Annotated in this window: 38 protein-coding genes (1 of these 38 cut by a window edge); 21 read left to right on the top strand and 17 right to left on the bottom strand. The window is 39.4% G+C overall.

The annotated features are described in order from the left end of the window. The first annotated feature begins 19 nt into the window (after nucleotides 1-19). From C6N34_RS15845 to C6N34_RS15835, 3 genes are all read left to right on the top strand, one after another. On the top strand, nucleotides 20-9,169 hold the full coding sequence (locus C6N34_RS15845; RefSeq protein WP_115538540.1) for a non-ribosomal peptide synthetase: 9,150 nt from the start codon (nucleotides 20-22) through the stop codon (nucleotides 9,167-9,169). A gap of 62 nt (nucleotides 9,170-9,231) precedes the next feature. Continuing rightward, on the top strand, nucleotides 9,232-20,220 hold the full coding sequence (locus tag C6N34_RS15840) for a non-ribosomal peptide synthetase (RefSeq protein ID WP_115538539.1): 10,989 nt from the start codon (nucleotides 9,232-9,234) through the stop codon (nucleotides 20,218-20,220). Nucleotides 20,221-20,408: 188 nt separating this feature from the next. Next, nucleotides 20,409-22,421, top strand: a complete 2,013-nt coding sequence (locus C6N34_RS15835) for an alpha-amylase family glycosyl hydrolase (protein ID WP_115538538.1) — start codon at nucleotides 20,409-20,411, stop codon at nucleotides 22,419-22,421. Here C6N34_RS15835 and coaE read toward each other — a convergent pair. The 8 genes from coaE to C6N34_RS15795 form a co-directional block, all read right to left on the bottom strand. Next, on the bottom strand, nucleotides 22,418-23,008 hold the full coding sequence (gene coaE / locus C6N34_RS15830; RefSeq protein WP_115538537.1) for a dephospho-CoA kinase: 591 nt from the start codon (nucleotides 23,006-23,008) through the stop codon (nucleotides 22,418-22,420). The two genes, C6N34_RS15835 and coaE, sit on opposite strands and share 4 nt — an antisense overlap. 73 nt (nucleotides 23,009-23,081) lie before the next feature. Then, nucleotides 23,082-24,530, bottom strand: coding sequence for a Ni/Fe hydrogenase subunit alpha (locus tag C6N34_RS15825; RefSeq protein WP_057178213.1), 1,449 nt, complete (start codon nucleotides 24,528-24,530; stop codon nucleotides 23,082-23,084). Nucleotides 24,531-24,552: 22 nt separating this feature from the next. Then, a complete protein-coding gene (locus C6N34_RS15820; RefSeq protein ID WP_096546196.1) occupies nucleotides 24,553-25,167 on the bottom strand; it encodes a CP12 domain-containing protein in 615 nt (204 codons plus the stop codon). A 44-nt stretch (nucleotides 25,168-25,211) separates the two neighbouring features. Continuing rightward, nucleotides 25,212-25,757 (bottom strand): NADH-quinone oxidoreductase subunit B family protein, encoded by a 546-nt coding sequence (locus C6N34_RS15815; RefSeq protein WP_040008589.1) that lies wholly within the window; start codon nucleotides 25,755-25,757, stop codon nucleotides 25,212-25,214. A gap of 34 nt (nucleotides 25,758-25,791) precedes the next feature. Continuing rightward, entirely contained in the window at nucleotides 25,792-26,508 is a 717-nt protein-coding gene (gene hoxU, locus C6N34_RS15810; protein WP_071242057.1) for a bidirectional hydrogenase complex protein HoxU, read from the bottom strand. A gap of 25 nt (nucleotides 26,509-26,533) precedes the next feature. Beyond that, nucleotides 26,534-28,135 (bottom strand): NuoF family protein, encoded by a 1,602-nt coding sequence (locus C6N34_RS15805; protein ID WP_115538536.1) that lies wholly within the window; start codon nucleotides 28,133-28,135, stop codon nucleotides 26,534-26,536. After that, nucleotides 28,122-28,634, bottom strand: a complete 513-nt coding sequence (hoxE, locus tag C6N34_RS15800; protein ID WP_096546192.1) for a bidirectional hydrogenase complex protein HoxE — start codon at nucleotides 28,632-28,634, stop codon at nucleotides 28,122-28,124. Before hoxE ends, C6N34_RS15805 begins: the two co-directional genes overlap by 14 nt. Beyond that, nucleotides 28,631-29,122 carry a universal stress protein gene (locus C6N34_RS15795; RefSeq protein WP_115538535.1) on the bottom strand — a complete coding sequence of 164 codons (492 nt, stop codon included), beginning with the start codon at nucleotides 29,120-29,122 and terminating at the stop codon, nucleotides 28,631-28,633. Before C6N34_RS15795 ends, hoxE begins: the two co-directional genes overlap by 4 nt. A 531-nt stretch (nucleotides 29,123-29,653) precedes the next feature. Between C6N34_RS15795 and C6N34_RS15790 the strand changes: the two genes are divergently transcribed. From C6N34_RS15790 to C6N34_RS15775, 4 genes are read left to right on the top strand one after another with little or no spacing between them, the layout of a single operon-like run. After that, the gene (locus C6N34_RS15790; RefSeq protein ID WP_115538534.1) at nucleotides 29,654-33,658 is read left to right on the top strand and encodes a response regulator; all 4,005 of its coding nucleotides are present in this window, start codon (nucleotides 29,654-29,656) and stop codon (nucleotides 33,656-33,658) included. Nucleotides 33,659-33,678: 20 nt separating this feature from the next. After that, nucleotides 33,679-34,074, top strand: a complete 396-nt coding sequence (locus C6N34_RS15785) for a response regulator (protein ID WP_057178206.1) — start codon at nucleotides 33,679-33,681, stop codon at nucleotides 34,072-34,074. Between the two features lie 32 nt (nucleotides 34,075-34,106). Further along, complete coding sequence (locus C6N34_RS15780; protein ID WP_115538533.1) at nucleotides 34,107-34,673, top strand: Uma2 family endonuclease; 567 nt, start codon at nucleotides 34,107-34,109, stop codon at nucleotides 34,671-34,673. Nucleotides 34,674-34,709: 36 nt separating this feature from the next. Continuing rightward, complete coding sequence (locus C6N34_RS15775; RefSeq protein ID WP_057178204.1) at nucleotides 34,710-35,276, top strand: Uma2 family endonuclease; 567 nt, start codon at nucleotides 34,710-34,712, stop codon at nucleotides 35,274-35,276. 111 nt (nucleotides 35,277-35,387) lie between these two features. Here the strand turns inward: C6N34_RS15775 and C6N34_RS15770 are convergent, their stop codons facing one another. Next, nucleotides 35,388-36,029 (bottom strand): phosphoribosyltransferase, encoded by a 642-nt coding sequence (locus C6N34_RS15770; protein WP_115538532.1) that lies wholly within the window; start codon nucleotides 36,027-36,029, stop codon nucleotides 35,388-35,390. A 194-nt stretch (nucleotides 36,030-36,223) separates the two neighbouring features. Between C6N34_RS15770 and C6N34_RS15765 the strand changes: the two genes are divergently transcribed. The 3 genes from C6N34_RS15765 (at nucleotide 36,224) to C6N34_RS15755 (ending at nucleotide 38,187) form a co-directional block, all read left to right on the top strand. Next, the gene (locus tag C6N34_RS15765; protein ID WP_006276664.1) at nucleotides 36,224-36,712 is read left to right on the top strand and encodes a universal stress protein; all 489 of its coding nucleotides are present in this window, start codon (nucleotides 36,224-36,226) and stop codon (nucleotides 36,710-36,712) included. Between the two features lie 243 nt (nucleotides 36,713-36,955). Next, the gene (locus C6N34_RS15760; protein WP_006276663.1) at nucleotides 36,956-37,648 is read left to right on the top strand and encodes a LabA-like NYN domain-containing protein; all 693 of its coding nucleotides are present in this window, start codon (nucleotides 36,956-36,958) and stop codon (nucleotides 37,646-37,648) included. Between the two features lie 209 nt (nucleotides 37,649-37,857). After that, nucleotides 37,858-38,187: a hypothetical protein gene (locus C6N34_RS15755; RefSeq protein WP_057178202.1), complete on the top strand. Its 330-nt coding sequence runs from the start codon at nucleotides 37,858-37,860 to the stop codon at nucleotides 38,185-38,187. A 70-nt stretch (nucleotides 38,188-38,257) separates the two neighbouring features. Here the strand turns inward: C6N34_RS15755 and C6N34_RS15750 are convergent, their stop codons facing one another. Continuing rightward, nucleotides 38,258-39,493 carry an HhoA/HhoB/HtrA family serine endopeptidase gene (locus tag C6N34_RS15750; RefSeq protein WP_115538531.1) on the bottom strand — a complete coding sequence of 412 codons (1,236 nt, stop codon included), beginning with the start codon at nucleotides 39,491-39,493 and terminating at the stop codon, nucleotides 38,258-38,260. Nucleotides 39,494-39,666: 173 nt separating this feature from the next. Between C6N34_RS15750 and C6N34_RS15745 the strand changes: the two genes are divergently transcribed. The 5 genes from C6N34_RS15745 to C6N34_RS15725 all read left to right on the top strand — a co-directional run bounded on the left by C6N34_RS15745 (nucleotide 39,667) and on the right by C6N34_RS15725 (nucleotide 43,900). Continuing rightward, nucleotides 39,667-40,926 (top strand): ABC exporter membrane fusion protein, encoded by a 1,260-nt coding sequence (locus C6N34_RS15745; RefSeq protein WP_115538530.1) that lies wholly within the window; start codon nucleotides 39,667-39,669, stop codon nucleotides 40,924-40,926. Between the two features lie 63 nt (nucleotides 40,927-40,989). After that, a complete protein-coding gene (devC, locus tag C6N34_RS15740; protein WP_115538529.1) occupies nucleotides 40,990-42,171 on the top strand; it encodes an ABC transporter permease DevC in 1,182 nt (393 codons plus the stop codon). A 25-nt stretch (nucleotides 42,172-42,196) separates the two neighbouring features. Then, nucleotides 42,197-42,901 carry a DevA family ABC transporter ATP-binding protein gene (locus tag C6N34_RS15735; RefSeq protein ID WP_115538528.1) on the top strand — a complete coding sequence of 235 codons (705 nt, stop codon included), beginning with the start codon at nucleotides 42,197-42,199 and terminating at the stop codon, nucleotides 42,899-42,901. Between the two features lie 96 nt (nucleotides 42,902-42,997). Further along, a complete protein-coding gene (locus tag C6N34_RS15730) occupies nucleotides 42,998-43,204 on the top strand; it encodes a hypothetical protein (RefSeq protein WP_057178199.1) in 207 nt (68 codons plus the stop codon). 120 nt (nucleotides 43,205-43,324) lie between these two features. Next, nucleotides 43,325-43,900 (top strand): methylmalonic aciduria and homocystinuria type D protein, encoded by a 576-nt coding sequence (locus C6N34_RS15725; RefSeq protein ID WP_006276656.1) that lies wholly within the window; start codon nucleotides 43,325-43,327, stop codon nucleotides 43,898-43,900. 6 nt (nucleotides 43,901-43,906) lie between these two features. Here C6N34_RS15725 and C6N34_RS15720 read toward each other — a convergent pair whose 3' ends face one another. Next, on the bottom strand, nucleotides 43,907-44,968 hold the full coding sequence (locus C6N34_RS15720; RefSeq protein WP_040008617.1) for a potassium channel family protein: 1,062 nt from the start codon (nucleotides 44,966-44,968) through the stop codon (nucleotides 43,907-43,909). Between the two features lie 167 nt (nucleotides 44,969-45,135). Here C6N34_RS15720 and C6N34_RS15715 point away from each other — a divergent pair, with 167 nt between their 5' ends. Further along, on the top strand, nucleotides 45,136-46,416 hold the full coding sequence (locus C6N34_RS15715; protein WP_115538527.1) for an aspartate aminotransferase family protein: 1,281 nt from the start codon (nucleotides 45,136-45,138) through the stop codon (nucleotides 46,414-46,416). Nucleotides 46,417-46,452: 36 nt separating this feature from the next. Here C6N34_RS15715 and arsJ read toward each other — a convergent pair whose 3' ends face one another. From arsJ to C6N34_RS15685, 6 genes are all read right to left on the bottom strand, one after another. Then, complete coding sequence (gene arsJ / locus C6N34_RS15710; protein WP_057178198.1) at nucleotides 46,453-47,715, bottom strand: organoarsenical effux MFS transporter ArsJ; 1,263 nt, start codon at nucleotides 47,713-47,715, stop codon at nucleotides 46,453-46,455. A gap of 14 nt (nucleotides 47,716-47,729) precedes the next feature. Continuing rightward, complete coding sequence (locus C6N34_RS15705; protein ID WP_057178197.1) at nucleotides 47,730-48,746, bottom strand: ArsJ-associated glyceraldehyde-3-phosphate dehydrogenase; 1,017 nt, start codon at nucleotides 48,744-48,746, stop codon at nucleotides 47,730-47,732. A gap of 1 nt (nucleotide 48,747) precedes the next feature. After that, entirely contained in the window at nucleotides 48,748-49,794 is a 1,047-nt protein-coding gene (locus tag C6N34_RS15700; RefSeq protein ID WP_115538526.1) for a PstS family phosphate ABC transporter substrate-binding protein, read from the bottom strand. A 136-nt stretch (nucleotides 49,795-49,930) separates the two neighbouring features. Next, on the bottom strand, nucleotides 49,931-51,523 hold the full coding sequence (bchE, locus tag C6N34_RS15695) for a magnesium-protoporphyrin IX monomethyl ester anaerobic oxidative cyclase (protein WP_057178195.1): 1,593 nt from the start codon (nucleotides 51,521-51,523) through the stop codon (nucleotides 49,931-49,933). Between the two features lie 363 nt (nucleotides 51,524-51,886). Further along, complete coding sequence (locus C6N34_RS15690; protein ID WP_115538525.1) at nucleotides 51,887-52,210, bottom strand: ArsR/SmtB family transcription factor; 324 nt, start codon at nucleotides 52,208-52,210, stop codon at nucleotides 51,887-51,889. Nucleotides 52,211-52,247: 37 nt separating this feature from the next. Beyond that, complete coding sequence (locus tag C6N34_RS15685; RefSeq protein WP_115538524.1) at nucleotides 52,248-53,171, bottom strand: NAD-dependent epimerase/dehydratase family protein; 924 nt, start codon at nucleotides 53,169-53,171, stop codon at nucleotides 52,248-52,250. Nucleotides 53,172-53,281: 110 nt separating this feature from the next. Between C6N34_RS15685 and C6N34_RS15680 the strand changes: the two genes are divergently transcribed. From C6N34_RS15680 to C6N34_RS15660, 5 genes are all read left to right on the top strand, one after another. Further along, nucleotides 53,282-54,439, top strand: coding sequence for a glycosyltransferase (locus C6N34_RS15680; RefSeq protein WP_040008615.1), 1,158 nt, complete (start codon nucleotides 53,282-53,284; stop codon nucleotides 54,437-54,439). A gap of 128 nt (nucleotides 54,440-54,567) precedes the next feature. Further along, on the top strand, nucleotides 54,568-55,326 hold the full coding sequence (locus C6N34_RS15675; RefSeq protein ID WP_115538523.1) for a sugar transferase: 759 nt from the start codon (nucleotides 54,568-54,570) through the stop codon (nucleotides 55,324-55,326). 138 nt (nucleotides 55,327-55,464) lie between these two features. Next, a complete protein-coding gene (gmd, locus tag C6N34_RS15670; protein ID WP_057178191.1) occupies nucleotides 55,465-56,544 on the top strand; it encodes a GDP-mannose 4,6-dehydratase in 1,080 nt (359 codons plus the stop codon). An 11-nt stretch (nucleotides 56,545-56,555) separates the two neighbouring features. Next, nucleotides 56,556-57,500 (top strand): GDP-L-fucose synthase family protein, encoded by a 945-nt coding sequence (locus tag C6N34_RS15665; RefSeq protein ID WP_057178190.1) that lies wholly within the window; start codon nucleotides 56,556-56,558, stop codon nucleotides 57,498-57,500. Continuing rightward, nucleotides 57,490-57,671, top strand: the 5' portion of a protein-coding gene (locus C6N34_RS15660) for a 5-formyltetrahydrofolate cyclo-ligase (protein WP_006276643.1). Its footprint extends 388 nt past the window's final position; only the first 182 of its 570 coding nucleotides appear in the window; it begins with the start codon at nucleotides 57,490-57,492; its stop codon lies off the right edge, out of view. The genes C6N34_RS15665 and C6N34_RS15660 overlap by 11 nt, the downstream gene beginning before the upstream one ends.

Genomic DNA, 57,671 nt, shown 5'->3' with positions numbered 1-57,671 from the left:
AATACTAATCACTTAAACCATGGAAGTTTACGTATTGCCCCTGTCTGTAAGTCAAAAACAATTTTGGTACCGGGAAATAATGTTTACGGGCAATACGGCCTATCATATTCCCATAGGGTTAAATTTATTGGGTGACCTAGACTTTACTCTTCTAGAGAAATGTTTTCGCTACATTATCAATCGTCACGAAATTCTCAGAACCACTTTTGCGCTAGAAAATGGTGAACCTGTACAGTTGGTTCGTAGTGAACAACAGTTTCATTTACAACATAGGACCCTAGAATTGCCCCCGGAAAAATGGTCTGATTATGACCGATTACTAACCATTAAAAAAATCTTAGAGGACGAATCTCGTCAGTTGTTTGATCTAATTAAAGGTCCATTGTTGAGAGCAACGCTCTATAAAATATCAAATAAAGAACATATCCTTTTAGTCAATCTTCACCACATCATTAGTGATGGTTGGTCTTTGGGTATATTCATTCAGGAATTAACTCAGTTGTATGTTTCCAGGGCAGAAATTTCATTACCCGAACTACCAATTCAATATGGAGATTACGCCGAGTGGCAAGAGACCTATTTACAAACACAAAGAATTCAAGATCAATTAGCATATTGGCAAAAGAAATTAGCCTTACCATTACCGATTCTAGATTTACCGTCAGATAAAAATCGTCCCGCCTTACAGACCTTTAGTGGTGCAGTATTGCGTAAAACCCTACCCAGGGATTTAATAGATTCCTTAGAAGCTGTGGCCGCAAAAGAGGGGGTTACATTCTTTATGGTCACATTGGCGGTGTATCAAATTCTCTTGTTTCGTTACTCTGGACAAACGGATATTATCATTGGTACTCCTTGTGCTAATCGCAACAGGGGTGAATTGAAAAATTTGATTGGTTGTTTTATCAACACCCTACCCATAGTTTGCAGTTTAACGGGTCAACTTTCTTTTAAACAGGTGTTGCAACAAGTGGCCTCAACCTGTGTGGAGGCTTTTGCTAATCAAGAAGTTCCATTGGAAATAATAATTGATAAACTGAATATCACAAGGGATCCTGCCCACTCCCAGGTTTTTCAGAGTCTTTTCGCTCTACAGAATGCACCGATTGAAGAAATTAAGTTACCTGGGTTGACGGTTCAACCTGTATATTTAGATAACGGGGGAGCCAAATTTGATCTTAGTTTAATGCTAGAACCCACATTTGAAAAAGGATGGATAGCCGCATTAGAGTATAATACAGATTTATTTACAGCCCATACAGCCGAGGATATATTAAGACATTATGAGCAACTTTTAAGTGCAGTTATTGGGAACCTCGACACTAAAATTGATACTTTACCTTGGCTAAATACAGAAGAAAGAAGAGAACTGTTGTCTTTTGGATCTAGTGCCAGTGATCAAGAAGTTGAAGCGACAAATTTAGTTGATGTTTTTAGTCATATAGTAAACACTTATGGGGAAAAAGTTGCTCTAATTGAATCAGAAAGGACATTAACTTATCAGAAATTAAATCAGATATCAAACCAGTTGGCAAGTCACCTAATCGAAAAAGGAGTAGGCGCAGAAACCAGAGTAGGAATTTTCCAAGAACGTAGTCTGGAATTAGTAGCTTCCATCCTAGCAGTTTTAAAATGTGGTGCAACTTATGTTCCCTTAGATCCCCAATATCCAGCAGAGAGACTCAACTTCATAGCCCAAGATAGTGGTATTAGGTTGGTAATTACCACGGAACCCTTAAGAGCAAAAATTCCCGGGGAAATACCAGAACTTTTGTTAATTGACACCATGAAACCTACCAACCAATTGGTGCATCCAATCTCGAAGATTTTCCCGGAACAAGCAGCCTATATTATCTACACCAGTGGTTCCACAGGAAAACCAAAAGGCTGTTTAGTTACTCATAAAAATGTCCTCCGATTAATGAGAAACACTCAAAAATGGTTTGAGTTTAATGAGAAAGATGTATGGACAATGTTTCACTCATTTGCCTTTGATTTTTCAGTGTGGGAAATGTGGGGAGCATTATTGTATGGTGGTAAATTAGTAATAGTTCCCTATCTTGAAAGTCGTTCTCCCCATGATTTTAGACAGCTTTTAGCAACCCAACAGGTAACCATTCTCAATCAGACCCCTTCAGCTTTTCGTCAACTGATCAGAGCTGATCAAGAATTCACCCATCCTTTGAATAATTTGAGGGCAATTATTTTTGGTGGAGAAGCATTAGAACTGCAAAGTCTTAAACCTTGGATTGAACGTTATGGTGATAGTCATCCCAGGCTGATTAACATGTATGGAATCACGGAAACTACGGTTCACGTTACTTATCGTCAAATTTTGGCAGAAGACATTTTAGAAAACCGTGGTAGTGTAATTGGTATACCTATTCCTGATTTGTGTCTATACATACTAGACAGCTATTTTGAACCGGTACCTTATGGAGTTGCTGGGGAAATTTATGTAGGAGGAATGGGTGTGTCAAGAGGATATCTAAACCGCCCTTCTTTGACAGCAGAAAGATTTATTCCCAACCCTATCAGTCAAAAACCGGGGGCTAGATTGTATCGTACCGGAGATTTGGCCAGAAGATTGAGAAATGGTGATATTGAATATTTGGGACGTTGTGACTCCCAAGTGAAAATACGTGGGTTTAGAATTGAATTGGCGGAAATTGAAGCAGCTATAAATAAATTAACCCAAGTATCTGAATCTGTGGTCACTGTCCACTCAACCTCAGATCAAGACCGGAGATTAGTAGCCTATATTGTCCTGAGAAGTATAAATAATAATGAAATTGATAGAAATGAATTAAGGAAAGCTCTAAAGGAGAGTTTACCTGATTATATGGTTCCAGCAGCTTTTGTATTTTTAGATGCCATACCTTTGACCAATCAAGGCAAAATTAACCGTGGAGCTTTACCCTTACCCGATTGGGATCAGTCAACCACAAAAAGGAGTTTTATCCCTCCTGAAACTGATGCACAAAAGGCGTTATGTCACATTTGGCAACGGGTTTTAGGTATAGAAGAGATTGGCATTGAGGATAACTTCTTTGACTTGGGTGGTGACTCCATTTTAGCGTTGCGGGTGATCACAGAAATGCGTTCCCAAGGTTGGATATTAACCCCTAAGCAAATTTTCGAACAACAAACTGTCCAGAGATTGGCCCTGGCAATACAAGAACAAACCGATCTGCAAAGTTTTGCCGCAGCTGAAAATAATAATATACCCACAGGTGAAGTTCCCCTGAGTCCAATCCAACAGTGGTTTTTTGATCTCAAACTTTCTAATCCCCATCATTGGAATCAAACCTTGTTACTACAGGTAGATCCTTCTTTGCAGGTGACCCAAGTAGCAACAGCAATCAAGGTGGTTTTTGCCTACCACGATAATTTCCGACTTAGGTTTCAAAAGGAGTCGCAAGGTTGGCGGCAATTTTATGTAGAGAAGGATCAAGATGATGGATTTCCTTGGGAGGTAGTTGATCTGGACTTAAAAAGTGAAATTGAGCAAAATTCAATCATGAAGGAGGTCAGGGAAAAAAGTGAGAAATCGCTAAATTTGACCGAGGGACCAGTTTACATGGTAAAGTGGTTCAATCTGGGAGCGAATCGCCCGTCACAATTATTGATTGTCATCCATCACTTGATTATTGATGGTGTGTCTTGGAGGATTTTGCTACAAGATTTAGTTGACGTAATTGGTGGCAATAAACTGTCTTTTAAGACTACCTCGTGGCAAAAATGGTGTGAGTTCATACATGGCTACGTCAACTCCTATAATATTCAGAGTGAAAAGTTGTTTTGGCAAAACACCCTGGCTAGGAAAACGGCAAAACTACCATTAGATTTTCCCGAGTCCCTAGCTGAAAATCTAGAGTATTCTGTGAGCACAGTTAGTTGCCAATTGACAGCAAAAGAAACTCTAACTTTGCTGACTACAGCTAATAAAACCTACCGGACTAACCCTCAGGAATTATTAATTGCTGCTCTGGGAAAAACTCTGGCAGACATAACCCAAAATTCCTACGTCCAAATTATGCTAGAGGGTCATGGTAGAGAGGAATTATCTTCAGATTTAGATGTTACCCGTACTCTGGGTTGGTTTACTACTCTCTACCCCGTGAGTTTGGATTTGCCAAAAGGTGATTCTCAAACGGAAGCTATTAGAGAAATTATTAAAAGTGTCAAAGAACAATTGCGTGCTGTTCCCCAACGTGGGTTTGGTTATGGAATTTTAAAATATCTTGATCAGGAAACAAAACCGTTGTTAGCATCAGCAGTTGAAATCAGCTTTAATTATCTTGGTCAAGTGAGAAACGAGGGTGGTGCTAGACATAAATTTTTTACCCTATTAAATTCTCAAGGATTACCTACCAGAGATCCCCAAGCTACACGTCCCCACATCATTGATGTTAATGCTATTGTTGTGGAAGGAGAATTGCGTATTGACTGGTTATATAGTTCTAATTTGCACCAAGCATCAACTATTAATCGCTGGGTGTCTGATTTCAAGAGTAATCTCCTAAAAGTCGTGAACTTCTGTACAGAGGTGGGTGTGGGTGAGTACACACCTACAGACTTTACCCTTGCGCAACTTAACCAGTCAAAATTGGATATTTTGCAAAATCAATATCCCCATTTAGAAGATATTTATCCCCTTTCTCCTTTGCAGCAGGGAATGCTGTTCCATGCCATCTATGAACCAGATCAAGGAATTTATTTTGAGCAAGTAACTGGGAAGATAATTGGTAAATTGGATGTTGATAAATTTGCCTATGCTTGGCAAGTCATTGTAGACAGACACCCAGTTTTACGTACTTGTTTTGTTTGGGAAGAGCAAGATCAACCCCTGCAAATTGTCAACAAGGGAACTGGATTTTCACTGATTTATAAGGAGTGGCGCGACCTATCCCCTGCACAACAGATAGAGAAAATGGGCGAATACTTAGTGAAAGATAAGGAGCAGGGATTTAATCTCAATGATAGTCCTCTGATGCGATTTACTCTTATTTGTCTGGACGATTCCACATGGCAATGGTTGTGGAGTCATCATCATATTATTCTTGATGGTTGGTCATTACCAGTTATTTTTAAAGAGGTACTAAGCGTATACCAATCAGCTACTGAAAGAGTTCCCCACTCCTTGCTACCTGTTCCTCCCTACCGACATTATATCCAATGGCTAACAGGTCGTGATCAACTAAGGGCTAAACAATTTTGGCAAAAATATTTGGTAGGGATTTCTACTGGTACTCGTTTAGCCTGGGAAATTCCTGACCTAGAAAATAATTCCAGTGCATATCGAGAGGTAGAATTACGATTAGATGACTTAGAATTTGAGCTAGTGCAAAAAATGGCCCAGAGTCAAAGGTTAACGCTAAATACAATTGTTCAGGGTGCTTGGGCAATGTGCTTACAAAAGCATGGTGCAGGTGAAGATGTGATGTTTGGTGTAACTGTTGCTGGTAGACCGCCAGAATTATCGAACATGGAAAATATGGTGGGACTTTTCATCAATACTTTGCCAATGCGAGTGAAAATTGACCCTAGTCTATCCCTTGCTGATTGGTTGCAAAATATTCAACAGCAACATTTGGAAATGCGGGAGTATGAATATAGCAAATTGGCTGATATCCAAAAAGATTTGAATCTAGCAGGTTTAGCTTTGTTTGAAAGTCTGCTGGTGTTTGAGAATTATCCTGTTGACCAAAATTTAAAGAAACAGTTACCGGATTTCAGGGTTGATGACATTCAATTCTATGAAAGAACTAATTACCCGTTAACTGTGGGTGTCATTCCTGATCAGGGGTTGTTGTTAAAGCTAAACTATCAAACAAAGTTTTTGTCAGGTAATGCTGCAGAAAATTTGATATTACGTTTTCGTAATATCATCGTCAATATGACATTAAAACCAGAACAAACACTAGCGCAAGTTCTTGCTTTGTCAATTTCTGAACGGGAAGGATTAATCAATGCTTCTGAGAGTAATATTATAATAGAGGGAGGGTTTAAAACTGCCCATCAGTTATTTGAGTCCTATGCTGATCTCCAACCTGATTCCATTGCTGTGGTTTGTGATGAGTATAGCATTACCTATGGTGAGCTGGAAAACCGTGCTAACAATCTAGCGACTCAACTGGTAGATACTGGCATTGCTTATGAGTCCATAGTTGGGTTGTATTTTGACCCTGGTATTGAGTATATTATTTCCCTATTGGCAGTATTAAAAGTTGGTGGAGCATTTTTACCTTTGGATCGTAGTTATCCTGATCATAGGCTAAGATTTATTATAGAAAATAGTCAAGTATCAGTAATATTGACTAACAACATCATAGGATTGCCATTACAAGAAAATCTCCAAGTCTTAGATATTAGGAATTTGGAATCAAAGGGGAATCATCCCAGGTTGAATTTAAAGGTGAGACCGGAAAATTTGGCTTATGTAATTTATACATCTGGGTCTACTGGTAATCCAAAAGGTGTTTTAGTTACCCACTCTGGAATTCAAAACCTGGTGCAATGTCAGACAATGAGTTTTGGTGTCACAGCAAAAAGTTGTGTCTATCAATTTGCTGCTTTGAATTTTGACTCTGCTATAGCGGAGATTTTTATGTCCTTGGGTAGTGGGGCTGTGTTATATATACAATCCCAGGCACATCGTTCTCCTGGTTCCGAACTGTGGCAGAAATTAACAAACTGGGAAATTACCCATGTCACCCTTCCTCCATCGTTAGTAGCATCAATTGATACCCAAGACTTGCCTCGATTACAGACCTTGATTTTGGCTGGAGAAGCTGTTTCTGGAGATTTGCTACGGCGCTGGGGTAGAGGGCAACGGAGATGTTTTAATGCTTATGGACCCACAGAGGCAACAGTGTGTGCCAGTTTAATAGACTGTACCCACTTGCTTGGGGAACCAAGTATTGGCAAAGGAATCCCCAATGTGGAAATTTACCTTCTGGACTCATTTTTAGAGCCAGTTGTTCCCGGTGTGATCGGTGAAATTTATATCGGGGGCATTGGTTTAGCACGTGGTTATTTACAACGCCCTGGTTTGACAGCAGCTTTATTTATTCCCCATCCCTTTACCAAAACACCAGGATCTAGGCTTTATAAAACTGGCGATCGCGCTGTTTATGATCCAGAAGGCAACATTCGCTTTATAGGGCGTTATGATAATCAAGTTAAAATTAACGGTTATCGTATAGAGTTAGGAGAGATAGAAGCGGCTTTAACTAAACACGAGGCTGTAGAGAGTGCATTAGCTGTACTGCGGACAGATTTAATAGGACGTAATCGTATTCTGGGATACGCTTTGATAAAACCAGTGGAGGGTAGGGAACAACCAAATGATTTAAAAGAACACCTGGCAAAAATATTACCTGATTATATGATTCCGGGTGCGGTCATAGTGGTAGATGAATGGCCCCTAACTCCCAATGGTAAAATAGACCGCCAGAGGTTAGCAACACCCGATTTTTCAAGTACGGAAGTCATACCCAAAACGGATATAGAACAAATATTCGCCCAAATTTGGATAGAATTACTGGGACTAGAAACCGTTAATCCGCAGGATAATTTTTTTGAAATGGGGGGAGACTCAATTATCAGCTTACAAATGGTAACTCGCGCTCGTGCAGCAGGGTGGGAAATTAGCCCCAAAGATATTTTCGAGGGACAAACCCTTTCCCGCATAGCCACCAGGGCTAAATTGATGGAAACGCAAACGGAAATTGTTGAGCCTTTAACTGGGTTTATTCCCCTTTCCCCCATTCAGAATTGGTTTTTTGCCCAAAACTTTCTCCATCCCCATCACTGGAATCAGTCTGTGGCCTTGACTTGCAAACAACCCGTAAACACGGATGCATTAGTAGTAGCCCTACATACCTTGGTATCTCATCACGATATTTTCCGCATTGGGTTTGCCGAAAATGAAGGGGAATGGCAACAGTTCTATGTGGGTGAGGCCAAAAGTCCCAATGTGAAAATTATAGATTTTAGCCATTATTTACCAACTACCCACCTGGCATTTTTAAATTCAGCATTAGAAACAGAACATAGCAGTTTTAAACTTGACAGACCGCCATTAATAAGAATTCTCTGCGGTAGAAACTTGAATAATTATGGTGACGTGCTGTTTATATTTGCTCATCATTTAATTATAGATGCGGTGTCATGGCGTATTTTGCTAGAAGACTTAAATCAGGCCTACCAACAAACTATAGATCAACTAGACCAACTACAACAACCTAATTCCCCCCTTTCTCTACCCGTAAAAACAGCATCCTATAGGTCATGGACTACACACTTACACAGCTTGGCATCCTCCAAAATGACTCAAGATACTCCATTCTGGAAGGATATTCTGAATGCTGTAATTACTCCCCTACCTGTGGATAAGTCAGGCAATAATTCTGTGGATAGCACGGCAATTATATCCACTTACCTTACTGCAGAACAAACCGTAACACTGATAAAACAAGCGACTGTTACCTATCACGCTAGCGTGCAGGAAATTATGTTAGCTGCATTATTAAATACCCTCATCAGTATATACAAATCGGATCAGTGGCTGATTGACTTAGAAGGACATGGTAGGGAAGACATAGGCCATAACTTGGATCTTTCTAGAACAGTGGGGTGGTTTACCTGTCTTTATCCTATCTTGCTTAAACAACCAACCAATCCAGACAATCATGAAATTCTCCTCAAAGAGATTAAAAACCAATTACGAACGATTCCTCACCATGGAATTAGTTTTGGGTTACTACGTTATCTCAACCTAAATCAGCCTTTAAAAGAGAGTAAAAATGCTGATATTAGTTTTAATTATCTAGGTAGCCTGGACAGTCCATTAGGGGATAATCATAACTTTAGTGTCAGTGATGCTCCCGTAGGAGCAGGCGTATTTGCCTTACAACAGCGTACCCATATTTTAGCTATCAATGCCAAAATACAGGATAAGATTTTGCAAGTTGAATGGTCTTATAGTAGGAATATACATTATGATCAAACTATCGAGAATATAGCGAAAACATATTTACAAAGTTTAGGTTTGTATCTCACTAATTCCGATTCGGCTAACTCGTCATTTTATAGTGCTTCTGATTTCCAATTGGTGGATTTATCAGAAAGCGAACTTGGAGAGCTTCTAGAGGATTTAGAATGATTAAAACCTCCTGTAGATAAATAAAAAGCCCATTTAAATAAATCAAAAAAAGGTAAAATTTCATGGCTGGACTCAAAGACAAAATCGAAGATATTTTCCCCCTGACACCATTACAAAAGGGACTTTTATTTCACACCATATATGAACCAGAATCGGGAGTATATTTTGAACAATTACATTGTAGATTAGAAGGGGATGTTTCTACAGTTGCAGTGCGTCAAGCTTGGCAGACTTTGGTAGATCGTCATGCCATTTTACGAACTGCAATCGTTACTAAAGGGCAAAGTGAGCCTGTACAAGTTGTATTTCGTCACCTAAAATTTAATATAGAAGAGGAAGACTGGAGGGGACTAAGCGATGACGTACAAAAACACCGCCTGCAAGATTTTTTAGAAGCAGATAAACGCAAAGGATTTGTTCTGAATCGTCCCCCATTGATGCGAGTTACCTTAATTCGTTTTAGGGAAGATGTATGGTATTTGGTATGGAGTCATCACCATATAATTTTAGATGGGTGGTCTTGGCCCATCTTGCTTAAGGAATTCCTCACCTTACACAAAGCAGCTAAAGAAAATATAGAAGTCGCCCTACCAAATAGACGTCCATACGGAGACTTTATAGCTTGGTTAAAACGGAAAGATTTGCAAGAGAGCAAAATTTTTTGGCAGCAATACATCTCAGGGTTTGAAAGTGCTACACCCTTACTAATGACCTCAAAAAGCAGAGTAAATCCTAAATTCAAAGGTGGTGAAATCACCAAACAATTATCACCAGAAATAACAGATTTATTAGGGAGATTAGCACGAAATTGTAGCGTTACCCTAAATACCGTAATTCAGGGAGCTTGGGCAATATTGCTCAACCGTTACAGTCGCAGTAATGATGTTGTGTATGGGATTACAGTTGCTGGTAGACCTCCGGAAATTCCCGGGGTAGAACAAATGATTGGGCCATTCATCAATACTTTACCATTCCGGGTTGCCATATCAGGAGATCAAACTCTGAATACTTGGTTACAAAATTTACAATTCCAGGCAGCTTCAATGCGTCAATTTGAACACACAAGTTTATCAGATATTCGCGCATGGAGTGATATTCCCGCAGGAAGTGAGATGTTTGAAACCCTGCTAGCTTTTGAGAATTTCCCCGTTGATAAGTTATTAAAAATTAGTGATTTTGGTTTAAATGTAGCAGAGTCCCATTTCTTAGAGACCACTCATTATCCTATTACCTTAGTTGTCATTCCCAGTGATACAATTGCTATTAAACTAAGTTATAATACGAATCGTTTTAGTGACACAACCATGAAATTATTGCTAGACCAGTTTAGCAATTTATTATTAAACATGGCGAATCATCCTCAATCGTTATTGCAAGACATATCCTTGTTGAGTCACCAAGAAAAGCAACAGATAAAAAACAAAAGAGAACAAACTAATTCTTCATATACTACTATTAATGAGATGTTTGCTGAGACTGCCAGTAAATATCCAGAACGTATAGCTTTAACCTATGAAAATCAAACACTGACATACCGAGAATTAGAAGAACGATCTAATGCCATAGCTCGCCATTTAAAATCTCTGGGAATCGGTAGTGAGAAACGAGTGGTAATTTGTTTAGACCGGACTCCCGAATTAATCATTTCCATGTTAGGTGTGGTGAAAGCAGGGGGTATATATGTTCCAGTAGATCCGAGTTACCCCCGTGACAGGATTGAATTTACCATTACAGACTGTGGTGCAGAAGTAATTATCACCACAACTAACACCAGCCAAGAATTGCCAAATGGTATTACCCGAGTTTGTTTAGATGTTGAAGATGCAGCTTATTTAAAAACAAGTGCTGAACCTATAGACACAGACAATGTAACCCCGAATTCAGGGGCTTATATTATTTATACATCTGGCTCAACAGGTAAGCCAAAAGGGGTATTGGTCACTCACAAGAATCTGACCCGGCTATTTAAAAGTACAGAGCATTGGTTTAAATTTAATCAACAAGATGTTTGGACTTTCTTCCATTCTTTTGCCTTTGACTTTTCTGTATGGGAAATATGGGGAGCTTTGCTATATGGTGGTAGATTGGTAATTGTTCCCTATTGCGTAAGTCGGGATCCCCAAACTTTTCTGAGATTATTAGAGGAGCAGAAAGTTACAGTTCTCAATCAAACTCCCTCAGCTTTTGCCCAGTTGTTAGCAGTTGCAGACTCAAATTGTAATCTTGACAATTTACGTTATGTAATTTTCGGTGGTGAGGCCCTAAATTTGGGGAGTTTATCTCCTTGGTTTGAAAAATATGGAGACAATCAAACGCGGTTGGTTAACATGTATGGGATTACAGAAACAACAGTTCATGTAACCTATAGACCAATTAGCAAACAAGATATAGACAACTTATCTGGTAGTTTAATTGGTGAACCAATTCCGGATTTAGATATTTACATTCTGGATGCTGATGGCAACCTGCTACCAACAGGGGTAATTGGGGAAATGTATATTGGTGGAGCGGGAGTTGCCCATAGTTACTTGAACCGTCCAGAATTAACAGCAGAAAGATTTATAGAGGCCAGATTTAGACCGAATTGCCGTCTCTATCGCACAGGGGATCTGGGTCGATTCCTTCCTAATGGGGATTTAGAATATTTAGGACGCATAGATTACCAAGTGAAAATCCGGGGTTTCCGGATTGAAATTGGGGAGATTGAAAATGTCCTGGCTGAGATTTCTGATGTTCATGAAAATATTGTCCTGGTTACAACTGACATAGAAACAGGTGAGAATCGGTTAATTGCCTATTTAGTTTGCTCTCCTGAAAAACAACCGACTATCAAAGATATCCGCGATCATCTACAACGGTCTTTACCTGACTACATGATCCCTTCCCAGGTTGTTTATCTGGATAAGTTTCCCCTAACTGCTAACGGTAAGATAGATAGAAAATCTTTACCTATTCCCGAGATGAAAAGGGAAAATATAGGGATTGAATTTGCTGCACCAGAGACAGAAATTGAGCGGAAGTTGGCATCCATTTGGCAGCAAGTTTTAGGAGTTGAGAGAGTTGGTAGATTTGATAATTATTTTGTTTTAGGTGGGGATTCAATCCGTAGTATTCGAGTTTGTTCTCTAGCCCAAGCAGCAGGTTTCAACCTGAAGATTGAGCATATATTTACCCATCCCATTCTAGCAGATCTAGCAACGGATTTGGAAACAACCTTACAACCACTATCTGGTGGAAAAAAACAGGATTATTATCAGGAACCATTTGGTTTAATTGCTACTGAAGATAGAGAGAAACTCACCAATATAGCCGATGATGCTTATCCGTTGGCACAATTACAAGCAGGAATGTGGTTTCACACTGAATATTCCCAAACTTCTACAACTTATCAAGATCTTTTTAGCTTCCGCATTCGCATACCTTTTAATCTACAAGTTTGGGAACAGGCTTATAGTCAGATGTTTACCAGACATCCAGTGCTGAGGACGGCATTTTTTCTGGGAGAATTTAGTCAACCTTTACAAGCAATTATTAAAGATGTATCGGGAAGGGTTATTTTTAAAAACCTCACTAATTTATCCCCATCTGCACAAGATGATTATCTTAGAGTCTTTATTGAGGGAGAACAACAAAGTCGTTTTAATTACAAAAATCCACCATTAATTCGGTTTTTTATTCATCAGTTAAGTGAGGATGTAGTTGAGGCTACCTTAGTGTTCCATCATGCCATTATGGACGGTTGGAGTTTGGCGCAATTTTTAACTGACTTAACAGGTTTATACTTACACTTAATGGGTAGAGGTGTCCCCAGTTTATCACCTCAAACCGGTTTGGAATATTCCCAGTTTATTGCCTTGGAACAAGAAGCTTTACAAGATAAAAAACAAAGGGAATTTTGGCAACAACAGCTAGAAGATATTCCCTTGACTAAATTGCCTCGCTTACCAAGAAAAAACCTTCCCAAAATGCACCCCACCATTGGAAAAGTTGATATCACCTTATCACAGACAACTTCCCAAGGTTTAAAAGATGTGGCTCACCAATTAGGCGTACCGTTGAGAACTGTATTGTTGGCAATACATTTACACATTCTGTCTGTGTTTTCAGGAGATGAAGAAATAGTGACAGGATTAGTTAGTAATGGTAGACCTGACACAACAGATGGCGACCAAGTTTTGGGTCTATTCTTAAATACCTTACCATTACGGTTACGACTACCTCATGGTTCTTGGGTAGATTTGATTAAGGCAACATGGTTAGCTGAACAAGCATTAGTAGCAAATCGTCGATTTCCTCTACCAGAAGTGCAAAGACTAAATGGTGGTCTTCCCCTATATGAAACATCCTTGAATTTCATTCATTTTCATGTTTACCAAGGATTATTAAATTGGCGTGAGGTAGAGTTATTAAAATCAACATCTTTTGAAGAAACCAATATCCCCTTTGCGGTTACTTGGAACCAGGAAGTTGCATCGGCTAATATAAGCCTGAATATTGCCTATAGCCATGCTGAATTTACTCAAGACCAAGTTGATAATATTGCTAATTACTATCAGCTTTGCTCAGAACTGGTGAGTGAAAACTGTGTGGAAAATAGGGAATTTTCATTAGCGCCACAGGAATTTATTTATGAGAAACAACTATCAACTTCTAGTTCAACAATTACACCAGTTCATCAAATTGTTGCTCAACAAGCAGCAGTCAGTCCCAAAGAGATAGCAGTTATTTATGAGGGGGAAAGTTGGACATACGAGCAGTTAAATCAAAAAGCTAATCAGCTGGCACATTTCTTGCAGTCCCAAGGTATAACCCAAGAAAAACCTGTAGGTATTTGTTTGGAACGTTCTCTAGATATGGTTTGTGCCATGTTGGGGGTAATGAAAGCAGGTGGTTGTTATGTTCCCATAGATCCCCATTACCCAAGCGCCCGAGTCCAATCTATGTTAGAAGGTGCGAACCTTGATTTGCTCCTGACTCGTTCAGATTTAAAAGTCAATTACCATCAAAATTCCCACAAAACCGTTTTTGTTGACACTCAACACCGAGAAATTGAGGAGCATTCTCAGGAAAATTTAAATGTTCCCGTTTTTCCTGATAATATTGCCTACATTATTTTTACTTCCGGATCTACTGGTAAAGCCAAGGGAGTAGCCATTTCCCACGGAGCTTTAGTATCCCATCAAACCTGGTTTTTAGACAAGTTCAGTGTAACTAATACTGATATAGTCCTACAAAAAACCCCCTTCAGTTTTGACGCTTCCGTTTGGGAATTTTGGACACCATTGATGGTAGGTGGAAAACTGGTGATGGCTAAACCAGGAGGACACCAAGATCCAGCATACTTGGTCAGAACTATACAACAAGAAAAAGTCACCTTGTTCCAATTAGTACCCAGTTTGCTGGAAGTAGTTTTGGGTGATCCCGAACTAGAGCATTGTAGCAGTTTGAGGTTGGTATTTAGTGGTGGTGAGGTTCTCAAAAACAGAGTTTGGCAGAAGTTTCAGGAAAAATTACCTATTCCTCTAATTAATCTTTACGGGCCCACGGAAACCACAATTGACATTACCTTCCACAACTGTCAAGAAAATGACAATATTGCCAATCTTGACCAGATTCCCTTGGGTCAACCAGTTACCAATGTGAAATTATATATTCTCAACTCCTTACTCCAACCTGTACCCATAGGAACACCAGGGAATATCTTCGTGTCAGGATCCCAAGTGGCGCGTGGTTATTGGCACGCACCAGGAATGACTGCGGAAAGATTTTTACCCGATCCTTTTGTCCCAGGACAGAGAATGTATGATACAGGAGATCGTGCTCGTTATTTACCGGGTGGTAATATAGAGTTTCTCGGACGTATAGATCAACAAATAAAAGTACGCGGGTTCCGCATTGAAACTAGTGAAATTGTTGCCGCATTAGAGGCACAATCTTGGGTGAATCGTGCATTAGTTAAAGTAATTTCTGATTCCCAAATTTCCAGGTCCGACAGATCAAATTATCTGGTAGCTTATGTACAACCTCGGTTAAATACACCGAACAATTGGCAAAAAATTCTGCGCCTGGAATTGGGACAGATTTTACCGGAATATATGATTCCTAACTTATTTATTAGTATTGATAGTTGGCCATTGTTACCCAATGGAAAAATTGATATTAATTCTTTACCTGATCCACAAGTTGTAGAAACAACAGTATCTCAAGAATATGTTCCCCCCGAAAGCGAAACTGAAAAAATATTAACTAAACTCTGGCAACAGGTGTTAAGATTACCTCGCTTGGGTACTCGTGAAAGCTTCTTTGAGTTGGGTGGTGATTCAATTATCGGGCTACAAATTATTGCCAAAGCCAGAGACTTGGGTATTTATTTCACGGCCCAAGATCTGTTCAAATACCCTACGGTAGCCGATTTAGCAAATCATGTAAGGAAAGAAGATAACTTTTCTCAACTGCCAACTGTTGAAACAGGAGAAATTCCGTTAACCCCTATTCAAGAATGGTTTTTTAAGCAATCCCTACCACATCCCCATTATTGGAATCAAGCAGTTTTGTTGGATGTAAAAGCACAGATTACTACTGGAGATTTACAAAAAGCTGTTAATCAAATAATGGGCAAACATCCCGCTTTCAAATTAAAATTCCGTCAAACAGAAAAGGGATGGATACAAGAATTGGATAATGATAGTCAGCATTTAAATGTGGACGTTGTTGATCTAACGGATATTCCAGAAATTGAATTATCTACCCACCTCCAAACCCTAGCTACACAGTTTCAGGGACAATTGAACCTGGAAACTGGGAAGTTATTCCGTGTAGTTTATTTTCAAACAGCAGCAACTACACCTGATAAAATACTATTAATTATTCATCACCTCATCGTTGATGGTGTGTCTTGGCGTGTAATTTTACAGGATCTGGTTGGGAGTATGAGAAATGTTACTCAAAATCAATCCCTATCTTCCTTAGCTTCTTTTCAATCGAAGCCAAGTGTGAGTTTTCCCCAGTGGAGTAGTTATCTACACAACATGAGCCATATTGTCTGGGAAGTAGATCTGGAATTTTGGCAGAAACAAGCAGTCCGTGACTTTACTCTACCCCTAGATTTTCCTGAAAAAATAGCAGATAACAAAGAAAATTCAGCTGCTCAAGTTGAGTTTGCTCTCACAGAAACAGAAACTAATAAAATGTTGTTGGAAATTTCCCGTACCCGTAAAGTGGGCATTCAAGAAATTTTACTTACAGCACTCGCAACAACACTAGGAGAATGGACTGGGAGATCGGAAATAGTTATTGCTTTAGAAACTCATGGTCGAGGAAGTAGTTTAGACCTGGATATATCTGACTCTGTCGGGTGGTTTACTTCCCTTTTCCCCTTTAGAATAACAACTGTAAATTCCAATGTCTTAGATAACTTGTCTGGTATTAAGGAACAGCTAAATGGAATACCTAACAATGGGTTATCCTACGGTATTCTCAGTCAAAAACCGGAACATGGGGAAATTTTGCCTCCCATCCCCCAAGGAATTATCTTTAACTATTTGGGACAGTTTGATGAGCAAATTCCAGCTGATGCACCCTTCACACCAGCAGCACAAGATTCGGGGATTTCTCGACATCCTGAAAATCAACGTACCTTCCAATTGGAAATAACTGGTCTCATTGTGAATAGGAAACTGGAAATACGTTTTGGTTTTAGCACCAACTTACACCGGGAACAAACTATTCGTAATTTGCTGCATACCTATCAACAATGTTTACGTAACTTGTTAATGGGTAGCGAACAAAAACTTGTCCGTTGGAATCCCGAAGATTTTCCCTTGGCTAATTTAAATCAGGAACAATTAAATATTGCTGTTAGTGGAATAAGTGATTTGCAAGACATCTATCCTCTTGCACCAGTTCAAGAGGGTATTATTTTTCATACTAACTATGAAATTGAAAAAGACATTTATCTACAACAAGTAACAGGCAAAATCACGGGAGACTTAAATGTGGAAATATTTAAGTCAGCTTGGGAAAACTGCATTAATCATCATTCTATCCTGCGCACATCCTACATTTGGCAGTCCCTTCCCCGTCCTTTAGCTAGAGTACATAGCAGCGTGAATTTGCCTTTTGTTTATCAAGATTGGTGCGGTACTGATGACTGGGAGCAAAAATGGTCAGATTTATTAATGGAAGATCGTCAACAGGGTTTGTCAACTGAAAGGGCACCCTTGATGAGGTTAATTTTGGTAAAAACTGACAAGGCAAAATGGCGATTTTGTTGGACACACCATCACGTATTAATAGATGGGTGGTCCTTGCCATTAGTTTTTCAACATGTTATTTCCTTTTACCAAGCAGAGCAAAAGCATCAATTTTTGAAGTGGCCACCAGTCCCTAATTATCGGGATTTTATTGTCTGGTTAAATCAAAAGCCAATTGAGCAAGCAGAGGTTTTTTGGCGCGATCAATTAGCGGGTTTAGACTCTGTAACTAAAATAGGATTAACCAGCAATCCATTAGATAATGGAGAAGATTATCAGGTTGTACAAACTACTCTACAACCGGAAGTTTATGCCCAGCTCAAAAACTATGCAAATAAACACCTGGTTACTGTCAGTACCTTAATAAATGCAGCCTGGGCAATTTTAATCAGCAAATATAGCGGTAGTAATGAAGTTATATTTGGTGTGACAGTTTCCGGAAGACCTACGGAATTATCTGGTTTTGAACAGATGGTGGGTTTATTTATTAATACTCTACCCTTACATCTCAAATGTGAGCCAGACAAACTAGTAGGAACATGGTTAAAAGAATTAAGCGATCGCATTTTATCTATTAGTGAACACTCCTATAGTTCTTTGGTGGATATACAAGGTTGGAGTAACATAAATAGAGGTGAATCACTATTTGAGTCCATCGTGGTGTATGAAAACTACCCTGTAGGTGAAAAAATACGCAACCATAATGATGATTTAATAATTAGCGATGTAGAATCACTAGAAAAAAATCATTACCCCATAAGTCTTTACGCGTTACCAGGAAAAGATTTAACCTTAAAAATTGCCTTCCAAAAAATAGGAACCACCAAGGAGCGGCAACAATTATTACAACATGTTACAGATATATTAAACACCTTGGCGACCAAATCACCGAGATTTCTTGGCGAGATATGTTTACCCACCTTCCCACTCATACCTATTAAGCATCAACCACCAGTTGCGACTCTAGCGGATCTGTTTAACCAACAGGTGTCAGAGAATGCTAAGTCCCCTGCAATTCTTGAAGGTGAAAAATGGTTAACTTATGGCGAATTGAATGATCAAGCCAATAAAATTGCCCAAGCACTAGTAGAGTTAGGGGTCACGCAAGAAACATTAGTGGGGGTGTGCGTGGATCGCCATGCAGGTTTAGTAACCGCACTGTTAGGAATTATAAAAGCTGGAGCTGCATACTTACCAATAGATCCAGCTTTCCCAATAAATCGCCTGGAATGGATAATTAATGATAGCCAAGCAACAATAATACTAACTGAATCTTCTATTGTTTCTCGATTGCCTAAATCTTCTGCTAGGGTATTGCTATTAGAACCAATACTACAAGAAGAAATAGCTGTTTCCTTTCAACCGAGACCATTAGATTTAGCCAGTATAGCCTACATCATTTATACATCTGGGTCTACGGGTAAACCGAAGGGAGTACAAATTAATCATCAATCCCTAGTGAATTGCCTACTTAGTTTTAGGAATCAGCTACAACCAGGTAGTACAGATACATTAGTGGCGGTGACAACCATATCCTTTGACATTGCAGGATTAGAACTATTTTTGCCCTTAATTAGTGGAGCAAAATTAGTTATTGCCAACCAAGAAACAGCCCAGGATGGATTTAAACTGGCTGATTTGTTAGAGCGAAGCCAAGCTACAATTATGCAGGCAACTCCCACCACTTGGAAACTGCTATTAACAGCGGGTTGGCAACCCAAGAATCAGTTTTGTGCCCTGTGTGGGGGAGAAGCTATACCACGCGAATTGGCAACTGTGCTTTTGCAATTGAATATAAACCTCTGGAATGTTTATGGTCCCACAGAAACCACAATTTGGTCAAGCGTTAAACAACTGGAAAGGTCCAAAGATGTAATTTCTATTGGTCGAGAAATTGCCAACACATCTTTATACATTCTAGACAATGGTTTGAACCTACTACCGGAAGGAATTGTGGGAGAATTGTATATTGGTGGTCTAGGACTAGCGAGAGGTTATAGAAACAACCCCACACTCACATCAACAAAATTTATTCCCGATCCCTTTGCCCAAGAGCCAGGATCGCGTTTATACCGTACTGGAGACCTAGCTCGACGGTTATCAAATGGGGAAATTGAGTTTTTAGGCAGAATAGACTACCAAGTAAAAATACGTGGTTATCGCATTGAGCTGGGAGAAATTGAGACCATTTTATCCAGCCATCCCGCTATTACTCAGGCTATTGTCCAAGCAATTGGTGACACTCCCGCTGACCAACGATTAGTTGCTTATGTGGTCTCCATAACCCAACCGCCAACAATAGAGGATCTTCGCTTATACCTAAACAAGTATTTGCCTGAATATATGATACCTTCAGCTTGGGTATTTATTGATCAAGTTCCTCTTACTGACAACAATAAGATTGATCGTCGCGCCTTACCTATGCCAAATTACAAAAGGGAACATAGAGATTGGTTACCACCTAGAAACGCTATTGAAGAGGTACTAGTACTTATGTGGCAAGAATTATTGAAGGTAGAGAAAGTGGGTGTGCAAGACAACTTCTTCCATTTAGGGGGACATTCTTTATTAGCAGGGCAATTTCATGGATACATCAAAAAGGTGTTTGGGATTGACTTGGCATTAAGAGAACTCTTTGATGCGGTAACTATTGAGAAAATAGCACTTCTCCTAATTGAGAAAGAAACCAAGTTGGGTAACACTGAAAAAATTGCTAAGGCCTTTTTACGAATTAAATCTATGACACCGGAAGAGAAAGCTAACCTCCTACAAAATTCAAAGTTGAAAAAACCGAACTGAAAAACCTAAAAATCTTAAAGGTCTCAAAAACAAAGTTTATGGTAGCAATAAAATTACCCTAATTGAATTAGTAACCTGTTGGGATTATGATGATCCTAGCTATCAGCATGGTATGGCTAAATCATCCTCTATTGATCAGTTCAAACACCCTCTATAATGATTTTAGTACCTCTAACCTAGTCTAAATTATGCGTTATTTTGATGAGTACTGTGAAGTACACTTAGATCCAGATATTGCACCCTATAATTGGGTATTTAGAACAAAAGAAAAAATCCGCATTAGATTTGGTGTTCACCTATCTAAACATCCAGAGCTGGGACAGGTGGTGTGTGAGTTAAATGATGGTCAGGGATATTCTGATTTAGACCGGATAATAGCAAAAACAGAAGGTTTAACTGAAAATGGCTTCCAGATGTTTTCAGTTACCCTTCCACCCCTTGGTAATGGTGGGGGATGTAAGTATAGACTGGGTTATATAGATACTGATGGTAAGGAGCATAGTAGTAAAAGATCGCAAATTTTGTTAGTTTGCGATGAAGCACCCCGCTCCCTAACAGAAATTTCATCTGTATTTTTGGGACTGCTGAATAATCACCATGTTTACGGACCACAACCATCCATATCCATGACACCTAGTCCCAAGGACTGGAGTTCTCGCTTGTTCTATTCTATACTAATTGACAGATTTGCCCGTAGCAAACATATAGTTCGTAGTCCTTTAAGTTTAGTAAAATACGATCTTTCCTGTCCCCATTCTAGTCATGGTGGTACAATAAAAGGTATAACTGAGCATCTAGAATACTTAAAATCCCTAGGTGTAGGAGTAATTATTATTAGTCCCATATATGTCAATGCTCCTGATGGTTACCATGGTTATCATCCTATTCATCTATTAATGGTTGATCCCCGTTTAGGTACACTTCAATGTTTACGTCAAATGGTTAAAAAAGCCCATGAATTAAATATTGCCGTTATTTTAGATGTAGTTAATAATCACATCGCTGACAGCATCAATTGGCCAGAATACGGTGGTCCACCAGGAGGAGAATTTAAATATATACAGGGTGATGAGTTGACGGTTATGCCTTTTCCCGTGGAAGCAAGGAATACCTCACTCTTTCATGGACCAGAATATACTGATATGGTTAACCAAAGACTATTCGGTTTTTTAGAAGACTGGCGTACGGAGACAAATTATGTTCGCGAATTACTACTACAACATTTAAAATACTGGATTGCTGAGACGGATATTGATGGCTTCCGCTATGATGCTGCGCGTCACATTGGTTTAGATTTTTGGCAACCTTGCGTAGAAGAAATATCAAGATATGCCCACATCCTAGGAAAAAAGGAATTTGTGCAAATAGCTGAGCATGCAGGTAGTACCCACGAACAAGTACTAGAGTACAACCCAGCCAAGTTCTCTGGTTTGATTGACTATCCCACTTACTATGATGTTAAGCAGTCTTTTGGAGATGGTAATTGGCTTTCTGGTCTCACAGACTATTTTTGTGGTTTTCTGCAGCCATCATATTCCTACTATGCAGGTTGGCAAAATAATATTATGTTCTTAGAAAATCAGGACACAAATAGAGTTTTCCATGAGTTTTTAAATCGCACTCATAGCCGGGATCAAGCACGTATTCGCCTACATTTTGCTCTAGCTTGTTTAATATTAGGTCCACAAATACCCTTTATTTACCAAGGAACAGAGCAAGAGTTTGACGGTGCATTAGGCTTATTTCATGATGAAGAAAAATCAAGTTATGTTGGTCATGATTGTTATGTGCGGGAAGATATGTTTGATAATCCCAGTTGCACTTGGAAATTTGGGGTAATCAACCGCAAGACCTTTCAACCTTACAATAGAAACCACCCCACCTTTTTACTAATTCAAAAACTTGCCCACATTCGCTGGCAATACAAATTGATTATAAATGGCACACGCACCTTATTATATGAAAATCACAGTGTATTATGCTTACTTATTCACCATCCCCTTGAGAAATACAGTCTTCTAGCTGCTATGAATATGGGATCTAGAGATATATATAACCATTCTTTTAAAGCTCCTAATGATCATGGTGATTTTCCCGAACCTAATATACTATTTGGAACATCTGGTGGGTCAATCCAAATAGTACCAGGAGAAATTAGTCTACAACTTCCAGCATTTGCATTCGTTTTAGCTCAAGTTTAGTGGAACCTAGCTATGCTCAGATCCACTTGGCGCAACAGAGATTCTAGATCAGAAGAATTATCTAAAACAACATCCGCACGAGCAACTTTCTCCTCTAATGGTAATTGACTGTTAATTCTTGCCATTGCTTGTACTTCCGTTAAATCATTGCGACTCATTAGTCGTTGTTTTTGTATTTCACCTTGACAATAAACAACCCAAATTTCATTAACTAGATTCTCTAAACCCGCTTCAAATAAAAGGGGAATCACCAAAACTAAGGTGTCATGCGGTGACTCCTCAATAGTTTTTAAAAAACAATTCCTGACATAAGGATGAATCAAATTTTCCACCCAGGAGCGTTCAGGGGATTGATTAAAAATAATTTCTGCCAATTTTTTCCGATTTAAATTACCATCTGTAAGCAAAATTTCTTTGCCATAACGTTGAGTAATCTGACTAAGAATGACCGAACTCTCGGACACTGCATCTCTGGCGTAAATATCTGCATCTAAAATGGGTAACCCGTATACACTTGCTAAATAATTAGCCACGGTACTTTTGCCCGTAGCAATGCCTCCTGTTAAACCAATTAACCTTTTTGTCATGGAACTTGATCATAGCCAAAAGTATGTGTAATGCTCCCATACTACCACAAAAGATTTGGTGCTACAACCAAATCTAATTACGACAAACTTGATTGACCACATTACCATTTCTATCTACTAAGTCTATGACTAAAGGCATTTTTCCAAAAGCGTGAGTAGAACAACTTAAACAGGGGTCAAATGCCCTGATACCAGCTTCGACCCGGTTTAACATTCCCTCTTGAACTTGACTACCCTGGATAAAATGACGAGCAATTTGAGCAACTGTACGGTTCATTGCCAGATTATTTTGACCAGTAGCAATAATCAAATTCACCTTCTGCATTAAACCATTTTCATCAATACGATAATGATGGAATAAGGTTCCCCTTGGTGCTTCACTTACCCCCACTGCTTCCAATCGGTTAATTCCAGCAGCAGCTCGCAGACGGGTTGACAAAATATCAGGGTCATCCAATAAAATTTCTATGTGTTCAATAGAAGCCAAAATTTCAATTAACCGCGCATAATGATAAAAGAAAGAAGATTTCACAGTTCCACTACCATAACTGCGAAATTCCCGTAGTTCCTGATCTGCTAATGGAGTGCCAATTTGACTACAAATATTCAATCTAGCTAGAGGTCCAACCCGATACATTCCACTATCTAAACGACAATGATCTTTGCCATCGGGATAACCTAAAGGACGATAATAGGGAGATTTCAAATAGGAGTCTTCTTGCACTGCTTCACCGATAAATTCATGATAATTATCCACGTCTAATTTATCAGCAACAATATTTCCCCCACTGTCTACAAAACGTAAATGACCATCGTAGGTCTCCCACAAACCTTGAGCAGTTACTAATCCCATAAATAAACTGGGAAAATTGCCAAAGGTTTGGGCTTCTTTTTGATAGTTGTCTAGCAAGTTTTTAAATAACCCTATAGCATTAAGAACCGTAGCTTTAGCTTCGGGAATGCGGTTTTGTATGTGGGTACGATTTTCCGATGTGAGAGGGTCACTAACACCACCAGGGACGGCCCAAGCGGGATGGATTTTTTTGCCCCCTAATAATTCAATAATTTCTTGTCCAAATTGTCGTAATCGAATTCCACCCCTAGCTAATTCGGGATCGGTGCCAATTAAACCAAAAATATTTCGTTTGGCTGGTTCACTATCCATACCTAATAATAAATCTGGGGCACTGAGGTGAAAGAAACTCAATGCGTGGGATTGAATTATTTGTCCTAGATTCATGAGACGACGTAATTTTGTTGCCACTTCCGGAATAGTGACAGACAAGATTTTATCCCCCGTTTTTGCCGATGCTAATAAATGACTTACGGGACAAATTCCACAAATTCTAGCTGTAATTCCTGGCATTTCTGGAAAAGGACGACCAACACAAAACTTTTCAAATCCGCGAAATTCTGTTACGTGAAACCGTGCATCATCTACATGACCTTCATCGTCGAGATAAATACTAATTTTGGCGTGTCCTTCAATGCGGGTAACAGGATCAATAACTATTTTTTTCATGATTTTTTTTGGCAACCTGGTTTTATAAATCGTACATTCTACTTTCTGGAAACTCTGGAAACTCACCACAAAATTCTTCAAATGCTGTTTTTGCAGGTTTCTCAACCCTTTGATGGGCAATTTCAGCTTGCATTTCCTCTATTACATCCCAAGCAGCTGCACATTCGGGTGAGTTAATACCTTTATTACTACAAACAATTCGCGCTTTTCTGATTTCATCTTGTAATTGCTGTTCCAAAAGAATTGTATGGGGTTTTTCTAGGGTAACACTTCCTACCAAAATATCTGTCAATGAGATTATTCCCATTAATTCACCACTAATCACTGGAGCATGGTGGAGATTATATTGAGCAAATAATTTGGCTACATATTCTAAACCCAGTTCTGGATTAACCACTATACAAGGTTTAGTCATTATTTCATAAACACGGACTTTATTTGTTTCTTTGCCATAAGCTATAACTTTATAAATTATGTCGCTTTCCGTGACTATTCCGTAAGCGTCTTGTCCATGACGACGATCCACTATTAATGCTCGCCAATCTCTAGCTTTCATTAAATCAACAGCTTCTTTTACGGTAGCAGAACTGCGAATTGTCGCCACATCTTTGGTCATGACATCTGCTGCTTTTAACATTCTCTACCTCCTGAGTTAGGTTGATTCATCTCGATTTATTTAGGTTATCCAAATTTAATCATTTCTCTCCCTACCATGGGGGGTGTTTCTCCTCTTAATAATGGTTCTAGTGCTGCTTTGATTCTTGTAGCTGAAGGTGGACAACCTGGTAAATAAATATCAACATCAACTATGTTATGAACTGGAACAACTCGATCAATTAAAGGTGGTACAATTCCTGGTGAGTGGGGAATCTTTTGATTTACATCTGCTCCTTCTATATAGGCTAATTGTAAACTTACATTGGCAGTCCCTGTTAGATTGCGCATGGCGGTCACATTACCTGTAACTGCGCAGTCTCCAAAGGAAATAATGGTTTTTGTCCTCTGTCTAATTTTGTGGATTATCTCCAAATGTTCTTCATTGGCGATCGCTCCTTCTACTAATACCACATCCACCCCTTCTGGATATTCTTTAATATCAGCAATAGGGCTATAAACTACATCTACCTGAGTGGCTAAATCTATTAACCATTCATCTAGGTCTAAAAATGACATGTGACATCCAGAACATCCACCTAACCATACGGTTGCTAATTTGATTTTGTCCATAATGTTTAATTGATGATATGTAAGATGCTAACCACTAAAAGTTCCACTGTTGTTTCTCTCGCGCTGTGACCAAGAATTCTATTTTACCTCGATCATGTTTCATTTCTTCCACACTTACACCCTTAGTAAACAAAGCTCCAGTGGGACAAGCATTGACACATTTACCACAGGAAGTACAGGTGAGAGAAGTTCCCCAGGGTTGATTTAAATCCGTAATCACATGGGATTTTGACCCCCTACCCGCCATATCCCAAGTGTGGGCACCTTCAATCTCATCACATACCCGCACACAGCGAGTACACAGAACACAACGATTGTGGTCTATGCCAAATCTCTCATGGGAAGTATCAACACTCCGCTGGGGGAACTGATAAGCTAATCGCACGTGATCCATGCCCATTTCTATGGCTAAATCCTGTAATTCACAATTACCATTAGCCACACATACAGAACAGGTGTGATTCCCTTCTGCAAATAGCATTTCGATAATTGTTCTTCTATACCTTTGCAGGCGATCGCTTTTAGTTGTGACTTCCATCCCCTCAGAAACCTTGGTCACACAAGCAGGTAGAAGTTTATTCATCCCAGCAATTTCTACTAAACATAGACGACAAGCACCCACATCTCCCACACCATCTAAATGACAAAGTGTGGGAATATGTATACCTGACTCCTGTGCTGCTTCTAATAAGGTATTATGCTCGTGAGCGCTGACCATTTGCCCATCAATTGTCAAAGTCTTTACTGTCATAATTGTCTGATAATTGATTTGTTTTCTATTGCTTAATTAGAGCTAAATATTCTTCTTTGAAATAGCGCAGGGTGCTAAAAACAGGATTGGGTGCAGACTGACCTAACCCACATAAACTGGTGTGTTTCACCATATCGCATAATTCTTCCAACAGATGTAAATCATTTTGTGTTCCCTTTCCCTTACTAATCTTGGTTAATAAATCATGGAGTTGCACCGTTCCCACCCTACAGGGAATACATTTACCACAGGACTCATCCATACAAAACTCCATAAAGAATCGTGCCACATCTACCATATTAGTAGTTTGATCCATCACAATCATTCCCCCAGAACCCATCATAGAACCCAAAGCAGACAAGGATTCATAATCTACGGGTGTGGTAAATGCTGATGCTGGTATACATCCTCCCGATGGTCCACCTGTTTGTACCGCTTTGGCCATACCCCCATCAGGAATACCACCACCCATTTGTTCCACAATTTCCCCTAGGGTTGTCCCCATGGGAACCTCAATTAAACCTGTATTCCGGATTTTACCTGCTAGGGCGAAAACCTTTGTCCCTTTACTTTTCTCTGTGCCAATATTAGCAAACCATTCCGCCCCATTTCTGATAATAGGAGCAATATTAGCAAAGGTTTCCACGTTATTAATTAATGTAGGGTAACCCCATAAACCTGATTCAGCAGGGTATGGAGGACGAGGATGGGGAACACCACGGTTACCTTCAATTGAAGCCATTAATGCGGTTTCTTCACCACAAACATAAGCACCTGCACCAATGCGAATTTCGATTTTAAAATCAAAAGGTGATTCAAAAATATTTGTTCCCAATACCCCTAACCTTTGTGCTTGACGAATGGCAGTTTCCAGACGTTTAATCGCAATGGGGTATTCCGCTCTCACATAAATATAACCTTGATTAGCACCAATGGAATAAGCGGCGATCGCCATTCCTTCTAAAACTCGATGGGGATCACTTTCTAACACACTACGATCCATGAATGCGCCTGGATCTCCCTCATCCGCATTACAAATCACGAATTTTTTTGCACCTGGCGATTTTGCTACCGTTCCCCATTTTAAACCCGTGGGATATCCAGCACCACCTCTTCCCCTTAATCCACTTTTAGTAATAACTTCCACTACTTCTGCGGGTTTCATTTCTCGCAGCACTTGGTAGAGAGCTTGATAACCATTAGCTGCAATATAAGATTGAATTCTTTCTGGATCTACCCGACCACTATTTTCTAAAACAATGGGCAATTGTTTAGTAAAAAACGGATGTTGTAAATCTTGCTGTTTTAAAGTGGTGTTTTTTCCCTTGATAGAATCAATTACCTTTGGTGCATCCTGGGGCGTTACTTGTTGATAAAGTTTAATTTTATGACTTTTATTCTCATCTATCTCCACTAAAGGACCCTGACAACAAAGGCGCATGCAACCCACACCTACCACTTCCACCTGCTGTTCCAAACCTGCTGCTTTAAGCGATGTCAATAAATTTTCCTTCACTGCTTGGGAACCAGAAGACAAACAACCTGCAGCAGTGCAACAGCGAATTTGTATAGGTTTCTTCTGAGAATTTTCTGCCCTAGCAATCTCCAATAATTCATGTAGTTCCATGTTGCCATTCTCCCACTTTTTTACAGACTGATTGTGCAGTTTGATTACCTAAAACCTCACCGTCAAACACCACTGCTGGTGCAATACCACAAGCACCTAAACATCTAGCAGTCATCAAGGAAATTTCTCCGTCTGGTGTGGTATCTCCCGCTTTAATTTGGATGAATGTTTCCAGGGTGGTTAAAATTCCTTGGGCACCTTTCACATAACAAGCTGTACCTGTACAAACTACACAATTATGTTTACCTTTTGGTGCCAAGGAAAATAAATGGTAAAATGTTGCTACTCCATATACCCGACTAGGTGGCAATTTTAACTCACGGGCGATATACAGCAGTAAATCTAATTCTAAATACCCAAATAATTCCGTTGCTCGATGGAGAATTTCAATCAGTGCATCCTGTTGATATTGACAGCGTTTGATGGCTGTATCCAACATTCTCAAACGTTTGTCCCCACGCTCAACATGATTGACGCGAACTGGAACTGTGGTTTTCATGATTTCTTATCAGGATGGTGGACAATATGTACAGAACAGGGTGCATGGTGCAACACATAATTACTTACACTACCCATAAAAAACTCAGTGATTTTAGAAACTCCTCGTCTCCCAATGATGATTAAATCCGCACCCCACGCCCCAGCGACTTGACAAATCACCTTACCTGGATTTCCCACATTCTGGGAAAACTCGGTTTTAATGTTTTCTGTATTTGCCCGCGCACAAAAACCTTGCAACATTTCCAAACCTTCTTCTTTATAGGCTTCCAATTTCTTCAAATAAATTCCCATGCTTTCATCAGTCCAAGCTGGATAGTAATCAATCTGAGAAAACATCATGGTATCCGGAATGCCATCTTCCTCTGGTGATAGGACATGTATTAGCATTAACTCAGCCGATGTCAATTTTGCTAAGTTGAGTGCTTGTTGAAATACTTCCTCACCTATGCTAGAAAGGTCTAACCCCACCAAAATTTTACTAAGCATTGATGTCTCCTTTATAACTTATCAACCATTACAAAGTACCTCTTTATGTTATTCCAGTTCCTATTTGTAAGAAGATGTAGGTTTCCTTTATAATTCTTAGCATTTATCTTTACAATTCGTTAATTTTTAACTCCTAGCTTGGGATCTAGGTCTACACTTATGGTTGTAGCTAAAGAATGTGAGGAACTTGTGAGGAAATTATGGTTAAGGGAATAAACATTTTAACTATCCATGACTGTCCATGACTGTAAATGTTCCAAGACCTAGATCAAGCCATTTGGTGATGATTCTACCTTTTCTGTACTTCTTAGTTATTATGCCCATTTTTAGTCAGTTTGCTCTATATCTAAAAGTTGATATCTTTCCTTTATTTCTTGTCCAGCTTTAATAATTAAGTTAAGAATTTTCACATGTTTAACTCTATAGCTATACATAGCTTAAAATTTTGTACTGAATTTTGACTATTAACTCTGTCGTAGGTAAATTTATTCTGATTATTTCTAATTACAATGTTTAAAGGAGGTTTTTAACATGAAGATTTTAGTAGTTGAGGATGATGAACTAATTGCATATACCCTGACTAATTTTCTCACAGAACAGAATTATGCTGTAGAATTAGCAAATGATGGTAAGACTGCTTGGGATTTAGTAGAAACTTATGAGTATGACCTGATACTACTAGACATTGTTTTACCAAAACTCGATGGAATTAGCTTATGTAAAAAAATTCGTTCTAGTGGTCGGCGAGTGCCAATTTTATTATTGACAGGGCGTGATAGTTCTCACGATAAAGCTATTGGTTTAGATGCTGGTGCGGATGATTATGTAGTCAAACCCTGTGATGAAGAAGAATTGGTAGCTCGTGTAAGAGCATTATTAAGACGTGGCGGTGTTAATTCCCAGCCTGTATTAGAGTGGAGAGGTTTGCGATTAGACCCTAGTAGTTGTGAAGTTACATATCAACAAGACCAACTTTCACTCACCCCAAAAGAATATGCTCTACTAGAACTTCTGATGCGAAATAATCGTCGAGTATTTAGCTGTGGAATGATTTTAGATCATCTTTGGTCTTATGAAGACACACCGGGGGAAGACGCTGTGCGGACTCATATTAAGGGTTTAAGAATGAAGTTAAAAGCAGTGGGCGCACCTCATGATTTAGTAGAAACAGTTTATGGTATTGGATATCGTCTAAAGCCACAAGAAAATGACCATAATCACCATGAGGAACTAAAAGAAAGTAGATCCAACCATGAATTAAATCATCAATCAAAAAATGAGCGGACAATTGAGAAACTTGAAGAAATTTGGCAACGATTTCGCGGTAGGATAGAAGAGCAAATTTCCCTTATAGAAACAGCTGCACAAAATATTGCCCGTACCCAAGGAACTTTTAATTTAGAGCTATTAATACGAGCAACTAGAGAAGCACACACTTTAGCGGGTTCTCTGGGTACATTTGGCTTACCTTATGCTTCAGAATTGGCAAAAAAAATTGAGAATTTCTTCCAATCTTCTGCTAATTTAACAGTAGCAGAAATGATTAATCTACAACCTAAATTACAAAGTTGGGTCAAATCACTAAGGCGAGAAATTGATAAGAAAAATCAGCAAATTACCGCTCCTGATAATAGTCAAAAACAACCGGAATTATTCCCTGAAAGAAACATCGATAATGAAATCACACCAACAGTGAACAAAACTAAAATATTAGTGGTAGATGATGATTTAAAAACTTTAGATTTATTACAGTTACTGTTGACTCCTTGGGGACTAGAAATAATTACCCTTAATCATCCTGGAAAGTTTTGGGAAACTTGGGAAAAAATTCAGCCTGACATGTTAATATTAGACATTGAAATGCCTAGTATGAGCGGTATTGAATTATGTAAAATGATTCGCAATCATGATCAAGGTAGGGAAGTACCGATTTTGTTTTTGACAGTTCATAGCGATGCAGAAATTGTCAATCAGGTATTTAGTGTAGGAGCTGATGATTTTGTTAATAAACCAATTATTGTGTCCGAGCTAGTCAATCGTATTCTGAATCGCTTGGAAAGAGTGAGATTGCTGAAAATTATGGAGTGTAATCGATATGAAAAGACCAATCAAATTAACGAGAATAACAAATTTATTGTTGAAACCTATCATAACTTAGTAGAAGTTTATCCAGAGGCAATTCTCATTGTTAGTCAAGATGACTTAGTTTTCGTTAACAGTGCTGCAGTGAGACTACTGCGAGTTAATTCAGTAGAGGAACTATTAGGTAAGAAATTTCTAGAATTTGTCCATCCACAACACAGGGAAGAAATTGAAGAAAATCTCAAATCTCTGAAAACAAGTCAAACATTGATTCCCTTGCATGAAGTTAAATTTTTACAAGCGGATGGGAAAATAATTTACGTAGAAATGGTTGGTGCATTTCTCAACTACCAAAATCAACCAGCAGCACAAATTGTCGCCCGTGATATTACCAGACGTAAGCAGACAGAATTAGCATTGCACAAAACTAAAGATGAACTAGAACTGAGGGTTAATGAACGTACAGCTGAGTTAATTAATGTCAATCGCCAATTGCAATCACAACTGGATGAACAAAAACGTACTCAAGACGCTTTGAGGATTTCAGAAAATCGGTTTGAAGCCATTTTAAGTATTGCCGATGATGCAATTATTTCCATTGATAGTAATCAACAGATTACCTTATTTAATCAAGGTGCAGAAAAAATTTTTGGTTATTCTGCTGGGGAAGTTTTAGGACAAAAACTAGATTTATTATTACCCACACGCTTTGCTCAGGAACATCGTAATCACGTATATAAATTTGGCAAATCTTCTGCTCATGCTCGCAGAATGGGAGAAAGACAAGAAATATTTGGTTGTCGTAAAGATGGGTCAGAATTTCCTGCAGAAGCTTCAATTTCTAAATTAGATCTTGATCAAGAATCTGTGTACACCGTCATCTTGCGAGATATAACTGAGCGCAAGCAAGTGGAAAAAATGAAGGATGAATTTGTCTCTGTTGTTAGTCATGAGTTGCGGACTCCTTTGACATCCATTCATGGTTCTTTAGGAATGTTGACCAGTGGGTTACTCTCTAGTACTTCAGAACAAGGTAAACGTTTGCTGCAAATTGCCACCGATAGTACGAAGCGATTAGTTAGATTAATTAATGATATTCTGGATATTGAACGCATTGAGTCGGGTAAGGTCAAAATGGAACGGGAAAATTGTGATTTGCGAGATTTGATCAACTCAGCTATCAATATCATGCAACCTTTAGCGGATAAAGCAGGTGTGACTTTATCTATTCATAACTCTAATGGTTCATCTATTCAATTATGGGCAGATCCAGATCGGATAATTCAAACTTTAACTAATTTATTCAGTAATGCCATTAAGTTTTCAGAACCAGGATCCACGGTTTATTTGATGACCGAATTACAAAAAGACCAGGTGTTGGTAACTGTGCAAGATACTGGAAGAGGTATACCAGAAGATAAATTAGAGAGTATTTTTGAGCGGTTTCAACAGGTGGACTCTTCTGATTCTCGCAATCATGATGGTACTGGCTTGGGTCTGGCAATTTGTAAGAGTATTGTTCAGCAACATGGTGGCAAGATTTGGGTCAAAAGTATCTTGGACGAAGGTAGCAGTTTTTATTTTACTTTGCCAATTTTAACTGTTTATGATAGAGCTAATTTACAGGGGTTGGTCACCGATCAATCAGACTATGAAACATCCCTAATTACTGATGCTAATTCTCCTTTAGTGTTGGTTTGTGATGATGATCCAATCACTCGCCAGGAATTAGAAAATCTCCTACTACAAGGGGGATATCGGGTACTTACAGTAGCTAGTGGTGACCAGGCGATCGCTCAAGCAGTTATTCAACATCCAGATGTGATTTTACTAGATTTAGTTATGCCAGGAATGAATGGTTGGGAAACCATGGCTGGATTGAAAAAGTGTTCGGACACTAAAGATATACCAATTGTCATTTGTAGTGTTTATAAATCGAGTCAAAATAATTCCAACTATCAACAAGATAGTAATTCAGAAGGTGTCAAGTTTGCTGATTGGTTAAGTAAACCAGTGGAAGAAACTGACCTGTTCAACTCTTTAAGGAAAGTTGTATTTGAACCCTCAAGAAAGCTGAAGATATTAATTATTGAAGATGATCATGACCTCGCAGATCTTTTGGCAACCTTGTTCGGTAGACATGACATTGAAACCTTCATTGCCAAAACTGGTAGGGAAGCAATTCATCTGAGTCAAAAGGTTAATCCTGACCTACTAATTCTGGATTTGATCCTCCCGGAAGCTGATGGTTTTACGGTTGTTGATTGGTTGAAACAACATGATCAACTGTTTAGTGTCCCCGTGGTTGTCTATTCTGCAAAAGACCTGGACGATTCAGAACGTCATCGGTTAAAATTGGGACATACGGAGTTTTTTACCAAGGGGAGGGTCACCACTCAGGAGTTTGAGCAAAGAGTTATGGACCTGTTACAGAGAATTACAACTAAGCAATAACCAGGGTTAGGTCATAGATTATGAAAAGGCGCATCTTAGTGGTTGATAATGAGCAGTATATTCAAGAAGTGGCTAAGATTTGTTTAGAAACCGTTGCAGGTTGGGAGGTGCTAACAGCTAGTTCGGGTAAGGAGGGAATCTTGCAAGCTGAGAATCATCAACCAGATGCAATTCTATTAGATGTGATGATGCCTGATATGGACGGATTATCTGCTTTTAAAAAATTACAAGCCAATCCAGCAACCCAAACAATTCCGGTCATTTTGTTAACCGCAAAAATCCAAGCTGCTGATCGTCGTCGTTATTCCCAGTTAGGTATTAAAAGTGCGATCGCTAAACCCTTTAATCCTTTAGAATTAGCTCACCAAGTTGCAGCGGAGTTAGACTGGAATTTGGAATGTAACAAGACGAAATGAATTGTGAGGACTACTAATGGGGACTATTAAGTATGATTGCTAATCGTAACACTTATACTACTCCAGAAGCATATCTAAAACTAGAAGAACATAGTCAGGTTAAACATGAGTATATTAATGGAAACATTTACGCCATGGCGGGTGCCCTAGATGTTCATGTTACCATTGCTCTTAATCTTGCATCTATTCTTCGAAATCATCTTAGGGGTTCTGGTTGTCGAGTATATATTACGGATATGAAAGCTAGAATCGAATCGTTAAACAGATTTTACTATCCTGATATTATGGTGACTTGCGATTCTCGTGACCAAGAAACAGCAGCTTATAAAAGATTCCCATGTTTAATTATTGAAGTTTTATCTGACTCTACGGAATTATTTGATAGAGGTGACAAATTTGCCGACTATCAAACTTTACCCACTTTACAAGAATACATTTTAATTAGTCCTAAAAAACCGCGAGTTGAGTGTTTCCGCAGGAATGATCAAGGACTTTGGACTTTACAATACTATACAGGTGAAGAAACATCATTTTTCTTCCCTACTATTCAATTCCAGGCAAAAATGACTGAACTTTATGAAGATGTCAACTTTCAGTAAAACTATAAAAAACTATAATTAGGGGAGCTATTAATTATGATTGCTAATCGTAACACTTATATTACTCCAGAAGCATATCTAAAACTAGAAGAAAATAGTCAGGTTAAACATGAGTATATTAATGGAAATATTTACGTTATGGCCGGTGCCCTGGATGTTCATGTAACCATAGCTGGAAATATATTCATTCTGCTGCGTAATCATCTTAGGGGTTCTGGTTGTCGAGTATATATTACGGATATGAAAGCTAGAATCGAATCGTTAAACAGATTTTACTATCCTGATATTATGGTGACTTGCGATTCTCGTGACCAAGAAACAGCAGCTTATAAAAGATTCCCATGTTTAATTATTGAAGTTTTATCTGACTCTACGGAATTATTTGATAGAGGTGACAAATTTGCCGACTATCAAACTTTACCCACTTTACAAGAATACATTTTAATTAGTCCTAAAAAACCGCGAGTTGAGTGTTTCCGCAGGAATGATCAAGGACTTTGGACTTTACAATACTATACAGGTGAAGAAACATCATTTTTCTTCCCTACTATTCAATTCCAGGCAAAAATGACTGAACTTTATGAAGATGTCAACTTTCATTAAGTAGGGAGGTACAATTATTTGTAGAATGGATTAACCCATGGGGGTGTTGGGTTTCATACTTCAACCCAACCTACGTTGATCTTAATATTTAATTCCACTCACCCACTTAATCTAAATATAATAGCCTAAAATTTCACAAACTTCCTGGTCACTAGTTTGAGAAAAATCCTCATACCACAATCCAATTGCTGAAAAAAACTCAGGAGTCTGTAAACACACTACCTCATCTACCTCCGACTCCAATTCCCTATAGGTACTTGCTGATGCTACAGGAATTGCTACCACAATTTTGCTGGGCTTTTGCTGTTTGAGAACAGCAATAGCTGCTCTTATATTCGCACCGGTAGCAATACCATCATCTACTAAAATGACTGTTTTGTTTTCAACCTTAATTGGTGGAGCATTTCTTCGATATGTTTGTTCCCGTCGCTTTAGCTCTTCCAACTCCTGAGATACAACCTTTTCAATCACATCTCTATCTATCCCCAAGGTAGCAATTATATCATGATTGAATACCCTAACCCCCCCAGCACCAATAGCACCCATAGCTAATTCTTTTTGTCCGGGCACACCAATCTTTCTGACGATACAAACATCTAGGGGAGCATTCACAGCTTTGGCAATTTCCCAACCTACGGGCACACCACCACGGGGTAGTGCTAATACTAGTAGATTTTCGTGGTTGGCGTAATCTATTAGACTTTCCCCTAACATCTTTCCAGCTTGAATACGATTATGAAATTTCATCAGCATCAACTCCTACTACTAGGTATATCTGGGGGGTATATCTGGGAGTCTATGTGGGTCTGACAATTTCCCACCCTTGAAAGTTGTGGAAAGTTGTTGTTTCCCTCAAAAATGATTAGTATGGCTAATATATCTCTAACCTTCTCACATAAAAACCACAGGGAGTGTAGATTTTAGATCTATCCCAAGGAGTAATTACTATGTTGCATAAAATTTTAGTTGCTTTAGAAAATCCGGATCAAAGCCAAAATATATTTGAGCAAGCTCTATTTTTGGCTCAAGTGAGCAGTTCTGAAATCATGCTACTTCATGTTCTGTCTCCCCTAGAAGATCCCTACCTCAACCCCATATTTCTTCAACCGGAAACTATCTACCCCTCCCTGTATGGAGAAACTATGAACAAGTATATGCAGGCCTGGGATGAACATAAGCAAGAACGACTAAAATGGATCCAATCCCTAATGGAAACTGCTATTAGTAGGGGGGTAAAGGCTGAAATGCTCCAAACCGTTGGGGATCCAGGTCGTGTCATCTGTGAACAAGCTATAAGCTGGTCTGCTGACCTAATTATTGTGGGACGTAGGGGAAGAAGGGGAATCAGTGAGGTGGTTTTGGGTAGTGTGAGCAACTATGTTCTACATCATGCTCCCTGCTCAGTCCTCACTATCCAGGGTGCAATTCCCGGTTAATTTTTTGACTCTCCTATTTTTTTAATTTTTCCCACCCCATCAATGTGATAAGTGAACAATTGGGCCATATCTACTGGGGAGGAAAATTTTATAAAAACTTTAGTTAAAGTAAGCAACAAAAATTAGCCTAAAGGTTTGGTTTGGATAATATTGAAATAAAGACCCCCCTGATTTATGAGTGCTAACTACCAAAATATCACATAACAAACTACCAAACATCCCAATTTAAAACTAGAGGTATCAATGAGTTTCGCAAATAACAAAAAAACAAACGAATATAAGGAATTAAAAGAAAAACCACATTGGCAAGGGACAACGGTCACACCAGCTACAAAAACTACCACCAGGGTTAGGGATACTAAATCCCAGGAAACATCTCAGGGAGCAGACATGAGTGATGATCTCAATCGTGGTAGGGTGGCTATTTTTATCGACGGTCTCAATCTATTTCATGCTGCTCTTCAAATAGGCATTGAAATCGACTATGTTAAATTATTATGTCGTTTAACTCAAACTTCTAGACTATTAAGAGCTTTCTTTTATACTGGAGTTGATACTAGCAAGGAGAAACAACAAGGTTTTCTGTTGTGGATGCGTCGTAATGGTTATCGAGTGGTAACCAAGGATATAATTGCACTTACGGAAAGTGGTAAAAAACCCAATCTCAATGTGGAAATTGCTGTGGATATGATTACCTTAGCTCCTTATTATGATACGGCTGTACTAGTTAGTGGGGATGGGGATCTAGCCTACGCTGTTAATGCTGTCACCAGTTTAGGATCGCGGGTAGAAGTTATAGGTCTGCAAACTATGACTAGCGATAGTCTCATTGATGTGGCAGATTATTTTATTGATTTTGATAGCATTAAACAATACATCCAGAAAGACTCCCAATTTGGTTACAATTATCGTTCTTCGCCCACTTCTCATCTTTGATGGAGATTTTAACGCCTGATATTAGTTCAGGGCTATTGACTGTGTCCAAATATAGTGTATAATATTGTAGGTGGGCTTATATGTTCGCGACTTTAGTAAACTAGGCGTGGAGCGGTGCATAAAAGCTATAGCCACCTGCAGCAACCTGGCCTTTTACCCATTAAACCTGTGTTTACAACGTTTTGGCTCAAGCTATATAAGTACAATACATGGAGACTGTGATACACGACTTGACCAATCAATTACAATTAACATTAGTAATTACCTACACCCTAATGGGTGGCTATTTTTTTGCCAATTGGTTTACATTCTCTCACCGTCACCCCGCATCAACTCCGGAAGAGAAGTTCTTATCACTAATTATATCCTTAGTGACCACTGTTTTCTGGCCTATGATTATTCCCATATCTTGTGTAAAAATTTTCAAAACCCGTCAACTGCGATCAGATACGGTTATTCCTCTACTTTTAGTACTGTTGGGTTTGACGATCTCTTATATCAGTTGTCAGTTGTTGAAATTAATATATTTACCTACTTAGCGCCGGATGGGTAACAAGAGACCTTACACCAAACTACTCCACAAATAAATCCGTAGAGTAGTTTGTTGATCTATTGCATGCCAGTGGGAAAAATTCCCGGTTTGACTGCAATATTGATAGTTTGTCCATTACGACGCAAGTCCAGACGTAAATTTCCTCCCACTTGGGCCACTTCTACAGCTTTCTGTACAGCAGAGCTGTCGGTGATCACTTCACCATTTAGCCTAACAATAACATCTCCAATGCGTATTCCAGCTTTCGCTGCAGGTGAATTGGGAACAACCCTAATGATTAATACTCCCTGATTTTCACTCACGGTCAACCCGCTATTAGGATCGGAATTGATTCTTTGTCTTAAATCTGGGGTGATGGAAACCATCTGAATTCCTAAATAGGGATGTTGAGCTTTACCTGTGGTTATTATTTGATTAGAAATACGTTGTGCCGTATTAATGGGAATTGAAAATCCTAATCCTTGTGCACCCTGAATAATAGCCGTGTTTATACCAATCACTTCTCCTCGGGCGTTTAGCAACGGACCACCGGAATTACCTGGATTAATTGCAGCGTCAGTTTGAATAAACTCAACCCGCTTATCGGGAACCCCCACTTGATTACTGGATCTACCAGTGGCACTAATAATACCTGTTGTTACCGTGTTATCTAGTCCTAAAGGATTACCAATGGCGATCGCCCATTGTCCTGGTTGTAACTGTTCCGAGTTACCTAGGGTAACTGCTGGTAGATTTTTAGCCTCAATCTTCACCACCGCCACATCCGTGAGTTGGTCTGCTCCTAATACCCTACCTTCAAAGGTTCTTCCATCTTTGAGGGTGACAGTTACCCTATCTGCACCCTCTACCACATGAGCATTAGTGAGAATACGACCATCATTACTAATGATAAAACCTGAACCAGCGCCCCGTTCTACCCTGTTTTCCCTGCGTGGTATTCTGGAACCGAAAAAGCGTCGTAGATCCTCAAATTCGTCTGGTGCTTGAGTTCTCACCGTGCGAGAAGAGTTAATTCTGACTACGGAGGGACCAACCTTCCGAACCACCTCAGTCACAAAATTACTGTCCGTATTTCCTGGTAGTGGTGCAGCATGAACACTCTCCACCCCAAGCTTAGATGCACTCTTGGTCAAAGCTTCCTGATTATTTGTTAGATAACCACCTGTAACAGTAATCCCCGAACCTAATAATATTAGGGATAGGGAGGTCAACCCTTGTTTCCAATATTTCCGGGGTGAATTATTGCTGTTTATAGTTAAAGTATTATCTGCTTGTTGTTTTCCCTTAGACATTTTCCGATCTCAAAAAATATAGGCCGTTACTACTAATGTAGATATTTTTGGCTGGATTTTGTTCCCATGTCCAGCTAACATCCACCAGATAATGTAAATTTTTGATAAATTTTTAGAAAATCTGTTAAGATAGTAACGATTTAGATTTACAGTAACTTTACCTAGGGGGGTTTTTGAAAAGACTAATTCTGTTGGTTTTAGCAGTAGCCACCGTCAGTGGAGGAGTTGCTACCTATACTTTCAATCATTCTACCAACGCCAGTAGTGCTACGAGTGGGGAAGTGGAGGAAACTTTGCCCACTCCCACTTTGGTAACAGCATTGGGGAGATTGGAACCGGAAACACCAGTGATTAAATTGTCTGCACCCCTAGCACTAGATGGGGACAGGGTGAAAAAAATCCTCCTTCAAGAGGGCGATGGGGTCAAAGCAGGTCAGGTAATTGCCATATTAGATTCCCAGGATAAATTACAAAGTGCCGTTGAAAGGGCGCAAAAACAAGTAAAAGTTGCTCAAGCTAAATTGAAGCAAATTCAATCAGGTGCTAAACCGGGAGAGATTCAGTCACAAAAAGCGAATGTAGAAAAGTTAAAGGCAGAGTATGAAGGCAACAAGAATGCTTACATACAAACTATTGCTAGGATAGAAGCCCAATGGCAAGGTGATAGAACTGCTCAGGAAGCAAATATTCGACAATTGGCTGCGGAACTGAAAAATGCTAAATCGGAATATCAACGTTATCAACAGTTATATTCCCAAGGAGCAGTTTCTAATTCTTTAATTGACAGTAAACGGTTAAATGTGGAGACCAGCGAACAAAAATTAACCGAAGCTAGGGCGATTTTGGAACGGATTAATACCACCGCTAGTAAACAACTGGCGGAAGCTAGGGTACAACTGAATAGAATTAGTAGCACTAGTGCGAAACAAATTAGGGCAGCTGAGGAAACACTAAATAGCATTGCTGACGTTCGTTCTGTAGATGTGAATTTAGCCAAAACAGAACTTGAAAGTGCTGTTTCAGTTCTTAACAGTGCTAAGACCGACCTGGAATCAGCTTTTATTCGTGCCCCTATGAGTGGTAGAATTCTGAAAATTCATACTCGTGCGGGTGAGAAAATTACCGCATCAGGTATTGCGGATTTTGCCCAAACGGAAAAAATGTCAGTGGTAGCAGAAGTTTACCAAACTGATATTAATCGAGTCAAGATTGGGCAGAAAGCCAGGATTATGAGTCCTACATTATCAGAGAAATTGGAAGGTAATGTAATTCAAATTGGTTTACAGGTCAACCGTCAAAATGTATTTAGTAATCAACCAGGTGAAAATCTAGACAGTCGAGTGGTTGAGGTGAAAATTCGACTCACTCCCGAGGATAGCAAAAAGGTTGCTGGACTAACTAATTTACAAGTGCAAACGGCAATTGAATTGTAATTTAATTTACTGATCGATTTACCTCTATTATTTAAATCCCTGTATTAAATCCTGGTAGGGTCCATGATATCAAAACTTTTTCTTAAAACCCCTTTGGCGTGGCGACAGCTCATGAAAGAAAGGACTCGATTGGCAGTTGCTGTGGCGGGTATTACTTTTGCTGATATGTTGATCTTTATCCAGATGGGATTTGAAAGTGCTTTATTTGATGCAGCAATTCAACCCCATCGCAAATTGCTGGGAGATTTAGTGTTAATTAATCCTCAATTTAATAGCTTGTTTTCCACGAAAAGTTTTTCTAGAGATAAACTATATCAAGCACTAGGGTATGATGGGGTAGCATCGGTTAATTCCATTTACATTGGTACGGCACAATGGCGCAATCCTCAAACACGAATTGATCGACCAATTTTGGTTTGGGGAGTTGATCCCTATCAACCTGGATTGAGATTTCCCGAAGTAGAAAAAAATAAAGATACTCTCAAATCACTCAATCATATTATGTTTGACCAAGCTGGTCGTCCCGAATATGGTGAGGTTGGTAAAATATTTCGAAAAACCGGCAACTTCCAAACGGAACTGAATAATAATTTGGTCAGCGTGAGGGGTTTATTTAGTAATGGTGCTTCCTTTGCAGCTGATGGCAATGTGGTGGCTAGTGACTCCACATTTTTACGATTATTTCCCCAACGCAAACCCGATCAAATCGAAGTGGGACTAATTAATTTAAAACCCGGTACAGATATCCAGAAATTAAAAGCACAACTGAAAATTGGGTTGAACCCCGATCCTAATAGCCCATTTGTGGAAGTGGGCACAACAGAGGATTTTGCCCAAAAAGAAAAGAATTACTGGGCCACTAGCACAGGGATTGGTTTCATTTTTGGTTTGGGTGTAGGGGTGGGTTTTATTGTTGGTATTGTCATTGTCTATCAGATTCTTTATTCTGACGTTTCTGACCATCTTCCCGAATATGCCACCCTCAAGGCTATGGGTTACACTGATTGGTATCTTTTAGGAGTTTTGATACAGGAATCCTTATTTTTGGCTATTCTGGGTTATTTACCTTCATTATTCCTCTCTTTGGGATTATATCAATTAACTTTTGTCGCTACCATGTTACCCATTACTATGAAAGCTGAACGGGCAATTAATGTGTTTATTTTAACGGTAATTATGTGTAGTATTTCTGGAGCGATCGCCCTAGGGAAACTTCGTTCTGCTGACCCGGCGGATATTTTTTAGATATTTCTTAAACAAGGAGAATGTCATGTTAGGAATTAGCTACGATGCAAAAATAGCAACTCAGACAGTAATTGAAGTTTCTCAACTCAATCATTATTTTGGTGAAGGTGGTTTAAAAAAACAAGTTCTATTTGATATTAATTTACAGATTAAATCTGGAGAGATTGTAATTATGACAGGTCCTTCTGGTTCAGGTAAAACCACTCTCTTATCCTTAATGGGTGGTTTACGTTCTGCACAAGAAGGCAGATTGCAAATACTCAACCAAGAGGTTTGTGGTGCTAGTAAGAGAGTCTTAACCAAAATGCGCAGACAAATAGGCTACATTTTCCAGGCTCATAATTTAATGAGCTTTTTAACTGCAAAAGAGAATGTAAAAATGTCCTTAGAACTGCACCCTGAGTATTTAAATCAAGACATTAATACTAAAGCCATAGCAATGTTAGAGCAAGTTGGACTAGGCGATCGAGTCAACTACTATCCAGAAAGTTTATCAGGAGGACAAAAGCAAAGAGTTGCGATCGCTCGTGCATTAGTCAGTCATCCCAAAATAGTACTAGCGGATGAACCAACTGCTTCCTTAGATAAACAATCAGGAAGGGATGTGGTGGAACTAATGCAAAAGTTGGCTAAAGAACAGGGTTGCACGATTTTACTAGTTACCCATGACAATCGGATTTTAGATATAGCAGATCGAATCATTTATATGGAAGATGGTCAACTGCGTTGATGAGGAGATAAAGTATATATCCATTACCAACAAACTGCTGTACCATATATAGTGTAGGGCTTAAAAAAATTTCATCAATAAATAGGGGAGGTATTTATGAAAATTTGGGTGAATGAGCAGATCGATCCCTCGGGGATGATTCATGCTTGTATAGCTTGTTGTGATGAAGACCAGGCTAAAGAATGTCATAACTCCTTTAGCCATAGCTTAACGGAAGGACAAAAAGCTGCTGGTTGGATAGCAAAGTTACGCACGGTAGAAACCTGGGACGAAGTACCAGTTAATGCTTTAAAACTGAATTAGGTGCAGTTGAGATAGTTTTGCCTGAACTTGATGATGATTATGGGAAGGTTGATTTTTGAGCAGTCTTCAGAGTTATGATCATAGACAATTAAAAAACAAAATTGCAAAAACTGATTAAATGTGGTCAACTCTCTAAGTGTTCGCACTTCCGATCCCAGCTATCCTATTAATTTAGTTGGCAAAACAGGACAAGCTGTGTACATTTCCATTCATAACCCCAGTCAATATATCTGTGCCAACTGCGAACAGATATTGCCAGATTGGAAACAACAACAATTCTTATGGGTGATTGTTGTATTACAACAATCAAAATATCCACTGGTAGAAATGACTGGGGAAATAGAAACAGAAAAAGAAAAATTGCGGGAAAAGTTTATCAGGTTCGGTTGTGACGTGGCTTTCAATTTACGAGATCAAGGTTATACTACCGATTTAATTGATCCCCGCACGGGTTATCCCTTACTTTCCCATCCGGGTCTGATTCCCCATGATGACACTGCAGTTGCTAAAGCATTGCTAAATTATCCCGTAATTAAAAATAAATGCTGTGTCTTAGTTCATCCCCAGTGGGGTACCGCTGTTTATCCCAGCGTTTTACTTTCTAGTGCGCCACCAGAAGTAATCCTATCGGCCATTAAATCTATTGCTCCCTTACATGGTTGGATGGAAGTTGATAATGAACTACCTCACCTCTAAATACCCCTAAATATGTTTTGGACGTCTTAACTGTCGGGAATTCATCGGAGCTAAAACTTGGTTTAAACCCCGTAATTGTTCCGCCGTACCCATACAAATCAGGGTATCTCCGGATATTAATATTGTATCCCCCGTCGGTCCCCCAATCAAGTTTCCATCACTCCGCCGAATTGCTAATACTAGAGCACCAGTTTGCGATCGCAATTTTGCCTTTTGTAGAGTCTGTCCCAGGAATGGACAATCACCGTCCAGTAAAAATTCTTCCATGTATAACTGTCTATCCGTCCCCGAAAGTATACCATCAACAAAATCTAGTACCTGGGGTCTTAACGCCGCTGCTGCCATTCTTTTACCCCCAGTGATGTATGGTGAAATTACCGTGTCAGCTCCCCCACGCTGTAGTTTTTGTAAAGACTCCTCCGTACTCGCTCGGGCGATCGCCCTAATTTGAGGGTTGAGGGTTTTTGCTGATAATACGGTATATAAATTTTCAGCATCAGAGGGTAAGGCTGCCACAATACAAACAGCACGTTGTATACCCACCTTCGACAAGGTATCATCCAGGGTAGCATCACCTTGATAGACCATATAACCCTGGGACTCCGCCTGCTGTACGGATTCCATATCAGAATCAACTACCACAAAGGACACGGACTCGGCCTGAAATTCTTTAGCAATTTGTCTACCTGTACGACTAAAACCACAGATAATGTAGTGATCTACTAGTGATTCCATTAAACGCCTCCGTTGTCGAACTTTAATGCCTTGTTGAAAGTAACCTTCAATTATTGCCTGTGTAAACCTATTAACTATGTAACCAATATTAATTATACCCATTAATATCAAGGCAATAGTAAATAAACGCCCCCGACTACCTAAAGGATTGGTTTCTCCATATCCCACAGTGGCCAAGGTAATTACGGTCATATAAGCAGCATCCTCCCACGACCACCCTTCCACTAAACAATACCAACAAGTACCAACAAAAAACACCAGAACCAGAGCTAAAGCACCAACCATTAGCTCTTGCTGAATCTGTTTATATTTATCTTCCAGTGTGGAGTACACAGTTAATCAGAAATTAAAGACCAAAATGTCAGAAAAACTAAAAATTTAAAAGTTAATGAAACTTTTATCGACCCTTTACAATAATATAGAGGATAATGGATAATTTTGAAATCTTCCGGAAAAACTGGCAAAGTATTTAGGACTAAAAATTTATTGGAGGTGCGGTAGTGAGTATCCAAAGTTTAGTTGAACAGCCAATAATCCCCTCAAATATATCAGGTATGAATGTATTTAGTGTGGATAATTTTAACCAAGTAGTGATGTCCACCTACGGACGTTTTCCCATCGCTCTGGAAAGGGGTGCTGGTTGTAGGGTTTGGGATACCCAGGGTAAAGAATATCTTGACTTTGTTGCTGGTATAGCTACTTGTACTTTAGGACACGCCCACCCGGCTATGGTAGAAGCGGTAACCTACCAGATTCAAAAGCTACATCATGTTTCCAATCTCTACTATATTCCAGAACAGGGGGCACTGGCTAAATGGATAGTAGAAAACTCCTGTGCTGACCGGGTGTTTTTCTGCAATTCTGGAGCGGAAGCTAATGAAGCGGCGATTAAACTTGCCCGGAAATATGCTCACAAAGTTCTAGACATTGCCCACCCCATTATTTTAACTGCTCATGCTAGTTTTCATGGTCGAACCCTAGCCACCGTCACAGCTACCGGACAACCCAAATATCAGAAAAACTTTGATCCCCTAGTTCCTGGGTTCCATTATATTAACTACAATGATATCAAAGAAGTAGAAGCAGCAGTGAGTGAGTTAGATGAAGGTAACTATCGAGTTTGTGCAATTTTAATTGAGCCATTACAAGGGGAGGGAGGAGTTCGTCCTGGTGACAAGCAGTATTTCCAACGCTTACGGGAAATTTGTGATGAAACTGGCATTTTATTAATTTTCGATGAAGTCCAAGTAGGAATGGGACGCAGTGGTAAATTATGGGGTTACGAACATTTAGGTGTGGAACCGGATATTTTCACCAGTGCCAAGGGGTTAGGTGGAGGTATTCCCATTGGGGCCATGATGAGCAAAAAGTTCTGTGACATTTTTGAACCCGGGGAACATGCGAGCACATTTGGTGGCAATCCTTTTGCTTGCGGTGTAGCTTTGACAGTGTGCCAGACCTTGGAAAGGGAAAATATTTTAGAGAATGTTCAGGAGCAGGGAGCCCATTTACGGGAAGGACTAAAAATGATTGTCCGTAAATATCCTCGCCATATTTCCCAGGTACGCGGTTGGGGACTAATTAATGGTATGGAAATTAGGGAAGATAGTCCCTTAACCGCATCGGATGTAGTCAGAGCTGCTATGGAAGAGGGGTTGTTGCTGGTACCAGCAGGTCCCAATGTAGTTCGGTTTGTACCTCCCCTAATTGTTACAGATACTGATATCAATCAGGCATTACAGTGCGTAGAAAGGGCCCTGGCAAGAATCAGCAACAATTAAATTTATCCAACCTAAGGGTGGGTGGGTACTTAACATTCAGTCCCCCTCTCCTCCCTTCCACACAATATCCTTACTCGGATTGGGATTTGGTAACTTTAAGGAAACTAAACCAGCTCCCAACACAAAAATCATTGATGTCCACAAACAACCCACTAACCCAAATAACTGATAGACTAATCCGGATAATACTGTTCCCGCTAGACGACCACCGGAATTGGCCATGTAATAAAAACCAACGTTTAAAGCTACTTTATCATCATCGGTAAATGCCAAAACTAAGTAGGAGTGAACCGCAGAATTAAAGGCGAATACCACACCAAACAACATTAGTCCACTAATCATAACTATATTAGCAGGCAACCCGCTTTGAAGAGCTAGTGCTATGACACAAGGAACAGCTGTTAAGGCAAATGTCCAAAATTGAATATTTTTGGCTGTTGGTGCCCGACCAGAACCAAATTTCTTCATTAAATTGGGAGCAAAAAATTGTACAATTCCATAGCCAATCACCCAGGTTGCTAAAAATCCCCCTACTTGATAAAAAGACCAACCCAAAACTTCACGTAAAAACACTGGTAAACCAACTACAAACCAAACATCACGGGAGCCAAACAAAAAGAATCTAGCTGCGGATAAAATGTTGATCTCTTCACTTTTAGAAAATAGCTGACTGAATTTAACTTTCTTTTTAATTTTCCCCATTCCTTTGGGTAATAATAATCCTGTGAACATAATCAAAAATAGCGCGCCTGCCATAATTAAGAGAGCATTGACAAAGCCAAATAATGATAACAAAGCACTACCAACAAAAAAACCAATTCCTTTTAAGGCATTTTTAGAACCGGTTAAAATTGCCACCCATTTGAATAGGGAAGATTGAGCATCTTGAGGAACCACTAAACGAATAGCACTTTTGGAGCTCATCTTAGTTAAATCCTTAGCAATGCCAGAAAACGCCTGGGCTACCATCACATAAAGAACTGCTAACCACTGCACCCAATCTGTATTTAACCAAGACAACATGAACAAAGAAAAAACTTGTAAACCTATACCACTATAAAGAGTAACTTTCAGACCTAATTGGGATCCCACCCATCCACCTAAAAAATTAGTAACGATGCCAAATATCTCATAAAACAGAAATAAAAAGGCAATTTGTAAGGGTGTATAACCAATTTGATTAAAGTACAACAAAACTAGCATTCTCAATGCGCCATCTGTAATGGTAAAACCCCAATAAGCTAGGGTAACTACAGCATAATTTCTCAAATTTGCACCTGAATCAGCAGTATGGTTCATATATTTTTGTTGTGTTACTGATGCCAACTTAAAGCTACTTTCCGAGTTAATTCAGCCATCCGATTAGCGTAACCCCATTCATTGTCATACCAAGCCAGGATTTTGACTTGGGTTTCATTGACAACCATTGTGGAAAGTGCATCAATAATTGAAGAGCGAGGATCATCCTTATAATCAATGGAAACTAGAGGACGTTCCTCATAACCCAAAATTCCTTTTAATGGTTCCTCCTCAGAAGCTGCTTTTAATAAAGCATTAATTTCTTCTATGGTGGTTGGTCGCACTACCTCAAATACACAATCCGTGAGGGAAGCGTTTAATAAAGGTACACGCACAGCTAAACCATTTAACTTGCCATTTAATTCGGGATAAATTAGTCCAATCGCTGTAGCTGAACCGGTGGAAGTGGGAATCAATGACATACCTGTAGCTCTAGCACGACGCAAATCTTTATGGGGTGCGTCAACTATGGTTTGGGTGTTAGTGTGATCATGAATTGTGGTGATAATTCCATGCTTAATTCCTATACCTTCATGAATAACTTTTACCACTGGTGCTAAACAGTTGGTGGTACAAGAAGCAGCTGTTAAAATATGATCCTCTTGGGGTTTATAAAGCTGATCATTTACTCCCATCACAATATTTAAAGCTCCCCCTTTTACGGGTGCAGCAACAATTACTTTACCTACTCCTCTTTGAAAGTAGGGACTGAGAGTTTCTAGGGTCCTAAATTTTCCTGAGCATTCTAAAACAATGTCCACGGCAAATTCTTCCCACGGAACTTCCCCCGGTTGGGAATATTCACTAAAGGTGAGGGATTTGTCACCAATAAGGATTCGGTCTTTTCCCGTTCCTACCTCATTTTGCCAACGTCCATGTACGGAATCAAATTTGAGTAAATGAGCTGCTGCTTCCACACCACCTTTGAGTTCATTTATATGCACAAATTCTATTTCTGACCAATCCCACCCAGCACGCAATACCAAACGTCCTATGCGCCCAAACCCATTAATTCCTACTCTCACTGTCATCTTAAAATTCCTTCCGCTTACGCAATAATTGACCAATAGTTAAATCGAATTCTGACTTACCCCCAAATACCGTCCCAGCTTTACCGTTATGTAAGTGTACATAGCCAATTTTGTATGCTTCCTCCGGTAAAGGTACGGAGCCAACGGAATTAACTATTGCTGGTGCCTTTTTTAAGTAAAAGTCCACAAACTCATAAATTTTCGATCGCTTTTCACCTGACCACAAATTCACATAAATAAATAGGGGTCTGGATAGGGGTTGATACCTGGATTTCCCTACTGTTTCCTGGGATGGTAAAACCGGACCCTTTTTGTTATCAATAGCTACCAGTTTTACTTTGTCTTGATTTTTCTCGTAGTAGGCATAGCCAAAATAGCTTAAAGCCTCAATATCTTTATTAACTCCTTCAACTAACACATTGTCGTCTTCACTAGCTGTATAATCATTACGACTAGCTTTTTCTTTGCCAATAATGGCCTCGACAAAATAGTCGTAAGTGCCAGAATCCCTACCTGGTCCATATAATTTTAATGGACGATCCGGCCAGGAAGCACGTATTTGATTCCACTTGGTAATTTTTCCCTGGGATTGGGGTTCCCATGTCTTTTTCAATTCATCAACTGTCATATCCTCAACCCAGTTATTTTGGGGATTCACTACAACAGTTAAAGCATCAAATGCAATAGGTATTTCTATATATCTGACACCATTCTTATTACACTCTGCCATTTCCTTGGCGGAAATCGGTCGGGAAGCATTATTTATGTCCATTTCATTACTGCAGAATTTTTTAAACCCTCCCCCCGTACCAGAAACACTTACTTCTACTGAACTGGAATTTTTCCCATCCTTAGTAAACTCTTTAACTATAGCCTGGGTAATCGGATATACAGTGCTGGATCCGTCTATTTTGATTTTACGTGCTATCTGAGAGTTAACATCTTTTGTTGCTTCTACTGAACTGTTTTTGTTCACATCAGCGGTGCAACTGGTGGCCAATGTTAACATTCCCACTGTGATCAATAATCTTACTGCGGTTGCTTTCACTGGTTTATCCTAAATATGGTTCTACTGGATAGTATGTATTCATCATTTCAAAAAAAATTGATATGTCAATTATGTAAAGGGAAAAATATACAAAAATTAACCATAACAATTTAATATTCCCCATTTCCCTTTCAGGTTAAGATGTCAAATCCTCCAGTTCAGGCAAATCATTAGGCGCACCACATGCGGAAATGTTACCAGTAAAGTTCACATCTGCCATCAATTCGGGATGCTCTTGTTTACGCTGGGCTATTTGTTCACGGGTAAGAATTTTGGACTGGTCAAATCCTAGTTCAATTTCGGTGCTTAAACCTTTATATTTGACCCGTTTGAGATTGTAAAAACGTTTGTTTAGGGTGGTTTTTACAAAAGCTCCTAAACAGCCTAAAAGATATTTACGCTTAAAGGAATCCTTCACAAACCAATATTCAAAGGTCTTGCGGAGGTAAAAGCGGGCATAGTTCTTAAGCACTCCTTTGAGAACATCTTCTCGCTCCATAGCATCCGGTTTCATGATAGGAGTGACGAAGTTATATTGGGAATAATCTCGAACTTCCACACGGTCTCCCAAATCCTGAAATAATTCAGAAAATGGCCAGGGGGTAAACATGTTCCAGTTTACCATGTCAGCTTTCCAGTCCAAAGCCATTTTATAGGTTTCTTCAATGGTTTCTGGGGTTTCGTTTTCCAGTCCCATAATAAACTGGGCTTCAGCAACCATGCCATTTTGCTGTAATAATTGAATTGCCCGTTTATTTTGTTCAATTGTGGTTTCTTTGCGGAACAGATTTAACTTTAATTGTGCAGCAGCTTCCGTACCCAAGGAAACATGAACTAAGCCAGCTTGACGGTAAAGAGGTAAATCTGCTTCGTCTCTCAATATGTCTGTAACTCTGGTGTTGATTCCCCAGTGCACACCTAAATTTCTGGCTATTAACTCATGACATAAATCTAGAAATTTTGGTTTGTTAATGGTTGGTTCTTCATCGGCTAAAATGAAAAATCCTACCTGATATTTTTTTACCAAAAGTTCAATTTGGTCCACGAATTTTTTAGGACTACTAGAACGATATTTCCGCCAGAATGCCCACTGGGAACAAAAACGGCAAGTAAATGGACAACCTCTGGCATAGTTGGGAACAGCTACTCGCACGTTCAAAGGAGTGTAGATATATTTACTCCAATCTAATAAGTCCCAATCTGGGGTCAGGGTATCTAAATCACTAATGGGTGGATGTGCTGGAGTGGCTACTACCTCCCCATTTTCTAAAAAGGCAATTCCTAAGATATGACGACGGTCTTTTTCATCACTACCTTGAGCGATCGCCTGTACTAAATTAACTGTAATTTCTTCTCCTTCTCCACGGATAATATAATCTACCCAGGGAGCTTCCTGGAGAACTTCGTTGTACATATAGGTGGGGTGAACTCCACCCATAATTGTTTTGGCTTGAGGAAGGATTTGTTTAACAATTTGTAGGGTAGTTTGTGACTGGTAAATCATGGGTGTAATGGCTGTTGCCAATACAATATCTGGCTGATAATCTCGAATGATTTGTGCTAGAGCATCATCAGTGATATAGTCGGTCATGGCATCCACAAACTGAATGTTAGTAAACCCGGCATTTTTTAATGCTCCTCCTACATAGGGAACCCAACTAGGTGGCCAATTACCCGCAATTTCCGCACCACCAGAATGGTAATTGGGTTGAATCATCATGATCCGCATAATTTACCTCTTAATCTTTCTCGATTTGAAGACAGGATTTACGCATCATCCACGGAAAATTTCGCTATTTCAGACCCAATATAGGGTGGCTATATTCGACTTTTAATTATTTTTTAAAAACTTTGTTCTGGGAATTTGCTTGTAGGGCACAAAATCAAAAAATGTTATGGTTTATGGTTAAAGGTGATGTTTGGGAGGCGCTCTGGTTCATCCCCTATCATAAGTCTACACCTAGAAACTTTCCTCTATGAATAAACTTTGCTAAGATTTAATGTTCAATTTACTTTTTTCTGGGAACGGTTCATGCTTAATTAATGCTAATGCTAAGCAAAACCTATAAGTATCGTCTATTTATTTACTCATTTACCCACAAAAGGAGGTAAGGGGTAAAACGGGGGAGTTGACCCGAATATCTTGTAAATACTGCTCTAGAATCTGAAATTGGTACAAATTTAAACTGTAGTATATCCAGCGTCCTTCTTGGCGATTTACAACCAGACCTGTCTGTTTAAGAATCTTTAGATGAAAAGAAAGTTTAGACTGACTAATACCTAAAGCATTAGACAAGTCACACACACAAAGTTCTCGATGGCGCAACAGCTCTATTACACTAATCCTAATAGGATCGGATAAAGCATGAAAAGTCTGGGCCATGAGATAAGGGGTTGTGTGCAAAGAGGTGGGCATGGATTTCTCCAATATTCAAATCCTCATGCTAGCATCTTTAAGCTAGTATTTCATCGTCAACAGAAAAGTCTATTTCCCCTTGAGCTGCACCACCGGTTAAATAGTCATTTTGAAAGGAATCTTGCAAACCGGAAATTAAATCATACTGGGGTTGCCAATTTAATTCTGTAATCGCTCTATTCACAGATGCAAAAAAGTGTTGTGCCCGCATGGGAAAAGCCTTACGCTTACCAAAATCAAACTTTTTAGGGTCGTAATGGACAATTTTTACACTGTCAGCAGACTTACCAGCAGCAATAGCACAAGCGCGAGCTAAACCATCAAAAGTCACAAAGCGATCGCCTGAAACATTATAAATCTTACCAATGGCTGTTTCGTTACCAATTACCTGTAACATTGCCTGAGCTAAATCTTGAACATGACCTAATTGGGTAATATGTAACCCGTTACCTGGAATGGGAATAGGGCGATCGCGCACTATGCGGTCAAAGAACCAACTTTCCAGGGGATTATAATTTTTCGGTCCGTAAATATAAGTGGGACGAATGGAAGTAAAAGGAATTCCTAACTGTTGCAAGAAGGACTCAGTTTCATGTTTACCACGATGACGACTTTTAGGATCAATAGTATCCCCTTCTACATGGGGCAATTGATCGGATTTAAGATACACTCCAGCTGAACTCATATAAACAAACTGTTTAACCCTTCCCTGGAACATTTTTGCCAAAGGTTCAGTATCAGTAAGTTCTCGACCATTATTGTCAAAAATGACATCAAAACTCTCCTGGGATAGCTTAGACAACTGACTAGGATCCGTGCGATCGCCAATAATTTGACCCACACCGTCCGGTGCAGGATAATTGCCACGATTAAACAATACTACTTCGTGTCCAGCCTTAATGAGCAATTGAGTTAAATAGACACCAATGAACCGAGTTCCACCAATAACCAGAATACGCATAAAATCACCATATCTGACAAACTTGAGGAGAAAAAATCGCCTGTAAATTGAGAGTATCACAGAGAATGACCCAAGGGGAATGCAGTTATGGTTCAATAATGTTATTCGTAATGGGGCTAATCACTGTGTCCACAACTAAAAAATATGCTATGGTTCACGAGTGGCTAACACCCAAAGCTACTGGGGGTTCAGAACTAGTAGTCCGGGAAATATTAAATCTAGTGGATGCTGATTTATATGCCTTAATAGATTTTGAATCAAGTAATCCTGAAAGCTATCTTTATAAGCGTCGAGTTGGCACGACTTTTTTACAACGCTTGCCATTTGCTTATCAAGGTGTACAAAAGTATTTGCCTTTATTACCACTAGCTATAGAGCAACTAGACTTGCGAGAATATGAAATTATTTTGTCATCATCCCATGCAGTAGCTAAAGGGATTCTAACCACTCCTAACCAGTTACACGTTTGTTATTGTCATAGTCCAATGCGTTATGCTTGGGATCTAACCTTTGATTACCTAGCTCAGAGCAAAGTCGGTAAAGGAGTTTTGGGATGGGTAACTAAATATCTACTACATGGATTGAGACAGTGGGACGTGGTCAGTGCTAACCGAGTGGATTACTTCATTGCCAACTCTCAACACACTGCCAAAAGGATTTGGCGGTGCTATCGTCGTCAAGCCAAAGTCATCTATCCACCAGTTAACACTGAAAATTGCCCCTTTAGTTCCCAAAAAGAAGATTTCTACCTCATAGTTAGCCGATTAGTTAGCTATAAACAAGTATCTTTAATTGTTCAGGCCTTTAATCAACTACAACGCCCACTAGTCGTCATTGGCAATGGTCCCCAAAAGGAACATCTACAGGCGATCGCCCGTCCCCATATTCAGATCTTGGGATGGCAATCGGAAACAGTAGTGAAATCATACATGGCACGTGCAAAAGCTTTTGTATATGCAGCTTGTGAGGATTTTGGTATTGCTTTAGTTGAGGCCCAAGCTTGTGGTACTCCAGTAATTGCATACGGTGCAGGGGGAGCTTTGGAAACAGTTAGGGATATTCGTACTTGTATTAAAACCGGAACAGGTATATTCTTTAAACAGCAAACCATAGCGTCTTTAGTGGAGGCCGTGCAAAACTTTGAAACCTATGAGGACCTGTTCAAACATGAGTATCTGAGATCCCACGCGGAAGGATTTTCTTCCCAGGTTTTTGCTAATGATTATCTAGATTTTCTAGATTCTTGTCAAAAGCAACACCACTCATAAAATCATATCCGCAACTCGTACAGTTATTTTTCCAATTTTCAAGAATGTTTTTGAGAATTGTCTCGGAAATAAGTGTCTTTTAGCTTTAAGATCGGGACTGTGTGTGGTGTGGATTATTAAGGAGTATAATGACTGCCCAGAGCTCACTCCTCTCCGATAAGCGTTACCCGCGTAAAGATGCCAGTACTTCGACGCATACTTCCAAAAAACGCGGTCAAAAACCTCAACCTCCCAGGATTAAACCTAGGGGCTTGAACTTTGAGGGTTTAAACGGAGAGCTTACCAAACGATTGTTTGATATCACTTTTTCACTATTGGTTTTGATCCTGTTTTTCCCTGTCTATATAGTTCTGGCTTTACTGATTGCTCTCAGTTCTGAAGGCCCTATATTCTACCTTCAAGAACGAGTTGGAAAAAATTATCGTGTCTTTAATTGCATCAAGTTTCGTACTATGGTGACAAATGCAGATGAAATACTGGCACAGATGATGGAAACTTGTCCAGAAATGCGTGATGAGTTTAACAGCACTTTTAAACTTAAAGATGATCCTCGTATTACCAAAGTTGGTCATTTCTTGAGAATTACTAGTCTGGATGAATTTCCTCAATTTTGGAACGTATTAAAGGGAGATATGAGCGTAGTTGGTCCCCGTCCCCTAGTAGTTAAGGAACTGCAAAAATACGGGTCTCACATTGATCAGGTTTTAACTATCCGTCCGGGAATAACCGGATTGTGGCAAGTCTCCGGGCGTAATGACATACCTTATCCTAAAAGAGTACAAATAGATCTACACTATGTTAGATATAGGAGCTTTTTACTGGATCTATGGATTATTCTCAAAACTATTAATATAGTCATTATTCCCAAGAACAACGGAGCATACTAAGAAACTTTCGGTTATTTAACCTGATTCAGTGGGTTTTTTCCCACTTACTAATCAGGTTGAACTAGTTGAAATGGTAAGAAACTAACCACCTACATGGTATTCTGGCTAATACTATAACTTTAAAAGGAAAAGTTTGGCGTGAATCGAATCAAAAAAGCTTTAATCACTGGTATTACTGGTCAAGACGGTTCATACTTGAGTGAATTTTTGTTAGAAAAAGGTTATGAAGTTCATGGCATAATTCGTCGCACCTCCACATTTAACACGGATCGTATTGATCACATTTACGAAGATCCCCATCAACAAGGTGCAAGGTTCTTCTTGCACTATGGTGATCTTACCGATGGTACTACCCTACGTCGAATTTTAGAAGAGGTAAAACCAGTTGAAATCTATAATTTGGGTGCCCAGTCCCATGTGAGGGTTAGCTTTGATTCCCCAGAATATACGGTTGATTCCGTAGCTATGGGAACCCTACGTCTCTTAGAAGCTGTTCGTGACTACCAAAATCGCACAGGGATTCAAGTTCGTTTCTATCAAGCTGGTTCTTCAGAAATGTATGGTCTAGTACAGGCTGTGCCTCAAAGTGAAACTACACCCTTTTATCCCCGTAGTCCCTACGCCTGCGCTAAAGTTTATGCCCACTGGCAAACTATCAACTATCGAGAATCCTATGGCTTATTTGCCTGTAATGGTATTTTATTTAATCACGAATCTCCCAGACGTGGGGAAACCTTTGTAACTCGCAAAATTACTAGAGCTGTATCCCGTATTGTAGCTGGTAAGCAAAACAAATTATATATGGGCAATTTAGATGCCAAACGGGATTGGGGATATGCTAAAGATTATGTGCGAGCTATGTGGTTAATGTTACAAAAAGAACAGCCAGATGATTATGTAATTGCTACTGGTGAAACCCACTCAGTGAGGGAATTTTTAGATTTGGCATTTAGTTATGTGAATCTCAAGTGGGAGGATTATGTTGAATTTGATCAACGGTATTTAAGACCAGCAGAAGTAGACCTATTAATTGGTGATTCCACCAAAGCTAGACAAAAATTGTCTTGGCAACCCTCAGTTACCTTTGAGCAGTTGGTAGCTTTGATGGTAGAAGCAGATCTACAGGCATTAGGGCTAAACTCCCCCCATAGCAGTAGTTTGCAAATTCCCTGGGATATGGCAATTATTCGTCATGAGATAGGTGCTCTACATTTTTAAGGGGTGGAAAGATGAATGAATTAGAATTAGAAAGCAAACGTATTCTGGTAACAGGTGGAGCGGGTTTTCTAGGTCGCCAGGTAGTAGCTCAATTATGTCAAGCTGGAGCTAATCCAGAAAAAATCACAGTCACACGCTCCCGTGATTGTGATCTAAGAGTTTGGGAAAATTGTCAGCGCGCAGCTAATCAACAGGATATTATCATTCACCTAGCTGCTCATGTGGGGGGAATTGGTTTGAATCAAGAAAAACCAGCTGAGTTATTTTATGACAACTTAATCATGGGAACCCAGTTGATCCATGCAGCTTATCAAGCAGGTGTGGAAAAGTTTGTCTGTGTGGGAACTATTTGCGCTTACCCTAAATTTACCCCCGTTCCATTTCAAGAGGAAGATCTTTGGAATGGTTATCCTGAAGAAACTAATGCTCCCTACGGGATTGCTAAAAAAGCTCTTTTGGTTCAGCTCCAGTCCTATCGTCAGCAATATGGTTTTAATGGTATTTACTTACTACCCGTAAATCTCTATGGACCTGAAGACAATTTTGACCCCAAAAGTTCTCATGTGATTCCCGCTTTGATTCGCAAGGTTTACGAAGCCCAAATTAATGGAGAAAAACAACTTCTGGTCTGGGGTGATGGTTCCCCTACCCGGGAATTTCTCTACTCCACAGATGCAGCACTAGGTATTGTTATGGGAACTCGGTTTTATCATGAATCTGCTCCCATTAATTTGGGTACGGGTTATGAAATCTCTATTAAGGACTTAATCACTCTTATTTGTCAATTAATGGAATATGACGGAGAAATAGTCTGGCAAACAGATAAACCCAATGGACAACCAAGACGCTGTTTAGATACTCAAAAAGCTAGGGCGGCTTTTGGTTTTACCGCTCAAGTGACCTTTGAGCAAGGATTGAAAAATACCATCCAATGGTATAGGCAAAATGCAAACTAAGGTCAGCAAGAAACAACTGCGTTACCAAATATTGGCAACTCGTCAATCCATGACCTTACAAGAATGGCAACTCAAGAGCGATCGCATTTGTAGTATAATACAATCCTCACCTTTATTTACCCGAGCCAAAACAATTCTCGCCTACTTGAGTTTTCGTCAGGAACCGGATCT

Source organism: Cylindrospermopsis raciborskii Cr2010 (assembly GCF_003367075.2).
GTDB classification, from domain to species: Bacteria; Cyanobacteriota; Cyanobacteriia; order Cyanobacteriales; family Nostocaceae; genus Raphidiopsis; species Raphidiopsis raciborskii.
The sequence above is the reverse complement of the archived record's forward strand: the minus strand, read 5'-3'. Positions and strand labels throughout refer to the sequence as shown.

What these genes read in the sequence shown, in the direction of transcription:
- C6N34_RS15845 (WP_115538540.1), top strand. Translation starts at nt 20, where the DNA reads ATGGAAGTTTACGTATTGCCCCTGTCTGTAAGTCAAAAACAATTTTGG.
- C6N34_RS15840 (WP_115538539.1), top strand. Translation starts at nt 9,232, where the DNA reads ATGGCTGGACTCAAAGACAAAATCGAAGATATTTTCCCCCTGACACCA.
- C6N34_RS15835 (WP_115538538.1), top strand. Translation starts at nt 20,409, where the DNA reads ATGCGTTATTTTGATGAGTACTGTGAAGTACACTTAGATCCAGATATT.
- coaE (WP_115538537.1), bottom strand. Translation starts at nt 23,008, where the DNA reads ATGACAAAAAGGTTAATTGGTTTAACAGGAGGCATTGCTACGGGCAAA.
- C6N34_RS15825 (WP_057178213.1), bottom strand. Translation starts at nt 24,530, where the DNA reads ATGAAAAAAATAGTTATTGATCCTGTTACCCGCATTGAAGGACACGCC.
- C6N34_RS15820 (WP_096546196.1), bottom strand. Translation starts at nt 25,167, where the DNA reads ATGTTAAAAGCAGCAGATGTCATGACCAAAGATGTGGCGACAATTCGC.
- C6N34_RS15815 (WP_040008589.1), bottom strand. Translation starts at nt 25,757, where the DNA reads ATGGACAAAATCAAATTAGCAACCGTATGGTTAGGTGGATGTTCTGGA.
- hoxU (WP_071242057.1), bottom strand. Translation starts at nt 26,508, where the DNA reads ATGACAGTAAAGACTTTGACAATTGATGGGCAAATGGTCAGCGCTCAC.
- C6N34_RS15805 (WP_115538536.1), bottom strand. Translation starts at nt 28,135, where the DNA reads ATGGAACTACATGAATTATTGGAGATTGCTAGGGCAGAAAATTCTCAG.
- hoxE (WP_096546192.1), bottom strand. Translation starts at nt 28,634, where the DNA reads ATGAAAACCACAGTTCCAGTTCGCGTCAATCATGTTGAGCGTGGGGAC.
- C6N34_RS15795 (WP_115538535.1), bottom strand. Translation starts at nt 29,122, where the DNA reads ATGCTTAGTAAAATTTTGGTGGGGTTAGACCTTTCTAGCATAGGTGAG.
- C6N34_RS15790 (WP_115538534.1), top strand. Translation starts at nt 29,654, where the DNA reads ATGAAGATTTTAGTAGTTGAGGATGATGAACTAATTGCATATACCCTG.
- C6N34_RS15785 (WP_057178206.1), top strand. Translation starts at nt 33,679, where the DNA reads ATGAAAAGGCGCATCTTAGTGGTTGATAATGAGCAGTATATTCAAGAA.
- C6N34_RS15780 (WP_115538533.1), top strand. Translation starts at nt 34,107, where the DNA reads ATGATTGCTAATCGTAACACTTATACTACTCCAGAAGCATATCTAAAA.
- C6N34_RS15775 (WP_057178204.1), top strand. Translation starts at nt 34,710, where the DNA reads ATGATTGCTAATCGTAACACTTATATTACTCCAGAAGCATATCTAAAA.
- C6N34_RS15770 (WP_115538532.1), bottom strand. Translation starts at nt 36,029, where the DNA reads ATGCTGATGAAATTTCATAATCGTATTCAAGCTGGAAAGATGTTAGGG.
- C6N34_RS15765 (WP_006276664.1), top strand. Translation starts at nt 36,224, where the DNA reads ATGTTGCATAAAATTTTAGTTGCTTTAGAAAATCCGGATCAAAGCCAA.
- C6N34_RS15760 (WP_006276663.1), top strand. Translation starts at nt 36,956, where the DNA reads ATGAGTTTCGCAAATAACAAAAAAACAAACGAATATAAGGAATTAAAA.
- C6N34_RS15755 (WP_057178202.1), top strand. Translation starts at nt 37,858, where the DNA reads ATGGAGACTGTGATACACGACTTGACCAATCAATTACAATTAACATTA.
- C6N34_RS15750 (WP_115538531.1), bottom strand. Translation starts at nt 39,493, where the DNA reads ATGTCTAAGGGAAAACAACAAGCAGATAATACTTTAACTATAAACAGC.
- devC (WP_115538529.1), top strand. Translation starts at nt 40,990, where the DNA reads ATGATATCAAAACTTTTTCTTAAAACCCCTTTGGCGTGGCGACAGCTC.
- C6N34_RS15735 (WP_115538528.1), top strand. Translation starts at nt 42,197, where the DNA reads ATGTTAGGAATTAGCTACGATGCAAAAATAGCAACTCAGACAGTAATT.
- C6N34_RS15730 (WP_057178199.1), top strand. Translation starts at nt 42,998, where the DNA reads ATGAAAATTTGGGTGAATGAGCAGATCGATCCCTCGGGGATGATTCAT.
- arsJ (WP_057178198.1), bottom strand. Translation starts at nt 47,715, where the DNA reads ATGAACCATACTGCTGATTCAGGTGCAAATTTGAGAAATTATGCTGTA.
- C6N34_RS15705 (WP_057178197.1), bottom strand. Translation starts at nt 48,746, where the DNA reads ATGACAGTGAGAGTAGGAATTAATGGGTTTGGGCGCATAGGACGTTTG.
- bchE (WP_057178195.1), bottom strand. Translation starts at nt 51,523, where the DNA reads ATGCGGATCATGATGATTCAACCCAATTACCATTCTGGTGGTGCGGAA.
- C6N34_RS15690 (WP_115538525.1), bottom strand. Translation starts at nt 52,210, where the DNA reads ATGCCCACCTCTTTGCACACAACCCCTTATCTCATGGCCCAGACTTTT.
- C6N34_RS15685 (WP_115538524.1), bottom strand. Translation starts at nt 53,171, where the DNA reads ATGCGTATTCTGGTTATTGGTGGAACTCGGTTCATTGGTGTCTATTTA.
- C6N34_RS15680 (WP_040008615.1), top strand. Translation starts at nt 53,282, where the DNA reads ATGGGGCTAATCACTGTGTCCACAACTAAAAAATATGCTATGGTTCAC.
- C6N34_RS15675 (WP_115538523.1), top strand. Translation starts at nt 54,568, where the DNA reads ATGACTGCCCAGAGCTCACTCCTCTCCGATAAGCGTTACCCGCGTAAA.
- C6N34_RS15665 (WP_057178190.1), top strand. Translation starts at nt 56,556, where the DNA reads ATGAATGAATTAGAATTAGAAAGCAAACGTATTCTGGTAACAGGTGGA.